This is a genomic window from Ramlibacter lithotrophicus (assembly GCF_012184415.1).
In the GTDB taxonomy this organism is placed as follows: Bacteria; Pseudomonadota; Gammaproteobacteria; order Burkholderiales; family Burkholderiaceae_C; genus Ramlibacter; species Ramlibacter lithotrophicus.
On sequence record NZ_VTOX01000001.1, the window covers coordinates 277,245 to 331,973 of the forward strand.

Sequence of the window (54,729 nt, forward strand, 5' to 3'; positions counted from 1 at the left end):
CCCAGGTGCACGAACACGAACAGCGAGAAGAGCCGGTCGCTGACGGCGCCGCCCAGGAAGTTGCGCGCCAGGGGCGAGGCGAGGAATGGCAGGGCGTCCAGCCACTCCGCCGTCGCGATGGCGGAGAACTGGCCAAGGCGGTCCCAGTTCAGCCAGAAGCCACCGATGCCGCAGACGAACGCGAGCGGGATCAGCGGCACGCCGGTGAGCCACGAGAAGCGGCGAAAGCCGTGGAAGCGGCCGAACAGCCACTCGCGCGCCAGGTGCGCCAGCGTGAGGACGACGAAGGCGTCGGCCGCGTAGCGGTGCAGCCCGCGCAGGATGCTTCCGGGGCCGAACCGGGCCCGGGAGAACTCGTCGATGGAGCGGTACGCGCCTTGCGCCGAGGTATCGAGCATGGCGTACAGCACGATGCCCGTTCCGGCCAGCAGCCACAGCATGAGAAAGGCCAGCGCGCCAAGGTGCTTCAGGGGATTCACCGCGGCGCCGAAGGCGCCGTCGAACACATGTTCCAGGTGTCGCCAGCCTGCGGCGGGTGTCCGGGAAATAGGGGGCGCACAGGACATCGAAGCGTCAGGCAGCCACGTGATTGCGCCGTGCCCGCCGGCGCGTGCGCCACTCGTTGAGCATGTAGAGGGCCAGGGCGATGATGAAGGTCAGGCCCCCGGCGGCTTCCAGCGCCAGGGCGTAGTCGACGCGGTAGGTACCGGTTTCCGGGTCGTACACGGTGCAAAGCAGCCGCACCTGGTCGATCAGGTCGGCCAGTGGCGTCGAGGGTGACAACGGGACGCCGACCAGCAGGTCCTTCATCGGCTCGCCCAGCGCGTCGGCGGGCACCTTGTCGCCGTACACCTGGCGCACGATGCGGCCCTGCGCGTCGACCAGCGAGACCTGCAGGACGTGCTCGAAGCCGGCCGGCGTGGCCTCGTAGCGGAAGCCGAACTCGCGCGTGAGCTGGTCGACCGCCGCCGGCGGCGGGCTGAGGAAGTCCCAGTTCGGCCGGCTGATGCGGTGCTGGGCGGCAAATGCCTTCATCGCCTGGGGCGAATCGGCGGGCTGGTTGAAGCCGATGCTGATCACGTTGAACTGGTTGTCTCCGAAGCGCCCTTGCAGCGCGCGCACCGTTTCGTCGAGCGACCGGGTCGTGGTGGGGCACACCTGGAAGCAGCCGGTGTAGATGAAGCTCACCAGCAGCGGCTTGCCGCGGTAGGACGACAGGCGCACCGGCCGGCTTTCGCGGTCCAGCAGGGTGTGGTCGCCGATGGTGCGTCCCAGCGCCGCCTGGCTGGCGGCGATCGCGGTCTTCTGGTCGAGCGCCGGAGCAGGCGGCGACTCCTGCCCGAGCAGCACCGCCGGGAGCAGCGCCAGCGCTGCCCCGAGTGCGATGGCCGCCAGTCGCCGCAACCCGCCGCTGTTCATCGTGGTCGCCGTTTCGTCAGCGCAGCAGGCCGTCGATGGTGGCCGCGACCAGCAGCGCGCTCAGCTGCACCAGTGACGCGAAGAAGGAACCCATCGCCGTGGCCCGTGCCGGCGCGCGGGCGAGCAGCCAGGACTTGCGCAGGAAGTGTGCGCCGCCGCCGGCGGCGCCGATGGCGTACACCGGCCCCGCGCCGAACGCCAGCGGCAGCAGCGACGCCGCGACCAGCGCCACCGTGCTGTAGAACACGATCCGGGCGGCGCGCTGCGCACCGACCACCACCGGCAGCATCGGCACGCCCGCCGCCTCGTAGTCGGCCGAGTTGGCGATCGCGAGGCTCCAGAAATGGGGCGGCGTCCACAGGAACAGCACCAGCGCCAGCAGCAGGGGCAGCGGGCCCAGCGCGGGGTCCGCCGCCGCGCCGCCGGCCAGCACGGCGAAGCTGCCGGCCAGGCCGCCGATCACGATGTTCCAGGCGCTGCGGCGCTTGAGCCATACCGTGTAGACCACGGCGTAGAAGAACGCGCCCAGGAAGACGTACACCGCCGCCGCCGCGTTCAGCGTGAACCAGGCCGCCGCGACGGCGCCGGCGAGCAGCGCCGCGATCAGCGCGAGCCACGCCGGGTGGTGCGGCAGCGCGCCGGTCACGAACGCGCGGCGCCGGGTGCGCGCCATCAGCCGGTCGCTCTCGTGCTCCACGTACTGGTTGAAGGCGCCGGCGGCCGCGGAGGCCACCAGTACCGACAGCGCCAGCACCAGCACCTGTCCAGGGCCGAGCGCCGCACCCGGCGTCACCGCCAGGCCGACCAGCGCCGTCACCATGATCAGCACGCCGATGCGCAGCTTGAACAGCGAGAGCACGTCCCGCGCCACCTGGGCGGTGCGGTGCCCGCCGCGCACGATTGTGGTCGTGTTCATGGCCAACCCTTCCTCAGCTGAGGCCCCAGAGCTGGCCGAGGTACTTCCAGTTGATGAAGTAGTACAGCACGAAGGCCACCAGGAACAGCATCGCCAGCACGAAGGTGCCCGGTGCGGCGAAACCGGCGGAGCCGTAGGTCTGGGCCGCCGCGCTGGGCGCAGTGCGCGGGATCGGCGTGAAGGTCGGGCTGACCTTGCCTTGCTCCAGCTTCTTGCCCCACAGGATCGAGCCGACGGTGATCCAGATGTACAGGCCGCCGCCGGCGATCGCGGCGACGCCGGCGATGCCGACCAGCCCCATCATCAGGTAGGCGGCGCCGGGCCACTCGTACCCCAGGGCCGCGCCGGAAAGCGCCATGTCCCAGTGGCGGCGCGACACGCCCAGCGTCCCCGCGCCCATCATCACCAGGCAGAAGAAGTACATCGACAGGCCGAACAGGTAGGGCTGGATCTTCGCCAGGCCGGGCACGATCATCTCGCGCTTGAACAGCACCGGGATCAGGAAGTACGTCAGCGCCATGAACGACAGCGTCGTGCCCACCACCACCGTGGCGTGGAAGTGGCCCGGGACGTAGATCGTGTTGTGGATCAGCATGTTCAGCTGTTCGGTGCCCATCATCACGCCCGAGATGCCGCCCAGGAAGCCGAAGCCGATGATCGAGATGAACACGCCGGAGAACACCGGGTTGCCCCAGGGCGCCTTGCGCAGCCACTCGAACAGGCCCTTGTTGTAGCCCTTCTGGCGCTGCGCGACCTCGATCGCGCCGGGAATCGTGAGGCCGTGGATCATCGAAGCCAGCACCGCGAAGTACATGAAGTAGCTGGTGTTGACGATCTTCCAGCCCGTCGACATGCCGGGGTCGGCCAGCAGGTGGTGCGCGCTCGCCAGTTGCAGGAACAGGATGTAGAGCAGGAAGGCGCCGCGGCTGACGCGCTCGGACATCGGCTTGGCGCCGAAGGCGATGGCGGCGACGGCATACCAGATCGAGATGTGCGCGGCGACGTTGATCTGCTGCGACGAGTGGCCGAAGGCCCACCAGATGGTGCGGTAGATCAGCGGATCGACGTTCTGGATCCAGCCGATCGACATCAGGAACGTGGGGATCAGGATGATCGCGCCGGAGGCGATGGTGAACACCGCGATGATGGCGGCGGTGATGGCGCCGAAAGTCACCAGGGGCACCGAGCCTTCGTAGGTCTTGTCGCGCCTGGCGATCACGAGCGTGCCGAAGAACACGAAGCAGCCGATCAGCGCGCCCACGGCGAACAGGATCAGGCCCAGGTAGAACCAGGGCGAGGCCATCATCGGCACGTACGAGGTCATCATCACGCTGGAGCCGCCCTGGAACACGGCGACGTTGTTCATCACGGCGCCTACCAGCATCAGCGCGAATGCGAGCCAGGCGAATTTCGGCGTGGCGAGCCGGCAGCGCAGCAGCGTCGAGGAGCAGAAGTACAGGACGGCGATCTCGAAGAAGATGATCCAGAAGATCAGCATGTCGATGCCGTGTGCCGTGAGCACCATGTAGAAGGTGTCGGCGGCCAGCCAGTGCACGGCGGGCCAGCGCGTCAGCACCACGCCGATGGCCAGGATGCCGCCGACCAGGAGCGCCACGACGGCGATCACGGCGTTGGCGATCATCAGGCGCTCGGCCTGCAACTCGAACTGGAGGCCGGACCGGGGGCAGGTGCGGTAGGTGGTCCCCGGAAACGACGGGGTCGCGGGGAGCGGAAGTGTCGCGGACATGTTGTTCTGCCCCTTACTTGACGTAGATGCGGCCGATCATCGAGTGATGATTGATGCCGCAGTATTCGTTGCAGACGATCGAGAACGTGCCGGACTGGTTCGGAGTCACCTTGATCACGTGCTCGTAGCCGGGCACCACCTGGATGTTGATGTTCTGCGGCTGCAGCGAGAAGCCGTGGTTGTAGTCCATGGCCGTCAGGTGCAGCTTGTAGGTCTTGTCCTTTTCCAGCTCGAGGATCGGCCACCAGCTCCACAGGCGGGCCACCAGGTAGACGTCGCTGCCGGGCGGCGGCGCGACCACCGGAACCTTCTGGTCGGTCTCCGTGCGCACGGTGTACTTGTCGACCACCGCCTGGGCCTTGGCCGAGAACTTCTCCGGCGTGGTCTTGTAGGTCTCCGTCGACAGGTTCTGCTTCCCGTAGGCGTGCCAGTAGATCATCATGAAGAACATCACCATGCACCACACGAAGGCGATGGCGATCCAGGTGCCCTCGACCCGGTCGAGGGGGTGTTTCCACCACAGCCGTTCCGCGGGCGGGAGAATGGCGCTCATGGGTCGCTCCTTACTTCGCCAGGGGAATGGTGAGGATGTCGACCACGCCCCACAGCGTGTAGACGACCATGGGGATCAGCACTCCGAGGAAGAGCAGCAGGAACGGGTTGTCCAGAAGCTGCTGTATCAACGGCACGTCGCCGGTTTCCGTGTCTTCGCTGCTCATCTCGTCTCCTCTTGGTGGGTTGCGGGTGAGCGGATGCTGGCGGCACGTTTCTGACGCGTATTTGATCTAGCGCAAAGGTGCCATCGCAAGGCACCTTCACTGCGGGCAAACCCTGAGGGAGCGCCGTCTAGCATGGACGCCATGGACACACCCGGCCGACGCATGACCCTGCTGCGAACGATGGCAATCGCCTGCGCCGTGCTGGTCCTGGCGATCACCAGCCTGAGCGCCTTCATCCGCCTGTCGCGCGCCGGGCTCGGCTGCGAGCCCTGGCCGCAGTGCCAGGCACAGGTGCTGCTCGAAGCGAAGCAGGGCGCCGTGACGGCCCCGGGCGGGGCCGTCGCGGCCGCGCGCATCGCCCACCGCATCACGGCCGTGGGGGCGCTGCTGCTGGTGGTCGCGATGCTGATGACGGCCTACGCGTCGTCGCCGCCGCTCGCGCGGCAGGGCCGGCTCGTCGTCGCCTTGCTCGGCCTGGCCGTCTTCCTGGCCGTGCTCGGCCGCATGACCGCGGATTCGCGGCTGCCGGCCGTGGTGCTGGGCAACCTGCTGGCCGGCCTCGCGATGTTCGCCGTCAGCTGGCGGCTCGTGGCCGCCACGCGGCCGGCCGGCGGTGCGACGCCGCCGGACACGGCATGGGTGCGGCTGGCGCTGGCGCTGCTGGCCGTGCAGATCATGCTCGGCGGACTGGTGAGTGCCGCCCACGCGGGTTCCAGTTGTCCGGGGCTGGCCGGCTGCGACCTCGGCGCGGCGTCCTGGCAGGCGTTCAACCCGTGGCACGAGCCCGACCCCGGCGCCGCTGCCGGCGCCGGCGCGCTGCTGCACATGGCGCACCGCGCGGCGGGGATCCTGACGGCCATCGTGGTGGGGACCGTCGGTTTCGCGGCCTGGCGGCGCGGCCACCGCGCCGGTGCGCTCGCAGTGGGCCTCGTCGTGCTGGAACTTGCCGCCGGCGCCGCACTGGTCGCCCGGTCGACGCCGCTGGCGCTCGCGCTCGCGCACAACGTCCTCGCGGCGCTGCTCCTGGCCGCGGTCGCGAGCCTCCTGCCGGACCGGCGCCCGCCGCACGGCGGTTGAAGCGGGCGGCGTAGCCGCCTTGCGTGTGGGGAATTGACATCCCTCACGCCAGGCTCAGGCACAGGCGCCCGAAGCTTGATCCACGTCAAATTTGGCGGCCGGGGTGCTGACTACATTAGGTGCATCTGAAATGCACCTTTAACCGCCTTCCAACAGGAGCCCCCATGAACCAGACCGCGACCGCCACCACGCTCGACGTGCGCGTGCTCCCCTGCGAGCAGCGCCGCGAACTGATCTTTTCGACCTTCGACGGCCTCGCCGCCGGCGGGTCGATGGAAATCGTCAACGACCACGACATCAAGCCGCTGCAAGGCGTCTTCGAGAACCTGGTGCCGGGCAAGTTCTCCTGGGAATACCTGCAGAAAGGCCCCGACCTCTGGCGCGTCGCGATCACCAAGATCGGCGCGGCCCGCACCGGCGGCCAGTGCTGCGGCTCCTGCGGCGGCGACGGCCACTGACCCGAATCCACACCATCTTCTTTTGAGCAACAGGAACAAGCGATGAATTCGACGAAACGGCTCTGGCGCTGGCTGGGCCTCATTTTCGTGCTCTCGTTCGCCGCGCTGGGGTATCTCGGCTGGCAGATCTATCTCGAGAAGCCGCCGATCCCGGCGGCGGTCGTCACCACGAACGGTGACGTGCTCTTCACCGGCGAGCAGGTCGAGCGCGGCCAGCAGGCCTGGCGCTCCGCCGGCGGCCAGCAGCTGGGCACCGTGTGGGGCCACGGCAGCTACGTCGCGCCCGACTGGTCGGCCGACTGGCTGCACCGCGAAGCCGTTGCGCTGCAACGGATCCTGGCCAGGCAGAAAGCCAAGGGTGAACTGGGCACCGCCGACCAGGCCGGCGTGGACGCCGTGATGCGCGAGCAGATGCGCACCAACACCTATGACCAGGCCACCGGCAAGGTCACGGTGTCGCCCGAGCGCGCCCAGGCCATCCGGGAAGTCGCCGGCCACTACGACGCGCTGTTCGGCAACGACCAGTCGCTCGTCAAGCTGCGCGAACAGTACGCGATGCAGGAAGGCGCGCTGCCCGACGCGAAGGACCGCCAGGCGCTGACGGCCTTCTTCTTCTGGAGCTCGTGGGCCGCGTCCACCGACCGCCCGGGCGAGACCAACCTCTCGTACACCAGCAACTGGCCGCACGAGCCGCTGGTGGGCAACACGCTGACCGGCTCCGCCGCCATCTGGTCGATGGTCTCGATCATCCTGCTGCTGGCCGGCATCGCCGCGATGCTGTGGTTCCATGGCGGCCAGCGCCACGAGGAAGAGCCCGCCGTGCCCAAGCAGGATCCGCTGGTGACTGCCAAGGCCACGCCTTCCATGAAGGCCACCCGCAAGTACTTCTTCGCCGTCGTCGGCCTGATCCTGCTGCAGATCGCCATGGGCGTCGTGACGGCCCACTACGCGGTCGAGGGCGATGCGTTCTTCGGCATCCCGCTGGCCGAACTGCTGCCGTACGTCGTCAGCCGCACCGTGCACACCCAGGTCGGCATCTTCTGGATCGCCACCGCCTGGCTGGCCACGGGCCTCTACATCGCGCCGCTGCTCTCGGGCAAGGAACCGAAGTTCCAGAAGCTGGGCGTCGACGTCCTGTTCTGGGCGCTGATCGCGATCGTCGTGGGCTCCACCGCCACCGGCTGGCTCGGCACGCTGCAGCGCAGCGGCGCGGACTTCAGCTTCTGGCTGGGCAACCAGGGCCTCGAATTCACGTCGATGGGCCGCGTCTGGCAGATCCTGCTGTTCGTCGGCCTGCTGTTCTGGGCCTTCCTGCTCGGCCGCGCCCTGTGGCCCGCGCTGATGAAGCCGTCCGAGTCGCGCGGCCTGATCGCGATGGTGTTCCTGTCGGCGACCTGCATCGGCGGCTTCTACGCCACGTCCCTGACCTGGGGCCAGACGACGCACTACTCGATGGTCGAATACTGGCGCTGGTGGCTGGTCCACCTGTGGGTGGAAGGCTTCTTCGAAGTGTTCGCCACCGCCGTCATCGCGCTGATCTTCAGCCGCATCGGCCTGGTGCGCGGCGAGAGCGCCAACCGCGCCATCGTCGCCGAGACCATCGTGTTCCTGTTCGGCGGCATCCTGGGCACGCTGCACCACCTGTACTTCACCGGCACGCCGACCTCGGTGATCGCCGTCGGCGCCGTCTTCTCCGCGCTCGAAGTGGTGCCGCTGACGCTGATCGGCCTGGAGGCGTTGCAGACGTGGCGCCGTGCCGGCAGCGCGCCCTGGCTGCAGGCCTACAAGTGGCCGATCCTGTGCTTCGTCGCGGTGGGCTTCTGGAACACCGTCGGCGCCGGCCTGCTCGGCTTCGCCATCAACCCGCCGGCTGCGCTGTACTACGTGCAGGGCCTGAACATGACGGCCGCCCACGGCCACGCCGCCCTGTTCGGTGTCTACGGCATGCTGGGCATCGGCCTGATGCTGTTCTGCCTGCGCGGCCTGTATGCCCGCAACCTGCATGCCGACCGGCTGCTCGCGCCTGCCTTCTGGGGCCTCAACATCGGCCTGGCGATGATGGTGTTCATGTCGCTGCTGCCGGCCGGCATCTACCAGGCCGCCGCCGCGATCGACAAGGGCCTGTGGTACGCCCGCTCGCCGGAGATCATCCACTCCGGCGTGATGGAAGCGCTGGTGTGGCTGCGCGTGCCGGGCGACCTGGTGTTCGCCGGCGGCGCCGCGGTGCTCGCGATCTACGCGCTGCGGCTGCTGCGCCGCCCGGACGGCGAACGCGGGTCGGACCTCGCGGTTCCCGCCGGAGCCAAGTCCTGATGACGTGACGGGCCGGCGCCAGCCGGCCCATTTCATTTCCGTTAGACAATCGAACCAAGGAGAGCGTGATGAGTAGTTGTTCCATTCCCGTGGTCAACGGCGTACATCCCTTCGACGCGCGCGGGGTCGCCAAGCGTTTCCGCCATGCCGCCATCTTCGGCGCGCTGCAGAGCCTGCACCAGGGCGAGACCATGCGCTTCGGCAACGACCACGATCCGCTGCCGCTGCTGGCCCAGCTGCAGCAGCATTTCGGCGACGCCATCGGCATCGAATACGTGCGCCGCGAACCCGGCGAGATCGTGATCGACTTCAAGGTGCTCGCGTAACTTCGACCTGAACCAACCGGGGCTGCCGCCATGAAGCTCACTTCCTTTACCGACTACAGCCTGCGCGTGCTGATCTACCTGGCGGCGCAGCCGAAGCGCCGCGCCACGATCGCCGCGATCGCGACCAGCTTCGAGGTGTCCGAGAACCACCTGACCAAGGTGGTCCATTTCCTCGGGAAGGCCGGCTGGCTGGCGAACGTCCGCGGCAAGGGCGGCGGGCTGGAACTGGCGATGCCGCCGGAGCTGATCAAGGTGGGCCAGGTCGTGCGCGGCACCGAGGGCGGCTCGGTGCCGGCCGAGTGCTTCGGCTCCACCGGCGGCCAGTGCTGCATCGCCGGCATCTGCCGGCTGAGCGACGTGCTCGCCGAGGCGGTGGCCGCCTTCTACGACACCCTGGACCGGTACACACTGGCGGACCTGGTGCACAACCGCAAGGAACTGGCCGCCATCATGTTCATCGACGAGCAACCCGCGCCGGCCCCGAGGAAAGCCGCATGAAGACACTGGACGACTTCGCTTCGCAGGACGGCCCCGAGCAGGAGCCGTATCCGTACGCGGGACCGGAAGAACTGCGCGATCCGATCCGCCAGGCGCTCACGCGCGTGGTGGACCCGGAGGTAGCGATGAGCATCGTCGACGTCGGGCTGGTCTACGGCGTCGACGTCGGCGACGACAAGGTTCACGTGAAGGTCACGATGACGTCGGCCGCCTGTCCGGTCACCGACGTGATCCTCGACGACATCGAGCGCGAGCTGGACAAGGTGGCCCCGGCGCACATGGTCGTGCAGCTCGAACTGGTGTGGGATCCGCCGTGGACCATGGATCGCATGAGCGACCGGGCCCGCCGGTTCATGGGCTGGTGATGGCCCGCGCCAGCCTGCGGCCACGGCGGCAGCACCCCGCCCCGGCGGCCGCGGTGGCCCGCACAGTGTTCATTGCACTCGTGGCGGCGTCGCTGCTCGGCGGCATCTCGGGCGGGCTGCTGCGCTACGGTGTCGTGGTGCCGGGGGCTGCCGAATCGGCGTGGCTGGGCCACGCGGGGCTGTCCCATGCGGCGCTGATGATCTGTACCTTCCTCGGGACGGTGATCGGCCTCGAGCGCGCGGTCGCCGTCAAGCTCACGGCGGCGTTCGCCGCGCCATTCGCTTCGGCGATCGGCGGCCTGTGCCTGCTGGCGGGGTTGCCGCAGGCGGCTGCCTGGCTGCTGGTGCTGGCGAGCGCGGTCTTCGGCTGGGTCAACGTCGTCGTCGTGCGCCGCCAGTCCGCGCCGCACACGCAATTGCTGCTGGCGTCGGCCGGCACCTGGCTCGCCGGCAACCTGCTGTTCGCGGCCGGGGAGGGCACTGCCGCGGTGCTCCCGTGGTGGTTCGCCTTCCTCGTCATGACCATTGCCGCCGAGCGGCTGGAGATGACCCGCCTGATGCGGCGGCGGCCGGCCGCGCCGTGGCTGCTGCTGGCCATCCTGTCGGCGATGGTGGCGGGCGCCGCGTGGTCGTGGCCGTCGCCGCGCTGGGGCGGCGTGCTGTACGGGCTCTCCTTGCTGCTGCTCGCGTGGTGGCTCGTCACCTACGACATCGCCCGGCGCACCGTGTTCGCGCAGGGCCTGAGCCGCTACATGGCGGTGTGCCTGCTGGGCGGGTACGTCTGGCTCGGCGTCGCCGGTTTCGCGTGGGCCGCCACGGCGCTGGGGCTGCCCTGGCGCGACGCCGCGCTGCACGCGCTGGGCCTGGGGTTCATCTTCAGCATGATGATGGGCCACGCACCGGTGATCCTCCCGGCCATCGCCCGCATCAAGCTGCGGTTCGGCTGGGCGTTCTACCTGCCGCTGGCGGCGCTGCACCTGTCGTTGGCGGTGCGCCTCGGTTGGGGCGCGCTCGAAGCCGCGCTGCGGGCCACCGGGGCGGCGTGGAACGCCGCCAGCATCCTGTTGTTTGCCGCCACCATCGTCGGCGCCGCCGTCGCCTGGCGGCTCGGAGAAGGCGCCGCGAGCGCCGCGGAGAATCCCTGACATGGCCGTACTGATGCAAATGGAAGAACCCTCGAAGCAGGCGCCCGCCGGATTCGCGCTGTGGGCGCTCGGCTTTCGTCCGTTCTATCTCCTGGCCAGCGGGTTTGCCGCGCTGTCGATCCTGTTCTGGGGACTGCAGTTCACCGGATGGCTGGGCCGGCCCTACCTGCCGGCGCCGATCTGGCATGCGCACGAGATGATCTTCGGCTTCGCGCTCGCCGTCATCGTCGGCTTCCTCTTCACGGCGGGCCGCAACTGGTCGGGCCTGCCAACGCCCACCGGCTGGCGCCTCGCGGCGCTGGCCGCGCTGTGGGTCGCCGGCCGCGTGCTGGTGCTGACGCCGTTCGGCTGGGCCGCGGCCGTGGTGAACGCGGCCTTCCCGCTGGCGGCCGCCATCGCGATCGCGCTTCCCTTCGTCAAGTCGCGCAATCAGCGCAACTACTTCTTCATCGCTCTGCTGATGCTGATGTCCGTCGTCGTCCTGGGCATCCACCTGGAGCAGCTCGGGGTCCTGCGCTTTCCCGGCTGGGCCGGCATCCAGGTCGCGCTCGACGTCATCCTGTTCATCATGGCCGTGATGGGGGGCCGGGTGATTCCGATGTTCACCAACAACGGCGTGCCCGGCGCGGCCGCGACGCGCAAGCCGCTGGTGGAGAAGGCGGCGCTCGGTGCGACGCTGCTGCTGCTGGCGGCCGACGTGCTGCAGGCCGGGGGCTGGGTCCTGGCGCTGGTCGCGATCGTGGCCGCGGCCGCCCACCTGGTCCGCTGGGCGCTGTGGGATCCGCTCAAGACGCTGCGTACGCCGATCGTGTGGGTGCTGCAGGTCGCCTACCTGTGGATCCCGGTGCACCTCGGGCTGCGAGCCGCAGCCGCCCTCGGCTGGCTCGCGCCGTCGGCGGCGACGCACGCGCTCACCGTGGGGGCCATCGGCGGCCTGATCATCGGCATGATCACCCGCACCGCGCGCGGCCACACCGGGCGCCCGCTGCAGGCGGACCGCTACGAAACGGCCTGCTACCTCATGGTGCTGCTGGCGGCTCTGGTGCGCGTGTTCGTGCCATTGTTCGCGCCGGCCCTGCTGCTGCAGGCCGTGGTATGGTCCGCGGTCCTCTGGTCGGCCGCGTTCGGGCTGTACTTCGTGCGCTACTGGCCGGTGCTCACCCGCCCCCGCCTCGACGGCCGGCCAGGCTGAGCCGTTTCGGTCCGCCACGGTGGCCGCGCGGCCACCGGCCGGCTGCTCTGATCTGGCGCAACGAACCGCGGCATTCGGCCGCCACAATTCGCACGAAACCACGATGCTCGGCTTCCTTCCTCCCTTCCTGCGCGGCTGCCTGGCCCTGCTCCTGCTGGTGCTGAACACGCTGTTCTGGTGCGTCCTGCTGTTCGCCGCGGCGCTGGCCAAGCTCGTCCTGCCGTTCCGTGCGGTGCGGGTGCGCATCGACCCGCTGCTCAACCGCATCGCCAGCCTGTGGATCGCCTGCAACAGCGGCTGGATGCGCCTGACCCAGCGCACCGCGTGGGACGTGCAGGGCCTCGACCAGCTGCGCTACGAAGGCTGGTACCTCGTCAACTGCAACCACCAGTCATGGGTGGACATCTTCGTGCTCCAGCACGTGCTGAACGGCCGCATCCCGCTGCTGAAGTTCTTCCTGAAGCAGGAACTGATCTGGGTTCCCGTGATCGGCGTCGCGTGGTGGGCGCTGGACTTCCCCTTCATGCAGCGGCACGGCAAGGCCGAACTGCGGCGGCGCCCCGAGCTGCGCTCGCAGGATGCCGAAGCTACCCGCCGCGCGTGCGCGAAGTTCTCGCTGGTGCCCACCAGCGTGATGAACTTCGCCGAAGGCACGCGCTTCACGGCCGCCAAGCACAGCGCCCAGGAATCGCCGTACCGGCACCTGCTCAAGCCGAAGGCCGGCGCCCTCGCGCTGGCGCTCAACGCCATGGGCGAACGGTTCAAGTCGCTGGTCGACGCGACGATCGTCTATCCGGGCGGCGCGCCCACCTTCTGGCAGTTCCTGTGCGGACGCTCGCCGCGCATCGTCGTGCGGTTGCGCGAGGTTCCGATTCCGGCCGCCTTCTGCACCGGCGACTACGCGGGCGACAAGGCCTTCCGAGTCTCGTTCCAGCAGTGGCTGGCGCAGCTGTGGGAGGAGAAGGACCGCCAGATCGGCGACCTGCTGGGCGATGGCGACGAGGCGTCCACCGGCACGTCCGGGCGGCCCGCCGCCAGCGCCGCGGGCGCGCTCGCGGCGCTGGCACTGCTGTGCGGCCTGCTGGCACCGCCCGATGCCCAGGCGGTGCAGTCGCTGGGCGCGAGCGCATTGCGGGACAGGCATGCGGCGCTGGGGCCGCAGCTGCGCGACAACCAGTTCCAGGGCCCGCTGTACCTGGAGTCGGTGGAGACCTCGCGCAGCAGCCAGGGCGACATCTATGCGGTCGTCGACCATCCGTTCGCCAGGGTGAGCGGGGCGCTCGCGAACCCGGCCCACTGGTGCGACATCCTGATCCTGCACCTGAACGTCAAGTACTGCCGCGGCACGCCGGGCGAGCAGTCGCGGCTCGAAGTGCGGATCGGGCGCAAGCACGACCAGCCGCTCGCCTCGGCCACGCCGCTGGCCTTTGCGTGGCGCGCGGGCGTGCCCGCGGCGGGCTACCTCGACGTCGGGCTCGACGCCCCGACCGGCCCCTTCGGTACGAAGGACTACCGCATCCTGGTCGAGGCCGTCGGCCTGGACGCTGGCCGCACCTTCATCCACATGGGCTACTCGTTCGGCTACGGTGCGCTCGGGCAGATGGCGATGTCCTCGTACCTGGCGACGATCGGCCGCGACAAGGTCGGCTTCACGCGCGACACGGGGGGCGCGCCGGCCGACGGCCCGCGCTTCGTGGGCGGCACGCGCGGCCTGGCCGAGCGCAACACGATGCGCTACTACCTCGCGATCGACGCCTACCTCGACAGCCTGGCCGCCCCGGTGCCCGAGCAGGTCGAGCGGCGCTTCGCCTACTGGTTCGACGCGACCGAGAAATACCCGGCGCAACTGCGCGAGGTGGATCGCGCGAGCTACCTCGCCATGAAGCGCAAGGAGTACCGGCGGCAGCAGGGCGCGCTGGCCGAGTGAACCCTGCGGTTGAGCGGCGTGCGACGCGCTCTTGACTCACGTCAACGGAATTTCACGGTCCCCGCCTAGAAATGAGCTGTGTGGAGCGGATCCACGCGCCTTTCTTCACCACCTGGGGGTTTCGTATGAACAGGATCATCCTTGCAGCGGGCCTCGCCCTCGCGCAGCTCTTTGCCGTGAATGCCATGGCCCAGTCGAAGGGCGAGGCCGATCCGGCGCAGTCGAAAGCCATTCCCTCCAAGCCGGCGACGGCCCAGGAGAAGGCCGCGGCCAAGGCCACCCGCAAGGCCGAAGGCATGAAGGCGGCCAAGGCCGACAAGCCATCCGCCGAGGATCCCGACAACGTGACCAAGGGCAAGGCCAAGGTCGCGACGAAGGAGCAGCGGGCCGACGCCGCGAAGGCCCGGAAGGCCAGCGCCCAGTCTTCGCTCAAGAAGGGCGAGATCAGCTCCGGCGAAAAGTAGGGCTACGGCCTTTGCCACAAGAGCGGGCCCGCGGGCCCGCTTTTTTTTTCTGGTGCGCGCTGCCGGGCCGACCGGCCCGGCGCATCCGGCCGCGCCTCGGCGGGCACTGTGACACAATGGCCGCGCCGCGCTGCAGCGGAGCCACCACCATGGTCCTGGACCCTATCCGCACTGTCTTCTGGGAGTCGTTCCGGCACCTCTTTCCCGCCCATGCGAAGGCGGTGCAGACCAGCACCGGCGCCATGATCATCACGTGGAGCATCAAGGGCGATCCCGAGGCGACGTTTCCCTACGCGACGCCGATCACCGTCCGCTTCGAGGAAGAACTCACCCGCGCGATGGAAGTGAGCCCGCCCGAGCAGCGGATCGCTCTGGCCCAGCGGCAGGAGGCCGTGCTGCGCGCCGGCATGGTCGGCTACGACCCGTTCGCGGCCGTGCCCAAGGCGCGGGTGATCGTGCTCGGCTGACCGGCGCTCGCCTGCCCGCGTCCGGCGCGGCGCCCCGGTCGGCCGTGCTACGCTGGCTCCATGCGCCGCCGGCACCTGCTCACCGCGCTCCCCGCGTTGGCCGCGGGCCCCCCGGCGCGGCCCGCCGGCGGGCCGCGGCCGCTGCTGCGGCGCATTCCCTCGTCGGGTGAAGAAATCCCGGCCGTCGGACTTGGCACCTGGATCACGTTCAACGTCGGCAACGACCCGCCGGCGCGGGCCCGCTGCGCGCAGGTGATGCGGCAGTTCTTCGCCGCCGGCGGCCGCCTGATCGACTCGTCGCCGATGTATGGCTCGGCGCAAGGCGTGATTGGCGAGGGGCTGCAGGGCGCGGGCGCCGGGGCGGGCGTGTTCGCCGCCGACAAGGTGTGGACTTCGTCGAACGGCGCGGCGCAGATCGAGGCCTCGCGGCGGCTGTGGCGCGTACCGCGCTTCGACCTGCTGCAGGTCCACAACCTGCTCGCGTGGGAGGAGCAGCTGCCGCTGCTGCAGCGGATGAAGGCCGAGGGCCGGGTGCGGTACGTCGGCATCACGACGTCCGAAGGGCGGCGCCACCGCGAGGTGGAACAGATCATGCGCAGCCAGCGCATCGATTTCGTCCAGTTCACGTACAACCTGCTGGACCGCGAGGTGGAGCAGCGGCTGCTGCCGCTGGCGCAGGACCGCGGCATCGCGGTGCTGGCCAACCGGCCGTTCCGCGAAGGCGACCTGCTGCGCCAGCTCCAGCGCCATCCGCTGCCGCCATGGGCGCGAGAGATCGGGGCCGCCACGTGGGCGCAGCTGGCGCTGAAATTCATCGTCTCGCATCCGGCGGTCACCTGCGCGATCCCGGCGACGAGCCGCGCCGACCATGTGCGGGAGAACCTGGCCGCCGCGGCCGGGCCGCTGCCGGATGCGGCGCTGCGACAGCGCATGGCGGCGCACGCGGAGCGGCTCTGAACATGTTTGCGTGGTCGTCGTATGGCCCGCGCGACTTCCTGATGTTCGCGCCACGCACGTATTGGCGCCTGGTCGAGATCTACAACCAGGACCTGTGGCCGTGGCAACCGGCCGTCCTCGCGGCGGGCGTGGCGCTCGCGTGGCACGCCGCGCGGCGCGGGGCCGGGGCTCGGCGCATAACCTGCGCAGCGCTGGCGCTCGCGTGGCTGTGGGTCGCATGGGGCTTCCACTGGGAGCGCTTCGCGACGATCAACTGGGGCGCGCGTCATCTCGCCGCAGCCGGCGTGCTGCAGGCGGTGTTGCTGCTGGCGGCGGCGCTGCGCGCGCCGGACGCACCGCTCGCGATCGGGGTGCGCGGCATGCACCGTGCCGGCGTGGCGCTCGCGCTCGGCGCCACGATCGCGTACCCGCTGGCGACCGCGGCCGCCGGCGCTTCGTGGCGGCGTGCAGAGCTCGCCGGCCTGATGCCTGAAGCGACGGCCCTCGTGACGCTGGGCCTCGTCGTCGCCACCCGGCCGCGCCGCTGGCCGTGGCTCGTCGTGCTGCCGCTGCTCACGCTGCTGCTCGGCGCCGCAACGCTGTGGTTGCTCGCCACCCGCTGAGCGGATGGACTGCCGCGCCGCTGGATCACGCCCCACAGGGCTTGCGGTCCCGTTCCTACAGCCGGGTACCAGACGCCCGCCCACAATGACTTCATCGTGATGCGGTGAGCCGGCCAGTGCGCTGCGGCCGCATCGGATGCCAACCGATTCAAGGAGCAAACCATGTTGAAGACCACTCTTGCCGCCGCGCTCGTCACCGTTGGCGCGCTGGGCCTGACCGGCTGCGACGTCGAGAAGACGCAGGAAGGAAACGTTTCCGTTCCGAAGTACGAAGTCGAGAAGAAGGCCTCGGGCGACGTGACGCTGCCCAAGTACGACGTGACGACGCCCGACGTGAAGGTCGGCAGCGCCGAGACCACGATCAATGTGCCGAAGGTCACGACCGAAGAGAAGAAGATCGAGGTGCCGACGGTGCAGGTGACGCCGGCCCCCGACAAGGACGACAACAAGAAGACGCAGTAACGAACGGCGCGCAGGCTCGTCCTGCGCTCGCCACCGCCTGAAGGGCGCGCAGCGAAGGTGTCACGGCACCTTGGCTGCGCGCCCTTCTCATGTGGGCGGCGCCTCGGGGTCCTCGCTCCGCGCGGGGCGGGCTGGTACAGTGCCCGCATGCACGGCTGGCAGGTCACCTTCTTCACCCACCAGAGCGCGCGCCACCGGGGCAGGCCGATGGGCGAGTGGCTCGTCCAGCTCGCGCGCGAGCTGGGATTGCGCGGCGCCACGCTGGTGCCGGCGGAAGAGGGATTCGGCCACAACGGGCGGCTGCACGCGGCGCGCTTTTTCGAACTCGCCGAGCAGCCGATGGAGGTCGTGATGGCGCTGTCGGAGGAAGAGAGCCAGCGTCTGTTCGAGCGCCTGCAAGCCGAGGACGTGCACCTGTTCTACGTGAAGGCGCCGGTGGAGTTCGGCACCCTGGGGGAAGCGTCCGCCTGATCGGCGCGGCGGCGCGAACGGGCACGCGCAGCAACAACGACGGAGAAATGCCAATGCAGGCCTATGGAATCGCCGCGGTGGGCGCGGGCGCGATGTTCGGTGCGTGGCTGCGCTGGTGGCTCGCGCTGCGGCTCAATGCGCTGCTGCCGGTCCTCCCGTTCGGCACGCTCGCGGCCAACCTGCTGGGCGGCTTCCTGGTCGGCGTCGCCGTCGCGTTGTTTCACCGCCATCCCAGCCTGCCGCCCGAGGCGAGGCTGTTCGTGGTCACCGGATTCCTCGGCGCCCTCACCACGTTTTCCACCTTCTCGGCGGAGGTCGTCGCCATGCTGCAGCGGGGCGACCATGCGTGGGCGGCGGCGACGGCGGTCGCGCACCTGTTCGGATCGCTTCTCATGACCGCGCTGGGCCTGGCGGTGGTGCCGCTGCTGGCGCGCAGCGCCGGCTGAACTTGCAGCGGCGCGGCACGGATACGTGTCGGCGCAGGGCGCGGCGCGTGCTGTTTGTCAACGATGCCCCTCGGCCGCGGTCAGGTGCGGCGCGTTCGCGCGCGCTCGGAAATATTTTTTTTCAGCCGCCGGATATCCACTTGTTCTGTGGATAACCCTGTTGGCTTTCCCGGGACGGATGCCGCGGGCCCAGCGCCCGCGCGGCGCCCGACGCATTGACCGGCAAAGCAGCAGGTGTGCGCACGGAGTTGCGATCAGGCAACAGCACCATGCCGCGAGCTCAGTCGCGGCTGCTGTCATCGACAGGGGTGCGTGTCTTCTGGCGATCGAGCTCGATGCTCCTGAGGTTCGCGAGCGCGCTCTCGGCGCCTTCGCCCGAGCGCCGCTGGCGCGGCGGCCGGTCCCCGCGCCGGTCATGGTCGGAGCGGTCCTTGGAGGGTTTGCGGTCGGTGGGAGCGGCTTTCACGGCGCCAGTGTGCGGCAGCGGCCGGCCGGCTCGCTGTAGGCGGGTGGAGCATCGGCCGGTAGGGATTGCCCTGCGCCGATGCTGCACCTGGGCCGAATGGCGGGCGAAGAGCGCGGGCGTGCCTCAGCGGCCGGGCGCCGCGCCGCCGCCGGCGGGCGTGCCCGGCGCGCCGGCGCCGCCACCGCCGCTGGCCGGCGCGCTGCCGCTGGCCGGAGCCGTTGTCGTGCCCTTGGTGCCGGATTCGGTCGTGGTGCCTGGCCCGGCGGTGGTGCCGGAGCCCGGCGCGCCCATGCTGGTCGAGCCGCCGCTCGTGGACGCGCGCGTGTCGGCCGTGGACTGGCAGCCCGCGGCCAGCGCGGCGGCGAAGGTCAGGCCGAGCAGGCCGGCGGAGCGGATGAAGTCGAATGCCATGGATGTTCCTCGTTCAAGCGCGGAAGTGCGCCAGCAGGCGAGGGCAATGCGCGTTCCCGGCGACGCGGGGCCAGCTCACGGTTCCTGCAGCCAGCGGATCGCTTCGGTCACCGTCGTGAAGACGCGCAACTGCAATCCTTGCCGCACGGCCACCTTCTCGCTGGTGCGCGTGATCTTGTCGGGCGGCACCACGGTGGCCAGCTTTTCCAGGTGCTGCAGGTGGCGCGCCACTTCCTCGCCGATGCGGAAATGGTCGGTGAACTTCAGCGTGGCGGAGATGCCGAGCTGGTCCACCAGCATGCGGCGATCGCCCAGCCGGCACGACTCCTCGCCCGCTTGCCCGATCAGGTGCACGAAATCGTCGATGGTCGCCGGGCCGCTGAGCTTCACCGATGTGAACTCGGGCAGGCGGTGGATGCTGGCTTCGAGCGAGGGCAATCTCAGCACGTGGGGCATGGGCCCGGATCTTAAGGCGATCCGGCGGGAGCGCCTTGTCGGGCCAGGCTGAACTGCACCAGGTACTCCACCAGCGCGTCCATGTCGAACGACTTGTCGAACACGGCGTCCGCGCCGGCTTCGCGCGCGTACTGGCGCACCGGGTCGCGTGTGTAGTTGCTCAGGACCACCGCCTTCTGGTCGGGGCGCCGCGTGCGGCAATGCCTCAACACATCGAAGCCGTGCCCCTGGCCGAGGAACAGGTCGACCAGCGCGAGGTCCCAGCCGTCGGGGTGTGCGCTGAGCCATTCGCTGGCCTGCGGCTCGGTGCCGGCCACTTTCACGACGCGGGCGCCGGGGATCGCCTGGAGGGTGCGCGTGACCTGCTCGCACACCAGCGGGTTGTCTTCGACCAGGATGACTTTCATGCTGTTGTTGTCCGGTCCCACCGGCATGGCGGGCCGCATTCCCGATCATCGGCTGAGTGGCGGCCCCCTCCTGTAGGAAGGGGGCTCATCGCTCCGTGCGAGCGGGGCCGTCGGGGCGCTGCGCGGCGCGTGGAGCCTAAGCCGCGCCGGCGCCGAACTCGCCCTGCAGCTGCGCGGCGCGCTGTTCGTCGAAGCGGCCGGGGTCCTGCACCGCCGACAAGGCGTTGTGCACCTTGTGCACGCCGGGCAGGTGGGTCAGCTGCGATAGCAGGCGGTCCTGCTCGCTGGCCAGCACGTGGCCCGAAACGCGGACGATGCCGCCGTCGACGCTTACCCGGATCGCATCGGGATGGCTCACGAGCCGGCCGATGCAGCCCTGGACCTGTTCGCGCAGGCGGGATTGACTGAGCACCTGCCCGCGCGCCTGGCGCCGCGCCACCGCCGAATCGAACCAGTACATGGCGGCGGCGCCGGCGGCGAACGAAGCGGCGACATTGAGGATCGGATGCATGGGTTCAGGCTGCCTTCTTGCGGGGCTTCGGTTTCACGGTGGTGGTCGAACGCGCGGTGCTCTTGGTCGCGGCCGCCCGCTTGCGCGGCGCCTCGTGCTCCTCGTCGTTCGCGGCCTTGCGGCGCAAGCCGGCGGCTTTCGCCTTCGGCGCCTCCGCATCCGCGTCTTCTGCCGTCCGGCCGGCAGCGCCGCCGCGCAGGCTGCGCCGCAGCAGCTCGGTGAGGTCGATGATGTCGGCGCTTTCCCTGACTTCCTCGCCCGGCAGCGGCTTCGTGATGTGCCCGCCTTCGCCGGCCTTCACCTTCGCCTCGATCACCTGTTCCAGCTTCTCGCGGAATTCGTCGTGGAAGGCGTCCGGCTTCCATTCGTCCTGCAGCTCGTTGACCAGCTGTTCGGCCATCTTCAGTTCGCGCTCGGTGATGCTCGTCTCCTTCTGGTCGGGCAGGGGCAGGCCCGCGGTGTCGCGCACTTCGTCGGACCAGCGCAGCAGCTCCAGCACCAGGCCGTCGCCGGCTGGAACCAGCGCGGCGAGGTGCTGGCGGGTGGAGATCACCACCCGCGCGAGCCCCACCTTGCCGGTGCGGCGCAGCGTCTCCAGCAGCAGCAGGTACGGCTTCTGTCCCTTGGCCGCAGGCGCCACGTAGTACGGCTTGTTGAAATAGGTGGTCGGGATGCGGCTGCCGTCGACGAAGGCCTCGATGTCGATCGTCTGCGTCGACTTGGGCAGGGCCGCCTTGATCTCGTCGGGCTCGAGGACCACGAACTGGTCCTTTTCGTATTCGAAGCCCTTGACCACTTCCTCCTTCTGCATCGCCTCGCCGGTGGTCTTGTTCACCTGCCGGTTGCCGACGGCGCTCATCGACTTCTTGTCGAGCAGGTGGAACTTCATCCGGCTCTCGGCCGTGGCCGAGTGCAGCGTGACGGGAATGTGGACCAGCCCGAAGCTGATCGCCCCTTTCCACAGGGTGCGGGTGCTGGAAGGTGCCATGCCGCAACCCTATCCCATCGGTGGACGGATGCTGTAGGACGCGGCAGCAAGCCGCTGTGCGGCGCCGCTGTGGGCGCGCGGCGCCGCGGGCCGGACCGCCCACGGCCGGCCGGAGACGGTTGACCCCGGCCGTCGCCGTTGGCCGATACCGGCCGAACGAGGCCCGCCGCAGACTCGGGGCCAACAGGAGTTCACCATGTCCGCGCCGTACCAGCCAGAGGAGTTCGTCATGTTGCCGCGGGCCACGCACGATTTCATCCTGCAGGCGCTGCGCGACGCGTCCGTGGCACTGAGCCGCACCCACCGGTTGCGCGCCACGTCGCACATCCTGCTGGCGGACGGCATCCGGCTCACCCGCGACAATTCTTTCGAGATCGACCACCTCGACCAGGTGCTGCTGATGAACCTGGTCGAGAAGCTCCTCGCGCGCGCCGGCCAGCCGCCGGGCCCGCTGCCGGTCGCGGCGATCAATCGATCAGCTTGTTCTTGAGGGCGTAGTAGGTGAGGTCGCTGTTGGAGGTCAGGCCCATCTTCTCCATCAGGCGGGTGCGGTAGGTACTGACGGTCTTGACGCTCAGCGACAGCGCGTTCGCGATCTCGCCGGCCGTTTCGCCCTTGGCGAGCTTGAGGAACACCTGGAATTCGCGCTCCGACAGCAGGTCGTGCGCGGCGCTGCCGTCCTTGCGGTCCAGTTGCTGGGCGATGAGCTCGGCCACCGACGGGGAAATGTAGCGCCGGCCCAGCGCGATGGTCCGGATCGCGTTGACGATCTCCATCGGCTCGCATTCCTTGTTGAGGTAGCCGCTGGCGCCCTGCTTGATCAGGTTGACGGCGTACTGCTCCTCCGGATAGCCGGACAGGATCAGGATGCCGACGTCGGGCGCCTTGGCCCGGATCATCGCGAGCGCGTCGATGCCGCTCTGGCCCGGCATCGACAGGTCCATGATGATCACGTCCATCTCGGTCGTGCGCACGAGGTCGATCGCTTCACGACCGGTCGAGGCTTCGCCGACCACGCGCATGTCGACCATTTCGGAGAGGAATTGCTTCAGGCCGGCGCGGACGATGGCGTGGTCGTCCACGATGCCGATCTTGATGATGGAACTGTTCATGGTGCGACGGCAAAGGAGTGGCTCATCAGCGTCGAAGTGTGCACGCCAAATTCGCGGCGCGGGGGCCGCCGCGGCCGCGGCACCGCAAGTCCCGGCGTTGTCCTACAGGATGCGCGGACGGCGGGCCTTCATTCGAGCGTGTGCAGCGGAATGTCGTTCTCGGCCGCGAGCCGGTCGAGTTCGGCGCGACTGCGCGCGCTCATGAACGCGGCGATGGCCTGGTGCGTCGCCGGCGCGAACATCGCGCGCATGTCGGCGGCCTGCACGCCGGCTGCGGCGCAGAGCGCGGCCGCGAAGTGGGGCTCCAGCGCCGCCACGGCGACGCGCCCGTCGCGGCAGGCATAGATGCGGTAGCCGGCATGCGCGCCACCGACGGCGCCTTGCGGCTGCGTCAGTCCCCATTGGCGCGGCAGCCCGAGGTAGCCGGCCGCGTCGGCGAGCGCGACTTCGAGGTACCGGCCCGCCGGATGCGTTTCGCCCGTGCCCGCGTAACGCTCGGCCTGCTGCAGCGCCGCCTGCAGCACGGCCTCGGTCGCCATCAGCGAGCCGCCCATGTCCGCGTACAAGGTGGGCGGCAGGTCCAGCCCCGTGACGAGGTCGTTCGCCGCGAGGTAGGTGAGGTCGTGGCCCGGTTCCTCGGCCGCGGCGCCCGGCCCGCCGACGATCGCCACCTGCGACAGCTCCGGATAGCGTGTGTGCAGCTGCTGCCAGCCGAGGCCCAGCTTCGCCAGGGCGGATGGACGGAAGGACGTGAGCAGCACGTTGGCCTTGGCGAGTTCGGCGTGCAGGAGTTCCTGGCCGGTCCCGGTCTTGAGATCGGCGCTGCGCACGGTGACGCCCTCGTGCAATTGCCTGTAGGCGGCCGGGTTGTAGCTGCCCATCGGGTCGCCCGAGGGCGGCTCCAGCTTCACGCAGGTCGCGCCCATGCGCCGGCATCGCATCAGCGCGGCCGGGCCCGGGAGGTTGAGCGCGAGGCTGAGGATGCGGGTGCCGGCGAGCGGGTGGAAGGACGTGGCCATGGCTGCAGCTGCGGAGTTTGCGCAAGACTAGCAGGCAATCCGGGTGCGGCGGACGCCAAGGCGACGGCCGTTGGCGCGGCGAGGCCGGCGGCCCGGCCGGCCCGCACACGGCTACCATAGCGGCTGAGATCAGTTACACAGGCCGGCAATGAACATGGATGGCGAAGTCTCGGCGCACTACAGCCGGGGCGACCTGCTCGCCCGCTTGCGCGCGGCACTGGCGGATGACGGCGCCGATCCGGACCGGCCGACGCCGGACGCGCTGGCGCCGTACGACCACTTCCACGGCCGCGGGCTGGAGGCCACGCTGGAGACGGCGCGGCTGATGCCGGCGCGCGCCAACGACCGCATCCTCGACATCGGCAGCGGCCTGGGCGGCCCGGCGCGCTATGTCGCCAACCGCTTCCGCTGCCATGTGACGGGCATCGATCTGACACCCGAGTTCTGCGAAGTGGCACGTCACCTCACCGCGTTGCTGAAACTGGAGGATCGCACCACGTTCGAGGTCGGGGATGCGCTGGCGATGCCGTTCGCGGCCGCCAGCTTCGACGGCGCCTATTCGATGAACACGTCCATGAACATCGCCGACAAGGCCGCCATGTACCGCGAGATCGACCGCGTGCTCAAGCCGGTCGGCTGGCTCGTGCTGTCGGAGGTGGCGAAGGGGGAGGGCGGCGAGATCGACTACCCGACGGCCTGGGCCGACAGCCCCCGCACCAGCTTTCTCAGCACCCCCGAGGAGACGCGGGCGCTGCTCGTGGCCGCCGGCTTCGAGGTGGTGCGCTTTCGCAGCACCCTGGAGCAGACGCGCGCCTTCGGCGACCGCTCGCGTGCGATGGCCAAGCGCGGCGAGAAACCGCCGCACCGGGCCGTGATGCTGATCCACGGGGACAAGGCGAAGGCTTCGATGGCCAACACCATCCGCGGTTTCGCCGACGGGCGGATGGTCCCGATCGAGGTCCTGTGCCGCAAGGCGGGCGGCGCTCAGAGCGGCAGCCCGACGTAGTTCTCGGCCAGCGCGGCGGAGGCCGCCTTCGAGTGCACCAGGTAGTCCAGTTCGGACTCCTGGATCCTGTGGTCGAAGCCGCTCGTGCCGGGAAACCGGTGCGTCGCCATCGTGAACCACCAGGAGAACCGCTCCGCCTTCCAGACGCGTCGCAGGGCGCGCGCCGAATAGTGGTCCAGGCCGGCGCTGCTGCGCTCGCCGTAGTGCTCCGCCAGGGCCGACGCCAGGTACTTCACGTCGGAGGCCGCGAGGTTCAGCCCCTTGGCGCCCGTGGGCGGCACGATGTGGGCCGCGTCGCCGGCCAGGAACAGCCGCCCGAAGCGCATCGGCTCGGCGACGAAGCTGCGCAGCGGGGCGATGCTTTTTTCGAGGGCCGGGCCGGTCACCAGCCGCTCCCGGGCCTGCGGATCGAGTCGCAGCCGCAGTTCGGCCCAGAAGGCATCGTCCGACCACTGCTCCACCTTCGAGTCGGGCGGCACCTGCACGTAGTAGCGGCTGCGGCTCGGGCTGCGCATCGAGCACAGCGCGAAGCCGCGCTCGCTGTGGGCGTAGATCAGTTCGTGGCACACCGGCGGCACGTCGGCGAGCAGCCCCAGCCAGCCCGAGGGGTAGACCTTCTCGAACTCGTGGATGGCGTTTGCGGGAACGCTGGCCCGGCTCACGCCGTGATAGCCGTCGCACCCGGCGATGAAGTCGCAGTCGATCACGTGTTCCTGCCCGCCGTGGCGGTACCGCACCTGCGGCGTGCTGCCGTCGAAGCCGTGCAAGGTGACGGTGTCGCCAGCGTCGTAGACGGTCGGCAGGCCGGCCTGGGCGCGAGCGGCCATCAGGTCGCGGGTGACTTCGGTCTGGCCATACACCGTCACCGTGCGGCCGCCGGTCAGCCCAGGGAAGTCGATGCGGTGTCGCGCGCCCTGGAACAGCAGTTCGATCCCCTGGTGCACGAGGCCCTCGGCGTGCATGCGCGTGCCCACGCCGCACTCGTCCATGAGATCGACGGTGACCTGCTCCAGCACGCCGGCGCGGATGCGGCCCAGGACGTGGGCGGCGCTCTGGCGCTCGACGATCACGGTGGCGATGCCGGCCCGGTGCAGCAACTGGCCGAGCAGCAGCCCGGCGGGGCCGGCGCCAACGATGGCGACCTGGGTTCGCATGGATCTCCTTGCCGGCGCGCGCCGGTGCCGGCCGCGGCCATTCTCCCCCTGGGCCGCCGTGAACGAAAGAAAGCGGTCCCACTACCAGCTATGCCGCCGCGGCATTGGCGGCGGAGGCCGGAGCCTGGCACGGGGTCCCGGGGTGTCATATATCGGATCGGCATGAGCAAACAACAATCTATTGGTTTGAGTTTTAAGGGATCCTTTTCAGAATCCTGTCCATGAAGCTCTCCATCAAGACCGTCCTGGCCACTGCGGCGCTCGCCGCCGGCAGCCTCGCCAGCGCCCAGCAGACCCTCCTGAACGTTTCCTACGACGTCGCGCGCGAGTTCTACAAGGACTACAACCAGGCCTTCGTGGCGCACTACAAGAAGACGACCGGCAAGGACGTCCGGATCGACCAGGCCCATGGCGGCTCCAGTGCGCAGGCCCGCGCCGTCGCGGACGGCCTGGACGCCGACGTGGTGACCATGAACACCACGACCGACGTCGAGTTCCTGGCGGGCAAGGGCGTGGTCGCCGCCGATTGGGCCAAGCGCTTTCCCGACAACGCGGCGCCGACCATCTCGACCATGCTGTTCCTCGTGCGCAACGGCAACCCGAAGGGCATCAAGGACTGGGACGACCTGGTCAAGCCGGGCGTGAAGGTGATCGTCGTCAACCCCAAGACCGGCGGCAACGGGCGCTATGCCTACCTGGCGGCGCTGGGCTACATGAAGAAGAAGGGCGCGACCGACGCACAGGCCCAGGAGTTCCTGGGCAAGCTGTATGCCAACGTGCCGGTGCTGGCGCGGGGCGGCCGCGACGCCACTTCGGCCTTCCTGCAGCGCAACACCGGCGACGTGCTGGTCACCTTCGAGTCCGAGGTGGAGTCGGTCAACCGCGAGTTCGGCGCGAACAAGGTCGACGTCGTCTACCCGTCGATCAGCATCGTGGCGGAGAACCCGGTCGCTGTCGTCGAGCGCACCGTCGCCAAGAAGGGGACCGGCGATCTGGCGAAGGCCTACCTGCAGTTCCTCTACTCGGACCAGGGCCAGGAGATCGCCGCGAAGCATTCGATCCGCCCGCGTTCGCCGGCGGTGCTGAAGAAGTACGCCGACACGTTCAAGCCGATCAAGCTGTTCACGGTGCAGGAGCTGTTCGGCTCGCTGTCCGAAGCGCAGAAGGTGCACTTCAACGATGGCGGCCTGTTCGACAAGATCTACACGGTGAAGTGACGCGATGAGTGCCGCCGCCATCGGGGTGCCGCTGCGCGCGCCGGCCGCCGTGTCCCGCGGCGGAAGCCGCAAGGTGCTCCCCGGCTTCAACCTGACGCTGGGCTACACGCTGCTGTACCTGAGCCTGATCGTGCTGATCCCGCTCTCGGCGCTGGTCTTCAAGACCTTCGAGATGAGCTGGGACCAGTTCTGGACCGCCGTCAGCTCGCCGCGCGTGCTCGCGTCCTACCGGCTCACGTTCGGCGCGTCGTTCGCGGCGGCCCTGGTCAACGTCGTCTTCGGCCTGCTGCTGGCCTGGGTGCTGGTGCGCTACAGCTTTCCGGGCAAGAAGATCGTCGACGCCATGGTCGACCTGCCGTTCGCGCTGCCAACGGCCGTCGCCGGCATCTCGCTGACGGCACTGCTCGCCGGCAACGGCTGGATCGGCCGGTTCCTCGCGCCGCTGGGCATCGAACTCGCCTTCAACCCCAGCGGCGTCGTCATCGCGCTGATCTTCATCGGGCTGCCCTTCGTGGTGCGCACGGTGCAGCCGGTGCTGGAGGACACGGAGAAGGAACTCGAGGAGGCGGCGATGTGCCTGGGCGCGACGCGCTGGCAGACCTTCGCCAGGGTGATCTTCCCCGCGATCGCGCCGGCGCTGCTGACCGGCTTCGCGATGGCGTTCGCGCGCGCGATCGGCGAGTACGGATCGGTGATCTTCATCGCCGGCAACATGCCGATGGTGTCCGAGATCACGCCGCTGATCATCATCGGCAAGCTGGAACAGTACGACTACCTCGGCGCGACCGCGGTCGCAGTCGTGATGCTCGTGATTTCGTTCGTGCTGCTGCTGGTGATCAACGCGCTGCAGGGCTGGCAGCGCCGGAGAGCTGCATGAATTCACCTCTTCACAGGCGCGTGGTCACCACCGAGAGCGCCTGGGTGCGCTGGACCCTGACCGGGGTCGCGCTGGCGTTCGTGCTGCTGTTCCTGGTGCTGCCGCTCGCGGCGGTGTTCACCGAGGCCTTGCGCAAGGGGTTCGGAGCGTATCTCGACGGGTTGCGCGAGCCCGACGCCTGGGCCGCGATCCGGCTGACCCTGATCACGGCCGCGATCGCCGTGCCCCTGAACCTGGTGTTCGGGGTCGCGGCGGCCTGGTGCATCGCCAAGTACGAATTCCGCGGCAAGGCATTCCTCACAACCCTGGTCGACCTCCCGTTCTCCGTGTCGCCGGTGGTCGCCGGGCTGGTCTACGTGCTGATGTTCGGCGCCCAAGGCTGGTTCGGGCCCTGGCTGGAGGCGCACGGCATCAAGATCGTCTTCGCCGTGCCGGGCATCGTCCTGGCCACCGTGTTCGTGACCTTCCCGTTCATCGCCCGCGAGCTGATCCCGCTGATGCAGTCGCAGGGCAACGACGAGGAGCAGGCGGCCATCGTGCTCGGGGCGAACGGCTGGCAGACCTTCCGGTACGTGACGCTGCCCAACATCAAGTGGGGCCTGATCTACGGCGTGATCCTGTGCAACGCGCGGGCCATGGGCGAGTTCGGCGCCGTCTCGGTGGTGTCGGGCCACATCCGCGGGCAGACCAACACCATGCCGCTGCACGTGGAGATCCTCTACAACGAGTACCAGTCGGTGGCGGCTTTCGCCGTCGCCTCGCTGCTGGCCCTGCTGGCCCTCGTGACGCTGGCGATCAAGTCGGTCGTCGAGTGGAAACACGAGCGCGAGCTGGCCGCCGCGGCCGCGTTGTCGCCCGAGCGGCCCGTCGCCATCCCCGTGCTGGCCGTCGCCCCCAGCCCCTAACCCGTAGTCCCGCACCATGAGCATCGAAATCCGCAACGTCAGCAAGCAATTCGGCGACTTCCACGCGCTGCGCGACGTGTCGCTCGACATCGCCTCGGGCGAACTGCTCGCGCTCCTCGGTCCGTCCGGCTGCGGCAAGACAACGCTGCTGCGCATCATCGCCGGCCTGGAGACGGCCGACGCGGGAAGCATCCTGTTCGCCGGCGAGGACACCACCGACGTGCACGTGCGCGACCGCCAGGTCGGCTTCGTGTTCCAGCACTACGCGCTGTTCCGCCACATGACAGTGTTCGAAAACGTGGCGTTCGGGCTGCGCGTGAAGCCGCGTGGCCAGCGCCCCAGCGAAACGCAGATCAGGAAGAAGGTCCACGACCTGCTGAAACTGGTGCAGCTGGACTGGCTGGCCGACCGCTTCCCGTCCCAGCTGTCAGGCGGCCAGCGCCAGCGCATCGCGCTGGCCCGCGCACTGGCCGTCGAGCCGAAAGTGCTGCTGCTCGACGAGCCGTTCGGCGCGCTGGACGCGAAGGTCCGCAAGGAACTGCGCCGCTGGCTGCGCCAGCTGCACGACGAACTGCACGTCACCAGCATCTTCGTCACGCACGACCAGGAGGAGGCGCTGGAAGTCGCCGACCGGGTGGTGCTGATGAACGCCGGCAACGTCGAGCAGGTCGGCTCGCCGCAGGAGGTATGGGACCATCCCGCCAGCCCGTTTGTCTACGGGTTCCTCGGCGACGTGAACCTGTTCCACGGGCGCGCGCACGAAGGGCAGGTCCACCTGCAAGGGCTGCGGCTGGCGGCGCCCGAGCACGCCGACGCGCGCAACGCCAGGGCCCGCGCCTATGTCAGGCCGCACGACCTGGACGTGCAGCGGGCCGGCCCCACCCCGTCGGCCGACGGCCTGCTGGCGCAGCTGACCCGCGCCGTCGTGGTGGGCCCGATCGCCCGGCTGGAACTTATTTCCCGCGACGGCCACCAAGATGGCGGGGAGAATCCGGATTCCATCATCGAAGCGCAGATTCCCGCGCAACAATTCAGGGAGATGGGGTTCCGGGAGGGCGAGACGCTGCTGGTGACGCCGCGGCATGCTCGCGTGTTTGTCGAGGCAGCCGCCTGAGGCGCTCGCCTCAGGAGGATCGATCTTGTTGTTGAAGTGGTTTGAGACGGCCCCGCGCCGGGTTCTCGCGCTCGTGGCCGTGGCCTGCGCGGGCATGATCGGCTTCGGCCTGTACCTGCAGCACGTGGTGGGGCTGGTGCCTTGCCCGATGTGCATCGTGCAGCGCTACGCCATCGTCCTGGTGGGCCTGACCGCCGGCCTGACGGCCATCTCGCGCAGCCGGCCGGTGTGGCTGGCCGGCAGCTTCCTGGTCCTGCTGTTCGCCGGCTTCGGCGCCTTCGTCGGGGCCCGCCAGACCTGGCTGCAGTGGTACCCGCCGCAGTTTTCCTCGTGCGGGCGCGACTTCTACGGGATGATCGAGGCGTTTCCGCTGCAGCGCGTGATCCCGATGATCTTCAAGGGCAGCGGCGACTGCAGCAAGGTCGACTGGACGTTCCTGGGCGCCTCGCTGGCAAACTGGAACCTGATCTTCTCGACCGCCTTCGCGCTCGTCGCATTGACGCTGATCGCGAAGCAGTGGCGGCGGCGTGGCCGGGCGGCGTACGCGTAGTCTTGAACATCCATACGCAGAGCCGCAAAAGTTTCGCAGAAGCCGCGAAAGGAACCGAAAGATGAATTGAGGGACGGTGCAAGTCCTTCAAGTGAATCTTTTTTGCGGCTTTTGCGTAGCCTTTGCGGCTTCTGCGTCCGGCTGTCCGCTCCCGCTTCGTCTTTTTCAGCGAGCGTCCACGGCCTCCAGGATCCGCCCGAACAGCGCATCCGCGTAGGCGGAATCCAGCCAGCGCACGATGGCGACCATGCGGCGTTCCGGCTCGATCCAGGTGAACGAGCTGCCGGCGCCGATCGCGAAGTAGCTCGACGCCGGCACGCTGGGGAACACCTTCCGCTCGTGATTCAGCCAGACCAGGTAGCCGTAGTACGGCGCGAGTTCGCACGGCGTGCGCATGCGCTGCATCCACTCGCGTGACAGCACCTGCCGGCCGCCGGCGGCGCCGTCGTTCAACATCAGCTGTCCCACCAGCGCCTGGTCCTGCGCGCTGATCGACATGCCGCCGCCCCAATGCGTGCCGCCGGGCACGGATTGCACCCGCTGGCCGGCGACCGTCACCCACGCGTTGTCGTAGCCCACCCACCGCCAGTTCTCGGTCGCCCCGATCGGCCGCATGATCGCCTCGCGGAACACGTCGGGCAGCGGTCGCTGGAACAGGTGCAGCAGCGCCAGCGACAGCTGGTTGATCCGGACGTCGTTGTATTCCCAGTAGGTGCCCGGCTGCTGCAGCGGGCGCAACTGGCCCTTCACGCCGCCGGTCGGCTTGCCGAAGGTGACGGTGCGGTAGTGGTCCGCCTGGTCGCTGTACCCGAACACCTCGCCGCTCCACTCGCTGGTCTGCGTCAGCAGGTGGTGCCAGGTCACCAGTGCATTGTTGCCTTCGTCGAAGCCGATGCCGCGCACGCGCCTGCCCACCGGCTCGTGGACGTCCGGCAGGAGGCCGCGGTCGTGCGCCAGGCCCGCCAGCAGCGCGAGGTAGGTCTTGGCGACGCTGAAGGTGAGATCGGCCCGTTTCGGCTCGCCCCACGAAGCCACGGTGGTGCCGTCGACGACGATCGTGCCCGAGGCCGGGCCGCGGTCGTGCACCGGCCCCAGCAGCCGGTTCCACGGCGGCGGGTCCTGCAGGTGGACGCCCCAGTTGCCGGTGACCTCCCGATCCCACGTGCTCTCGTGATCGATCGCGAACTGCACCGCGTCCTGCATGGTCTGGCTTGGCATCGCATGGCTCCTGTTGATCTCGTTGAAATTGCCGCCGCGCATCGCGCACCTCCCGCGCGCCTGGCGCAGCGGGCGAGCATCTCATGGCGCGGCACGGCGCATTGTCGCCTGCAGGTCTGCGCGGGGCCGCGGCCCGTTAGGGAAAGTCTGCAAAGGCAGGAGCTCGCCTTTTCTGTATCGTGTGCGGTTGCATCGAAGCGATGCGGCGGCGCCCGCCGTTTGGGCCCGTCATCACGAACGAGGAGAGCCAGATGAGCGCGAGCGGTCGGGGTTTGACGCGGCGGTGCCGCAACACGATGGGTGCAGTGGCGGCGGGCCTGCTGGCGGTGGGGCTGCTCGCGGCGCCGCCGGCCTTCGCCGGCAAGAAAACTGACACCCTGCAGATGGCGTACGACCAGGCACCCGAAAGCGTCGACCCGTATTTCAACAACGTTCGCATCGGCGTGATCATCGCCGCCAACGTGTGGGACACGCTCCTGTACCGCGACCCGGTCACGCACGAATACAAGGGACAGCTGGCCAGGAGCTGGAAGCAGATCGACGACCGCACGCTCGAATTCGAACTGCGCCAGGGCGTCAAGTTCCACAACGGCGAGGAGTTCGACGCCGACTCCGTCGTCTATACGCTGAACTTCGTCGCCGACCCCGCCAACAAGGCCGTGACGCAGCAGAACGTGCAGTGGATCGAGAAGGTCGAGAAGCTCGACAGGTTCAAGGTGCGGGTGATCAGCAAGAAGCCGTTCCCCGCCGCCAAGGACTACCTCGCCACCACGCTGGCGATCCACCCGGCGAAGTACTACAAGGAAGCGGGCCCGAAAGGCATGAACGCCAAGCCGGTCGGCTCGGGACCGTACAAGGTGGTGGACCATGTCCCCGGCAAGTCGATCACGCTGGAGAAGTTCGCCGACTACTTCAAGGACTCGCCGCGCACCCAGCCGAAGATCGGCAAGGTCCGCATCCGCTTCATCCCCGACCGCCAGACCCAGATGGCGGAGGTGCTTTCGGGCGGCGAGGACTTCATCATGCACGTGCCGAAGGACCAGGCCGAGAAGCTGCAGACCGTGCCGCACCTGCAGGTCGTGAGCGGCAACACGATGCGCATCGTGTTCATCCAGATGAACAGCCAGGACGGCGGGCCCGCGCCGCAGCTGAAGGACCCGCGGGTGCGCAAGGCGATCGCCCACGCGATCGACCGCCAGGCGATCATCAAGAACATCGTCGGCGGCGGCGCCGAAATCATCAATACGATCTGCACGCCGTCGCAGGTGGGTTGCACCCAGGAGGGCGCCACGGTCTACAAGTACGACCCGGCGCTGTCGAAGAAGCTGCTGGCGGAAGCCGGCTACCCGAACGGCTTCGAGCTGGACATCCACGCCTACCGCGAGCGCAACCAGACCGAGGCGATCATCAACTACCTGCAGGCGGTCGGCATCAAGGCCAAGCTGAACTTCCTGCAATACGCCGCGATGCGCGACCAGGTGCGGGCCAACAAGACCGCGCTGGTGCACCAGACCTGGGGCTCGAACCTGGTGAACGACGTGTCGGCATCCACGCCGGTCTACTACGGCTTCGGCGCGGACGACGTCACGCGCAACGCGCAGGTCAAGGAACTGCTGGACAAGGGCGACCAGACCGTGGATCCGAAGGCGCGCAACGAGGTGTACAAGAAGGCGCTTGGGATCATTTCCGAGAACGCCTACTCGGTGCCGCTGTGGTCGCTGCCGGTGTACTACGTCGCCAGCAGGGAAGTGGCGTTCAAGCCGTATTCCGACGAGCTGCTGCGCTTCTGGGAGATGGGCTGGAAGTGAGCGACGCCGGCCCCGCGCTGGCCGCCCGCGCGGCCTGATCCGCCATGCTGTTCTACATCGTCAAGCGCCTCGGGCTGGCGCTGCTGGTCGCCCTCACGGTGTCCTTCCTCGCCTACATGCTGGTGTTCCTCTCCGGGGACCCGGCACTGGCGCTGGCGGGCGAGGGCGCCCGGCAGGCCGACATCGAGATGGTCCGCAAGACCTATGGCCTGGACCGGCCGATCCCGGTGCAGTACGCCGATTGGCTTGGCAAGCTGGTGCGCGGCAACCTCGGCATGTCGGTCTACTTCAAGACCGAGGTCGGTCCGCTCGTGCTGGACAAGCTCGGCACCACGCTGTGGCTCGGCCTGGCCGCGCTGGGGGTCGCACTCGTGATCTCCGTCCCGCTGGGCGTGCTGGCGGCGATCTACAAGAACAGCTGGATCGACCGCCTGTGCCTTGGCGTCGCCGTGCTGGGCCAGGCCCTGCCGAACTTCTTCTTCGCGCTGCTGCTGATGATGCTGTTCTCGATCACCTGGCGCCTGCTGCCGGTGTCGGGCAGCGGCACCTGGCAGCACTTCGTCATGCCCGCGCTGGCGCTGGGCTATTACGCCGCGCCGGCGTTCATGCGCCTGATCCGGGCCGGCATGATCGAGGTGCTGGGCGCCGACTACATCCGCACCGCGCGGGCCAAGGGCCTGCCGCCGGCCACCGTCGTCTTCAAGCACGCCCTGCGCAACGCGATCGTGCCCGTGGTGGCGCTGGCGGCCGTGCAGCTCGGCTTCCTGCTCGGCGGCTCGGTGGTGATCGAGACCATCTTCGCGCTCGACGGCCTGGGCTACCTCGCCTACCAGAGCATCACCTACAAGGACTTCCCGGTGATGCAGATCATCGTGCTGCTGCTGTCGGTGATCTACGTGCTGCTCACGCTGGCGGCCGACGTCGCCAACGCCTGGCTCGACCCCCGCATCCGCGTCGCCTGAAATATGCGCCCCCACGCTCGTCACTGCGTGTACTCGCTGCCCCCCGAGGGGGCCTCAGCCTCCTTGAGGCGGCTCGGCGGAGGCTGACATGTCCGCACAACTTCCCGCCGTCGCCGTCCTGCCCGAACTCGAGGCCGTGCCCGCACCGCCGGCCGCCTGGCGCCAGCTTCTCTCGAACAAGGCGCTCGTCGTCGGCGGCGGGATCCTGCTGCTGATGATCGTGCTCGCCGTGCTGGCGCCGGTGTTTGCGCCGTACGACCCGTACGTGCAGGACCTCGCCAACCGCACCGTGCCGCCGGTCTGGTACGACCAGGGGGCATGGCTGCATCCGCTGGGCACCGACCAGCTCGGGCGAGACTATCTCTCGCGCCTGATCTACGGCGCCCGCATCTCGCTGCTGATCGGCCTGAGCGTGGCATTGATCTCCGGGCTCATCGGCACGACCATGGGCATGCTGGCAGGGTACTTTGGCGGCAAGACCGACATGGTCGTGTCGTTCCTGGTCACCACGCGGCTGTCGATGCCGGTGATCCTGGTCGCCCTGGCCACCGTGGCGCTGGTCGGCGGCTCGCTGTGGGTCGTGATCCTGGTGCTGGGGCTGTTGAAGTGGGACCGCTTCGCCGTCGTGATGCGCAGCGCCACCCAGCAGGTGCGGTCGCTGGAATACGTGGCGGCCGCGCAGTCGGCGGGCGCGTCCACCACTCGCATCGTGCTGACCGAGGTGCTCCCCAACGTGCTGCCGCACCTGATCGTCATCGCCACGCTGGAAGCCGCGAGCGCGATCCTGCTGGAGGCGTCGCTGTCCTTCCTGGGACTGGGCGTCCAGCCGCCGCTGCCGTCGTGGGGCCTGATGATCTCGGAGGCCAAGGCCTACATGTTCTTCTCGTTCTGGCTGATCGCCATTCCGGGCACGGCGCTGGCGCTGCTGATCTTCGCGATCAACCTGGCCGGGGACGGCCTGCACCAGGTCTTCATCCCGCGCGAGAGGACCTGACCGTGGCCGCCGAAACAGTGCTCGAAGTACAGGGTCTTCACGTCGACATTCCCACGCCGGCCGGCGTGCTGCACCCGGTGCGCGACGTGTCGTTCCAGGTGCGCCGCGGCGAAACGCTGTGCCTGGTCGGCGAGTCCGGGTGCGGCAAGTCCATGACGTCGCTGGCCCTGATGGACCTGTTGCCGCGGGCGGCGACGCGCCGCGCCACCACCTTGCGCTTCCTCGGCGAGGACCTGGCCCAGGCCAGCCGCAAGCGCATCAACGCGCTGCGCGGCGACCGCATGGCGATGATCTTCCAGGAGCCGATGACGGCGCTCAATCCCGCGTACACCATCGGCGAGCAACTGGTCGAGCACTACCGGCACCACCGCGGAGCCGGCCCCGCCGACGCACGAACGCGCGCCGTCGAACTGCTGGAGAAGGTCGGCATTGCCTCGGCGGCCAAGCGCCTCGGACAGTATCCGCACCAGCTCTCCGGCGGCCTGCGCCAGCGGGTGATGATCGCCATGGCGCTGATGTGCGGACCCGAGCTGCTGATCGCCGACGAGCCCAGCACCGCGCTGGACGTGACGATCCAGGCGCAGATCCTGCGGCTGCTGGCCGACCTGCAGAAGGAGCTGGGCATCGCCATGGTGCTGATCACGCACGACCTCGGCGTGGTCGCGCGCATCGCCGACCGCGTGGCCGTGATGTACGCGGGCGAGGTCGTGGAGGAGGGGCCTGCCACCGAGATCTTCGCGACGCCGCGACACCCGTACACGGTGGGGCTGCTCAGCTGCATTCCCGTGCCCGGACGCACGCCGCCGGGCGGCAAGCTGGGCACAATTCCCGGCGTGGTTCCGTCACTGGTGGGCGACTTGCAGGGCTGCTCGTTCCGCGACCGCTGCGCCCACGCGCAGCCGGGCTGTTCGCGCACCATCCCGCTGCGCGAGTCGCCGGCGGGGCAGCAATGGCGCTGCGTGCTGGCGCCTGAGGCGGAGGCGGCATGAGCTCCCTGATCCAGGCCCGAGGGCTGCACCGCACGTTTTCCGTGAACGCCGGCGTGTTCCGCCCGCGCCAGCTGCTGCATGCCGTCAACGGCGTCGACGTCAGCGTCGAGCGTGGCGGCGTGCTGGGCATCGTCGGCGAATCCGGCTGCGGCAAGTCGACGCTGGCGCGAATGCTGCTCGGACTGACGCCCCCCAGCGCCGGCAGCATCTTCCTGGCCGGCGAGGATGTCGCGGGAATGGACCGGCGCGCCCTGGCGCGGCGCGTGCAACCGGTCTTCCAGGACCCGTATTCGTCGCTGAACCCGCGCCGCACCGTCGCCTCGATCGTCGCGTTCCCGCTCGACGTGCACCGCGTGGGCACCAAGGCGCAGCGGCGCCGGCAGGCCATCGAGATGCTGGAGCGCGTCGGGTTGCCGGCGCGCTATGCCGATCTCACGCCGGGCCAGCTCTCCGGCGGCCAGCGGCAGCGTGTCGGCATCGCCCGCGCGCTCGTGATGAAGCCGGAGATCGTGGTCTGCGACGAGCCGACGTCCGCGCTCGACGTCTCGGTGCAGGCGCAGATCCTGAACCTGCTGCTGGACCTGCGCCAGGAGTTCAACCTCACGTACGTCTTCATCAGCCACAACCTGGCCGTCGTCGAGCACATCGCGACGCAGGTCGCGGTGATGTACCTGGGACGCGTGGTCGAATTGGCGGACACCCGGACGCTGTTTCGCGACCCGCAGCATCCCTACACGAAGGCCTTGCTCGCCTCGGTGCTCACGCCCGACACCAGCCTCGGGATTCCGGAGACGGGCCTGGGACTGTCGTTCCCCGATCCGCTCCATCCCCCGGCCGGCTGCCCGTTCCATCCGCGCTGTCCGCAGCGCTTCGCCGGCTGCGACCAGGTGCGGCCGGAACTGCTGGACACCGGCGCCGGCCGGGTTGCCTGCCACCTGTATTCCAACGCCACCAGACAATGAACACTGCCACCAACAGCCGGGACGCCGCCGTCGCCCACGCCCAGCGGGGCTTCGATGCCGGCGAGTTCCGGGCCACGATCGCGCGCCGCGTCGGGATCCCCACGGAGAGCCAGAACCCCGAGCGCGGCCCGGTGCTGCGGCAGTACCTGGAAGCGGAGATGCGGCCGGCCTTCGAGGCGATGGGCTTCACCTGCCGCGTCCTGGAGCAGGCCAAGGCCAAGGCGCCGTTTCTCTTCGCCGAGCGCATCGAGTCGCCAGCCGCCACCACGGTGCTGGGATACGGCCACGGCGACGTGATCCGGGGCCTGGACCGCGAGTGGCACGAGGGCCTCTCGCCCTGGACGCTCACGGACCGCGACGGCCGCTGGTACGGCCGCGGCATCGCCGACAACAAGGGCCAGCACAGCGTCAACATGGAGGCGATGCGCAGTGTGCTGGCCACGCGCGGCAAGCTCGGCTTCAACGCGAAATACCTGATCGAGATGGGCGAGGAGACCGGATCGGAAGGCCTTCGCGAGCTGTGCACCGAACACCGCGACCTGCTGCGCGCGGATCTCCTGATCGCCTCCGACGGCCCCCGCCTCGCGACGGAGCGCCCCACGGTATTCCTCGGTTCGCGCGGCAGCATCAACTTCGACCTGAGCATCGAGGCGCGCGCCGGCGGCCACCACTCCGGCAACTGGGGCGGCCTCATTTCCAACCCGGGGCTGCAGCTGGCCCATGCGATCGCCTCCATCGCGTCGCCCACCGGCCAGATCCGCATCCCGGAGTGGGTGCCCAGCGAACTGCCCGCCTCGGTGCGCCGGGTGCTGGCCGACTGCGAGGTCGACGGCGGCGCCGACGGCCCGGCGGTCGAACCCGGCTGGGGCGAGCCGGGCCTGTCACCGGCCGAGCGCGTCTTCGGCTGGTGCAGCTTCGAGGTGCTGGCGTACAAGACCGGCAATCCCGACACGCCCGTCAACGCGATTCCGCCGCGCGCCTGGGCGCGTTGCCAGTTGCGGTTCGTGGTCGGCATCGACCCGGCGCAGATCCTGCCCGCGCTGCGCCGGCACCTGGACCGCCACGGCTTCCCCATGGTGAAGATCGCCACCACGCGCGAGACGATGTTCACCGCCACGCGCATCGACCCGGACGACGAATGGGTGCAATGGGCGGTGGCTTCGATGGCGCGCACCACCGGCAAGAAGCCCGCGATCCTGCCCAACCTGGGCGGCTCGCTGCCCAACGACATCTTCACCGACGTGCTGGGCCTGCGCACGATCTGGGTGCCGCATTCCTATGCCGGCTGCTCTCAGCATGCCCCCAACGAGCACCTGCCGCCGCAGCTCCTGCGCGAAGCGCTTGGGGTCATGGCGGGGCTGTACTGGGATCTCGGGTCGGGGGACACGCCAGCGCGGGGCTGAGGCTGGCGACGGGCCGAAATTGGCCGGCTGCGCGTAGCCGTGGTTTGCGTCACCTGGCCGCGGTCCTCCCTGGCTGGCATGGCCGGCCGTGCCACCTTGAGTGGCAGGGCCGGCGACCGGGGGTATCGTTCTCCGCTCTTCTCGCGGGCGACCGCCCGGGCACGAATGACCATCGCGTCACCACCGCCGGAGCGCACCTGCGTACGGGCAACCGCCAATGGGTCGCTGCGCCCGACACCCCCGATCACCGGCCTTGGCGGCGCGTCGTGCCGATCCTCGAGGAAGCCACGTGCTCAAGGAAGTTTGCTGGCGCGCGACGGATGCACTGCGGAATGAATCAGTTTGGGGGCGCGGCAGGACGCCACGATGAGGCCGGAGTCCGAGGTACCCCCGGTCGCCGGCCGATGCCACCCACATTCGAGCATAGAACCCGGCCCACGGCACTCACTTCCGCGAGCGGCTGACTGCCACCAAAAACTACACCCCCGACGGATACGTCTCCGGCGGCTCCTCGGTCGCCCAGACCTGGCCCTTGTCGAGCGGCTCGAGGGCCGTGGTCTCGTCGATGTGGATCAAGGCGTCGAACTGGTCGGCCAGGCGCGTCTCGAAGTAGTGGCTGTGGCGCTCGGTCTCGGGCCGGTAGATGACGCCGATGGCGCGTTGCAGCCGGCTCGGCGCCGCGAGCCGGCGCAGTTCCTCGTCGTCGCGCAGGCGCAGCAGGAAGCGTTCGGTGCCCACCTGGTGCAGCACGTCTTCCCAGCTGCCCGGCAAGCCGTCGCGTACCCGCTTGCGCTGGGGCGGCTCGTCCCACTCGGACGCCGCGGTGACCCAGCCGCGGTGGGTGCTGAAGCCGACCAGCACCGCGTCGGCGCCATACCGGTCGCGCACCAGCTGGCCGACGTTCCATTCGCCGCTGTCGCCCATTTCGGTGGCGCTGGCGTCGCCGAGGTGCGAATTGTGGGCCCACACCGCGAAGCGGGGCGCCGTGCCCAGCCCGGTCAGGTGCCGGTCCAGCGCCTGCAAGGTCTCCACCATGTGGCTGTCGCGCAGGTTCCAGGACGAGACGCGGCCGCGGAACATGGTGCGGTAGTACTCCTCGGCGTTGCGAACGAGCCGGGCGTTCTGCTGGGCGAAGAAGGCTTCGTCGCGTTCGAGCCCGCGCGTGGTCTGCATGGCCAGCGCCACCTTGTTCAGCTCGCGCATTTGCTGCACGGCCTCATCCTCGCAACTGGGGGTCAGGCCGTAACTGGCACCGTAGCCATAGGCCTGGCTGTCCTCGCGGGCGTGGTCGAAGCAGGCATAGCGGGCCCGCGCGCGCCGCGCTGCGTCCGGATCGGTGCTGTCCAGGTAGGCCAGCACCGCCTGCATCGAGCTGAACAGGCTGTACAGGTCGATGCCGTAGAAGCCGACCTGGGCATGGCTGCCCCGTGCCGCGTTGTAGTCGCGCAGCCACTCCACGAAGTCGCGCACTTCGGTGTTTCGCCACATCCAGGCTGGAAAGCGCCGGAAGCCCGAGAGCGCGCCCTCGGCGTCGCCATCGTCGGACAGGCCGCGCACGTACCGGTTCACGCGCCAGGCGTCCGGCCAGTCCGCCTCCGCGGCGATCGCGGTGAAGCCTTGCTCGGCGATCAGCCGCTTGGTGATGCGGATGCGCTCGCGGTAGAACTCGTGGGTGCCATGCGAGGCTTCGCCGAGCAGCGCGAAACGGGCGCTGCCGACCACCTGCCGCAGCGCATCATGCTCGTCGTTGTCGCCGGCCAGCGGCACCAGGCCGCGCCGCAATCCGTCCAGCAGTTGCTCGTCCGCGCGCGCCGGGTCCTTGCGAAAGAGGGTCATCGATTCCCCCGGCCGTCAATGCAACGCGGCCGCCTGCTGGCGGCGCGCTTCGTCCAGCAGTTCGTGCACCTCCTGGTCAGTCGCCTGCGGGAAGTCGCGATACCACAGCCCGACTGCGCGGAAAAGGTCCGGCATGGCAGGACATACCAGGTCGTCGGCCTCCTGGCGCAGGGACCGGCAGGTCTCCGGCGCCCCGACCGGCACCGCGATCGCCAGGTGGGCCGGGCGCTGGCGGCGGATCGCCGTCACCGCCGCCCGCATCGTCGATCCGGTCGCCAGGCCGTCGTCGACCACGATCACGGTGCGGCCGCGCACGTCGATGGCCGGCCGGTCGCCGCGGTACAGCCGCTCCCGCCGCGCCAGTTCGGCCTCCTCGCGCTCGAGCACGCGCGCGACGGCGTCCGGCGGGGCGTCCATGCCCGGCAGCGGGCTCATCACGCGCACGCCGCCGCTGGCGATGGCGCCCATCGCGTATTCCTCGTGGCCGGGATGGCCGAGCTTGCGGACGATGAAGACGTCCAGCGGCGCTTCCAGCGCGTGGGCGACCTCGAAGCCGACGGCGACGCCGCCGCGCGGCAAGGCCAGCACCAGCAGCCCGTTGCGTCCGCGGTAGTGCCCCAGCGCCTGCGCCAGCACGAGGCCGGCCTCGCGCCGGTCGCGATACGGCAGGCGGATGTCGCTCATGCCGACTGCTCCACCCTGGCCATGTGTTCGCTGAACCAGGCGGCGGCGAGTTCCGCTACCTGCTCGAGCGTTCCCGGCTCCTCGAACAGGTGGGTCGCGCCGGGCACCACGGCCAGCCGCTTTTCGCACTGCATGCGCGCCAACGCCTCGCGGTTCAGGTCCAGGACGGTGCCATCGGCGCCGCCGACGATCAGCAGCGTGGGCGCTGTGACGGCGGCCAGTGCCGCCGGGCCGGCGAGGTCGGGCCGGCCGCCGCGCGAAACCAGGGCCCGGATGCGGTGGCCGAGCCGCGCCGCCGCGATCAGCGCCGCCGCGCTGCCGGTGCTGGCGCCGAAGTAGCCGACCGGCAGGTCGCGCAGCTCCGGCTGGGCCTGCACCCAGGCCGTCGCGTCCTGCATGCGGCCGGTGAGCAGGGGAATGTCGAAGCGGTGCTCGCGCGTGTGCACGTCCACCTGCTCCTCCTGGGCCGTGAGCAGGTCGAACAGCAGGGTGGCGATCGCCGCGCGCTGCAGGTGCGAGGCTACTTGCCGGTTGCGCGCGCTGTGGCGTCCGCTGCCGCTGCCGTGGGCGAACAGCACCAGCCCGGTGGCGCCGGCGGGCACGCAGAGGTCGCCATACAGCCAGGCTGCGCCGGCGGGAATGCGGACTTCGCGGGTGGCGGGAGTGTTGCTCATCATGGTCACCGTGCCTCCAAGCTAGGCGCTCGCGCCCGCCGTGGCTGTCGGATCATGTCCATTCCCGTGTAGGAATGAGTCCCGGCGCGGGGCGCGCCGCCGGAGTGGCTCTGACAGTAGGCGCCGGCCGGGTCCCTGCCTTGACGCCGGTCAAGCCGCCATGCGCGCGTCGAGTGCCGGCCCGAGGGCCTCAGGCCAGCTTCTTGACGAACACCAGGCTCTTGCGGTCCCAGTTGTACTTGCGCTTGCGCGCCTCGGGCAGCCAGTCGGGATCGACCTGCACGAAGCCGCGCTTGAGGAACCAGTGCATGGTGCGCGTCGTGAGCACGAAGATGCTCTCCAGGCCCATCGCGCGGGCCCGCTGCTCGACGCGCTTGAGGACCTTCTCGCCGTCGCCCTGGCCCTGCACCTGCGGCGACACCGTGAGCGCCGCCATCTCGCCCGTCTTCGCCTCCGGGTACGGATACAGCGCCGCGCAGGCGAAGATCACGCCGTCGTGTTCGATGATGCTGTAGTTGGCGATGTCGCGCTCGATCTCGGTGCGGCTGCGCGTGACCAGCGTCCCGTCCTTCTCGAACGGCTCGATCAGCTGCAGGATGCCGCCCACGTCGTCGGAAGTCGCCTCGCGCAGGTTCTCCAGCTTCTCGTCGACCACCATGGTGCCGATGCCGTCGTGCACGTAGATCTCCAGCAGCAGCGAGCCGTCGGTCGCGAACGGCACGATGTGGCTGCGCTCCACGCCCGCCTTGCATGCCTTGACGCAATGCTGCAGGTAGAACGCGGTGTCGGTCGGATGCTGCGCTCCGGGCAGGCGGGCCAGCAGTTCCTCGGCGGCCGCCAGCGGCAGTTCGGTGTCGATCGGGTTGTCGTCGCCTTCGGGTTCGTCGGGCCGCACCCGCACGCCCGGGATCTCCGCCAGGAAGATCAGCTTGTCGGCCTGCAGGGCGATGGCGACGCTGGTCGCCACTTCCTCCATCGTCAGGTTGAACGCTTCCCCGGTCGGCGAGAAGCCGAAGGGCGACAGCAGCACCATCGCGCCGAAGTCGAGCGCGCGAGCGATGCCGGCGACGTCCACCTTGCGCACCATGCCAGAGTGCTGGAAGTCCACGCCGTCCAGGACGCCGATGGGGCGCGCGGTGATGAAGTTGCCCGAGATGATCCGGACGGTGGAACCGGCCATCGGGGTGTTGGGCAGGCCCTGGCTGAAGGCGGCCTCGATCTCGTAGCGCAGCTGGCCGGCGGCCTCCTGCGCGCTGTCGAGGGTCACTTCGTCGGTGATGCGCATGCCGTGCGAGAACCGCGAGGCGTGGCCCTTGGCCTTGAGCTGCTCGTTGACCTGCGGCCGGAAACCGTGCACCAGCACGATCCTGACGCCCATGCTCTGGATCAGGGCGAGGTCCTGCGCGATGTGCTGCAGCTTCCCGGCGGCAATCGCCTCGCCCGCGACGCCGACCACGAAGGTCTTGCCCCGGTGCATGTGGATGTAGGGCGCCACCGACCGGAACCAGGGCACGAAAGTGAAGTGGAAGACCGTGGACATTCGGCGGCGGCAGGCGGGCGTGAGGGCGAGCGCAAAGTGTAAGGGATCGCCCAGGCGGGCGATTGCGTCGCGGCCCGCGGACGGGTATGGTCGCCGCATGCATCCGCTGGCCATCGGCTTCTGGGGAGCCTTCTTCGGCGCCGTCGGTCTGATGCTGCTCGGTGCGGCCGCCGCGTTCGCGCAGGCGCACCGCCGCGTCGCCCTCTCCGCGGCGCTCGCCGCGGTCGTTTCGGCGCTGTTCGTCGTCACCTGCCTGGGCTGGCTGCCGATCGACCACCCGGTCGCCGAAGCCAGGCTCGCAGCCCACGTCGGCATCTTCACGGCCCTGGTGCTCTGGGTGATGCTGATGCTCGACCTGGGCCTGCTGCGCGAGCGCCGCGCGCGGCGGCGGCTCCTGCTGCTCGCCGGCATGGCGGCGCTCGCGGCAGCCAGCGTCGTCTGGTGGCTGACGCCGCGCGATGGCGTGATCTACGGCACCTTCCTGGCATTTGCCGCCGGCCTCGGCGCGTTGCCGGTCGCGGTGGTCACCGCGAGGCACGGCGACCGCATCGCGTGGTTCGGCGTGCTGGCGATTGCCTCGATGCTGCTTGGACTGGTGGGCTGCATCTGGATCGTGCTCGACCGCCACGCCGTCCCTTGGCAGACCCATGCCTCCGCCGCGCTGGCGGGCATCGCGTACGTGATCTCGGTCGGCGTGATGCTGTGGCAGCGCTACTCGTTCCTGATCGAGCTGCGCGAGGCACAGGCCCAGGGGCCGCGCTACGACCCCATCACCCGCATGCAGTCGAACGCGGCCACCGGGCACATGCTGGCGCAGGCGTTCGGGCGGCAGCAGCAGGCGCGGCCGGTGGTGCTGATCGCGGTGAGCATCGGCAACCTGTACGCCCTGGAGAACCTGCACGGACGCGCCGCGCTCAATCACGCCCTGTTCATCTGCGCCAGCCGGTTGCGCCGGTGCGTGCCGGCGGGCATCGACATGAGCCGCCTGTTCGACGACGGCTTCCTGCTGGTCTCGCGCAATGCGCGGGACCTCGAGCGCTTCTACCGCCTCGGGCACCTGCTGGCCAGGCGGCTCTCGCGGCCCCTCCATCTCGCGACCGCCGGCGCCGGCGATCCCGGCCCGCAGGAGCCGTCGCCCTGGGTCGCGCAGGTGGGCGTCGGCGTGCTCGCGACCATCGCGCTCGCCAATCCGGCCGCCGTGGTGGGCAAGGTGCGCGACATGTCGCGCACGGCGTGGACCTTTCCGAGCCGGGTGGCCTGGCATGACCAGTCCTCGGGACGGATCACGGAAGTGCCGGACCTGGACACGGCCTGAGGGGGCGCCGGCAACACCCGCCGCGTCCTTGTTGCCATGGCGAGGCTTGCGGGGTAAGGTCGGCCCATGCATGTGCTGGCGGTGGGCTTCTGGGGGGCGTTCTTCGGCACGGTGGCACTGATGCTCGCCGGCGGCCTCGTCGCCTACGCCCAGTCGCACCGCAGCGTCGCGCTGGCCGCCGGGATGACGGGCGTGCTCTCCACCGTGTTCGTCGCCAGCTACCTGCGCCTGCTGCCGCTCGCGGACCCGGCGCGCGAGGCGCGGATCATGGCCGCAGCCGCCATCGTCAGCGCCAGCCTGCTGCGGCTGATGCTGCTGCTCGACCTGCGGCTGTTGCGCGAGCGCCGGCGCCGCAGCCGCATCCTCGCGGCGGCCGCGGCGATCGCGGCGGGGGGCGTCGTCGCCACCTGGTTCGTCGGTCCGTTCGAAGCGCTGGTGATCGGCACCACGGTCACCCTCGCACTCAGCGCGGACGTGCTGGTGCGGGCGCTGCGCAGCGCGCTGGAGGGCGACCGGCAGGCGTGGCTCGCCGTGTTCGCCCTCGTGTGCATGCTGATCGCGATCGCCGGCCTGAGCTGGATCGCCTTTGCCGGGACCAGCGTCGCCTGGCCGGTGCATGCGGCCAGCGCGGTGGCCGCCATGTGCTACCTGTGCGGGATCGGGGCCATGGTCTGGTCGCGCTATTCGTACCTGCTGGAACTGCGCGAGGTGCTGGCGCAGGGGCCGCGCTACGACCCGATCACCCGCATGCCCTCCAACGCGGCGATCGTGCAGCTGGTGGCGCAGAAGTTCCAGCGCCAGCAGCACCAGGGGGCGTCGCGGCCGGTGGTGCTGATGGCGATCTCGGTCGGGAACTTCTATGCCCTGGAGAACCTGCACGGGCGCGCGTCGCTGAACCACGCGCTGTTCGTCTGCGCCAGCCGGCTGCGCCGCTGCGTGCCGGCCGACGTCGCGATGGGGCGCCTGTTCGAAGACTGTTTTCTGCTCGTCTCGCGCAACGCGCGTGACCTCGACGGGCTGGTGCGCCTGGGCCGCACCGTCGCCGAGCGCCTCTCGCGGCCGGTCACGCTGCGCACGGCGGCCGGCGACGATGGCTCCGAGGAAGGCCAGGCCGAGTGGGCGGCGCAGGTCGGCGTCGGCCTGCTGGCCACGACCGGACACGCCCAGCCGGCGGTCGCGCTGGCAACCGTGCGCGACATGTCGCGCACCGCCTGGAGCTTCGCCAGCCGTGTCGCGTGGTACGACCAGGCATCCGAGCGGATCGCGGAGGTGCCGGCGGTGGACTCCCAGCGATGAGGCTCGACGTCGCCACCGGTGCGGCCCGCCCGCCGTGGACGGCCGGCCCGCGCGCCGCCATGATGCAGCTGTGAACACGGCGACGATCAGCTTCTTCTGGGGCGCCTTCTTCGGGACGGTGACCCTGATGCTCGCGGGCGCGCTGGCCGCGTTCGCGCAGTCGCACCACCGGGTCGCGCTCGCGGCCGCCCTCTCCGCGCTCGTCTCGGGCCTGTTCGTCGTGGGCTACCTCGGCTGGCTGCCCATCGCCGACCCCGACCACGAGGCGCGCCTGCTTGCGCACATCGGCATCTTCAGTGCGACGATGCTGGGCCTCATGCTGCTGGGCGAGCTCGGGCTGCTGCGCGAACGCGACAGCCGCCGCCGGGTGTTCGCGGCGATGCTGGCGACGGCCGCCGCCGCGGTCGCCGCCAGCTGGATGGTGGCGCCGAGGCAGGCGCTGGTCTTGAGTTCGGTCATGGCGATCACGGTTGCGGTCACCGGATTGCTGATCGGCATCCGCAGCGCCCAGCGCGGCGACCGGCTGGCCTGGCTCGCGGTCTTCTCGGTCGCCAGCATGCTGGTGTCGCTGGGCGGCGTGGTCTGGATCGCGCTGGACCGCCGCGGCGTCCCGTGGCCGGTGCACGCGGCCAGCGCCGTCGCCGGCATGGCCTACCTCACCGCCATCGGGGCGATGCTGTGGCAGCGCTACTCCTACCTGATCGAATTGCGCGAGGTGCGCTCCCAGGGGCCGCGCTACGACCCGATCACGCGCATGCAGTCGAGTGCGGCCACGGGCCACATGGTGACCCAGGCCTTCCAGCACCAGGCGCACCACCCGACCCGGCCGGTGCTGCTCATTGCCGTTTCGATCGGCAATCTCTACGCGCTGGAGAACCTGCATGGCCGCGCCGCGCTGAACCATGCGCTGTTCGTCTGCGCGAGCCGGCTGCGCCGCTGCGCGCCGGGGGACATGGAGGTCGGGCGGCTGTTCGACGACGGGTTCCTGCTCGTTTCGCGCGACGCGCGCGAGCTGGAACGGCTGGTGAAACTGGGCCGGCTGCTGGCCCGGCGGCTGTCCCAGCCGCTCACGCTGGCCATCAGCGACGGCAGTCCGCAGGCCCAGGAGCGCCGCACGGAGTGGGTGGCCCAGATCGGCGTCGGGGTGCTCGCCACCACCGTCCATGCCCAGCCGACCGTGGCGATCGGCAAGGTCCGCGACATGTCGCGCACCGCGTGGAGCTTCGCCAGCCGCGTTGCCTGGCACGACCAGGCGTCCGACATGATCGCCGAGCTGCCGGCCTCCGACACGCGCTGAGGCCGCGCGGCGGGGCGCCAGCGCCGATAATCACGGGCTTTGCCCCGGTTTCGCCCCTTGCTGCGCATCACCTTTCCCGAATCCCTGCCGGTTTCCGCGCGCCGCGAGGAGATCGCGGCCGCCATTGCCGCCAACCAGGTCGTCATCGTCTGCGGCGAGACCGGGTCCGGCAAGACGACCCAGCTGCCCAAGATCGCGCTGCAGCTCGGTCGCGGGACGCTCAACGCGCCGCCGGGGCAGGGGCGCCTGATCGGCCATACGCAGCCGCGCCGCATTGCCGCGTCGAGCGTGGCGCGCCGCATCGCCGAGGAACTCGGGACGCCGCTGGGCGAGGTCGTGGGCTACAAGGTGCGCTTCCAGGACCGGCTGGCGCGGGGTGCGTCGGTGAAGCTGATGACCGACGGCATCCTGCTTGCGGAGACGCAGACCGATCCGCTGCTGAAGGCCTACGACACCATCATCATCGACGAGGCGCACGAGCGCAGCCTCAACATCGACTTCCTGCTCGGCTACCTGCGCCAGATCCTGCCGCGGCGGCCGGACCTGAAGGTGATCGTGACCTCGGCCACCATCGACGCCGAGCGCTTCGCTCGCCACTTCGCGTCGGCTCGCCCGGCGCCGGGCCGCCCCAAGCCGGGCGACGCCCCCTCGGGGGGCAGCGACGGGCCGCAGGCCGGAGCGTGGGGGGATCAGTTGCTGCCGGCACCGGTCATTTACGTCTCCGGCCGGATGTACCCGGTGGAGCAGCGCTGGCGGCCCTTCGAGGAGACGCGGGACTTCGGCCTGAACGAGGCGATCGCCGCTGCCGTCGACGAACTGTGGCAAGGGGGACCGTCGGGCTTCGGCGACATCCTGGTCTTCCTCCCCGGCGAGCGCGAGATCCGCGAGGCGGCGGACCACCTGCGCAAGCACCTGGCGCATCGCCCCGTCACGCGGCAGGCCGAGGTGGTGCCCTTGTTCGCGCGCCTGTCGCAGCCCGAGCAGGACCGCATCTTCGAGGCGCACAGCGGCCCGCGCATCGTGCTGGCCACCAACGTCGCCGAGACCTCGCTGACGGTGCCCGGCATCCGCTACGTGATCGACACCGGCACCGCGCGCGTCAAGCGCTACAGTTTTCGCAGCAAGGTGGAGCAGTTGCTGGTCGAGCCGGTGAGCCAGGCGGCCGCCAACCAGCGCGCCGGACGCTGCGGCCGGGTGGCCAACGGCATCTGCATCCGCCTGTACGACGAGCAGGACTACGCCAAGCGGCCGGCGTTCACCGATCCCGAGATCCTGCGCTCCTCGCTCGCCGGGGTGATCCTGCGCATGAAGGCGCTGCGCCTTGGTGCAGTGGAAGACTTCCCCTTCCTCGAGGCGCCGGCTCGGCGCGCCATCACCGACGGCTATCTCCTGCTCAACGAGCTGGGCGCGGTCGACGACGACAACGAGCTGACGCCGGTCGGCAACGAGCTGGCGAAGCTGCCGCTCGATCCGCGGGTGGGCCGCATGATCCTGGAAGCCCGCGAGCGCGGCGCGCTGCAGGAGGTGCTGGTGATCGCCTCGGCGCTGTCGGTGCAGGACGTGCGCGACCGGCCCATGGACCTGCAGGCGCAGGCCGACCAGCAGCACGCCAAGTTCGACGACGAGAAGAGCGAGTTCTCGGGCTACCTGCGGCTGTGGGAGTGGCTGGAGGTGTCGCGGGGCGGACGGGTGACTCCCTCCCCCTCTCGGAGGGGGAGGGCCGGGGAGGGGGAGCGACATGACCCACCTGTGGTGGGGGCCGAAGGCCCCCACCACAAGCTCTCCAACCGCCAGTACGAGCAGCTGCTGCGCCAGAACTTCGTCAACGTGCGCCGCGTGCGCGAATGGCGCGACATCCACAGCCAGTTGCACACGGTGGTGAACGAACACAAGTGGCCGCTGAACAGCCGGCCCGCCAGCTACGAGCAACTCCACAAGGCGATGCTCGCGGGCCTGCTGGGGAACGTCGGGTGGAAGCCGGACGAGGAGGACGTCTACCTCGGTGCGCGCGGCATCAAGTTTCACCGCCACCCGGGCGCACACCTGAAGCGCCGCCCCGGCCGGTGGGTCGTGTGCGCCGAGCTGGTGGAGACCACGCGGCTGTTCGGCCGGGGCATCGCGACGATCGAGCCCGGGTGGATCGAGGAGGTCGCGGGCCACTTGCTGAAGAAGCAGCTGCTCGACCCGCACTGGGAGAAGAAGGCCGCCGAAGTGATCGCGCTCGAACGCGCGACGCTGTACGGCCTGGTGATCTACAGCGGCCGCCGGGTGCCGTTCGCACGGGTGGACGTGCAAGGCGCCCGCGAGATCTTCATCCGCGAGGGGCTGGTCGCCGGCCAGTGGGAGACCAGCCTTGCGTTCCTCGCCGCGAACGAGAAGCTGGTGAAGCAGGTCGAGGAGCTCGAACACAAGTCGCGCCGGCAGGACGTGCTGGTGGACGAGGAGCTGATCTACGCCTTCTACGACAAGCTGATCCCGCGCGATGTGTTCGGCGGCGCCACGTTCGACCGCTGGTACCGGCAGGCGAGCCGGGCCGACCCGGGGCTGCTGAAGCTCACGCGCGACGAACTGATGCGGCACGAGGCCGCGGGCATCACGACCGAGTCGTTCCCGCGCACGGTCCGCCTGGGCGGCGTCGACTGCACGGCCGGCTACCTGCATGAGCCGGGCGATGCGCGCGACGGCCTCACGGTGACGGTACCCCTGTTCGTGCTGAACCAGGTCAGCGAGGACCGTGCCGAATGGCTGGTTCCGGGCATGTTGAAGGACAAGATCCAGGCGCTACTCAAGAGCCTGCCGCAACGGCCGCGATCGCGCCTGGTGCCACTGCCGGAATCGGCGACGCGCCTGGCCGGCACGCTCACGGCGCCCGAGGCGTGGGCCCGTGGCTCGCTCACCGACGCCGTGCTGAAGATCGTGCGCGACGAGACCAGCCTCGACGTCAAGCGCGCGGACTTCAAGCTGGACATGCTGCCCGCGCACCTGTTCATGAACTTCCGGGTGGTCGACGAGCATGGCCGCCAGCTGGGCATGGGACGCAACCTCGCCGCGCTGAAGGCGGAGCTCGGCAAGCAGGCGCGGGGCGCGTTCCAGGCGCTGGCCGACATGAAGGGCGTGCCGGCGGCAACCGCGCCGCCTGCTGCGGCGCCATCGGGTGCCGCGCCGGGCACGGGCAGGGTGCCGGCTCCCGTCCAGGCGACGGCGGCGGGCGCCGCCGACCAGCGCTGCACGGCCTGGACCTTCGGCGAGCTGCCCGAGCTGATGGAGATCCGCAAGGGCGGCACCCGGCTGATCGGCTTCCCGGCGCTGATCGACCAGGGCGACGCGGTGACGATCGAGGTGTTCGACGAACCCGAGGTGGCGGCGGCGAAGCATCGGGCCGGGCTGCGGCGCCTGTTCGCGCTGCAGATTCGCGACGCGCTGAAGTATCTCGAGAAGAACATTCCCGACCTGCAGAAGATGGCCGTCGCCTACATGGCGCTCGGCACGCAGGAAGAGCTGCGCGACCAGGTCATCGAGGTGGCGCTGGACCGCGCGTTCATGCTCGATCCGCTGCCCGCCAACGAGGCCGACTTCAAGCGGCGCGTGGACGAGGGGCGCGGCCGGCTCACGCTGATCGCCAACGAGGTGGCTCGCCTCGCAGCGACGATCCTGGCCGAATACGCCGCGGCCCTGCGCAAGATCAAGGACACGAAGAACCAGCCCGAGGCGACGGCGGACGCGACGCAGCAACTGCAGCGGCTGGTGCCCAGGCGCTTCCTCGCGCTCACGCCCTGGGCGCAGTTGCAGCATTTCCCCCGGTACCTGAAGGCCGTCACGCTGCGCCTGGACAAGCTGCGCGCCGATCCGGCGCGCGACGCCGCCCGCCTGGCGGAGCTCAAGCCGCAGGAGCAGCGCTACTGGCGGCTGGTCGCCGAGCGCAAGGGCGCGGCCGACCCGCGCCTGCAGGAGTTTCGCTGGCTGCTGGAGGAGTTGCGGGTGAGCTTCTTCGCTCAGGAACTGCGCACGCCGCAACCCGTGAGCCTCAAGCGGCTGGACAAGCTGTGGCATCAGCTGAATAGCTGATCCCAAAGCTTTCAGCGCAGGGTCACATTTGCCCGACGGGCCTGTGAGCCGGAACTGCAAACGCGGTCTCAGCTCAATAGCTGACTGCCCGGCGGCCCAGCCCGGCCGTAGGTCCGCACACTTTCGTGCTCGGTACAAAGCCGTTTGACAGCCGAAGGGGCGCTGATCTACCGTCTGCGCCCTATGGACAGGCGCAACTTCATCGGATCCTGCACGGCCGGCGCGGCGTGCATTTCGGCGGCCGCCGCGATGCCGGCGTTCGGGGCGGACGCACGACCCCGAACGTATGCACGGGCGGTGCTGGTGGACGAACGAGGAGACCGGCTCAAGGCTTCGGGGCTGCAGCCGCTCACCAACTACGTCTTCCACTATCCCTACGTGGCCACGCCGGTGTTCCTGCTGGACTTGCAGCGCCCCGCCTTGCCGCAATCGCTCACCACCCAGGCACGCGACACCTACGCCTGGCCTGGCGGCGTGGGCCGCCGCCGCAGCCTGGTGGCGTTCTCGGCCATCTGCGCGCACCAGCTGGTCTACCCGACACCGCAAGTGAGCTTCATCAGTTTCCGCCGCACCCGCGCCACGCGCGGCCTGCAGGACGGCCTGATCCACTGTTGCGCCGAACACAGCCAGTACGACCCGGCGCGCGGCGCGCAGGTGCTGTCCGGGCCGGCGACGCAGCCGCTGTGCGCGGTGCTGCTGGAGCACGATCCGAAGGACGACAGCCTCACCGCCTACGGCACGCTGGGCGGCGAGCTGTTCGACGACTTCTTCCGCAAGTACGAGATGAAGCTGAGCCTGGACGTCGGCGCGAAGGCAAGGAACCCCGTTGCGGATCGCACGACGGTGCAGCTGCTCGACACCTTCTGCCGCAATCCGATCCAGTGCTGACGGTTCGTGCCTAGAGCTTCGCCAGCCGGTCCAGCGCCGTGTTCAACGTCTCTTCCTTCTTGGCGAAGCAGAAGCGCACCACGCGCTGGTCGAAGCCGTTGCCGTAGAACGCCGACAGCGGGATCGCCGCCACCCCGATCTCGGTCGTGAGCCACTTGCAGAAATCGTCCTCGGCCAGGTCGCTCACGCCAGAAATGTCCACGCACTGGAAGAAGCTGCCTTCGCTCGGCAGGATCTCGAACCTGGTGCGCTTCAGGCCCTCGCGGAACAGGTCGCGCTTGCGCTGGTAAAAAGCCGGCAGCGTGAGATAGCGCTGCGGGTCGCCCATGTAGGTCGCGAGGCCGTGCTGGACCGGCGTGTTGACGGTGAACACGTTGAACTGGTGCACCTTGCGGAATTCGGCCGTCAGCGGCGCCGGCGCGGCGACGTAACCGACCTTCCACCCGGTGACGTGGTAGGTCTTGCCGAAGCTCGAGACGATGAACGCCCGCGCGGCCAGGCCCGGGAAGCGCGCGGCGCTCTGGTGCTCCTGGCCGTCGTACACCATGTGCTCGTAGACCTCATCGCTGATCAGCAGCACGTCGGTCGGCGCGAGCAGGTCCTGCAACCTCAGCATGTCCTCGCGCGACCAGATGGTGGCGCTCGGGTTGTGCGGGCTGTTGATCAGCATCGCGCGCGTGCGGCCGGTGATGGCGGCGGCGATCCTGTCGAAGTCGGGGCGGAACGTGTGCGGCACCAGCGGCACGCGGACCACGGTGCCGCCGGCCAGCTCGATGTTCGGCACGTAGCTGTCGTAGCACGGTTCCAGCACGATCACCTCGTCGCCCGGGCGCACCACGGCCAGGATGGCGGTGATGATGGCCTGTGTCGCGCCCGCGGTGATGGTGACTTCGCTGCCGGCGTCGTAGCGCCGGCCGTGGCTGGCGGCGATCTTGCCGGCCACCGCCTCGCGCAACGGCGCGATCCCGGCCATCGGCGGGTACTGGTTGAGCCCCTTGCGCATGGCGTCGCAGACGGCGTTCACCAGCAGCGGGTCGCAGTCGAAGTCCGGAAAGCCCTGGCCGAGGTTGACGGCGTCCTTCTCGGTGGCGAGGGCCGACATGACGGTGAAGATCGTCGTTCCCATGTCGGGGAACTTGCTCTGGACGGGCGGGGTGTGGGCGGGAACTTGGGTCATGGTGAAGCAGGAGTCGGCGGGCCGGTGCCGGCCCGGTCGGGTTCAGAGTTCGTAGTCGCTCTCGTGGCCGGCCATGGCCTTGGCGATCAGGTTGCGGTCGAGGCGGTCGGACAGCAGTTCGGCGAACTTGTAGACGAAGTTGCGCAGATAGGCGCTGCGCTTGAACGCGACGCGCGCGACGTTCTGTCCGAACAGGTGGCCCAGCGGTCGCACCGCGAGGTCGGGGTGGCTGCCTTCCTCGCGCACGGCCATCTCGGCCACGATGCCCAGGCCCAGGCCCAGGCCGACGTAGGTCTTGATCACGTCGGAATCGATCGCCTCCAGCGCGATGCGCGGTTGCAGCTTGCGCTGGGCGAAGGCGGCGTCGATGCGGGTGCGGCCGGTGAAGGCCGGGTGGTAGGTGACCAGCGGCTCGGCGGCCAGGTCTTCCAGGCTGATCCGCTCCTTGCGGACCAGGGGATGCGAAAGCGGCAGCACCAGCATGTGCTGCCATTCGTAGCAGGGCAGGGTGACCAGTTCCCGCTGATCGGGCAGCGCCTCGGTCGCGATGCCGATCTCGGCGACTTCGTCGATCACCATGCGCGCCACCTGCTCGGGCGAGCCCTGGTGCAGGCTGATGTTCACCTTGGGATAGGCCTCCCGCAGTTTCGCGACCGGAACCGGCAGGACGTAGCGAGCCTGCGTGTGGGTGGTCGCGATCGAGAGGGTTCCGCTGTCCTGGGCGCTGAACTGCTCGCCGATGCGCTTGAGGTTGCCCACCTCCCGCATGATCAGCTCGATGCTGCGCAGCACGTGCTGGCCGGGCTCGGTAATCCGCTTCAGCCGCTTGCCGTGGCGGGCGAAGATCTCCACGCCCAGTTCCTCTTCCAGTTCGATGATCGCCTTGGAGACGCCCGGCTGGGAGGTGTGCAGGGCCTTGGCGGCTTCGGTGAGGTTGAGGTTGCGGCGCGCGGCTTCCTGGACGAACCGGAACTGATGCAGATTCATGCCGGATAGCTTCTAAGAGAGGCGATCATTATGCCTTGCCGAGCCGCCGGATCCGCCGGCGTTGCGCGCTCGATGGGCATCAGCGGATTGCGCGTTCAGGACCCGCTATTCCGCCGCGATGCGGGCGAGCAGGTCCAGCAGGCGCGGGTCCTCGCCCACGGAGGGCTGGAGCGTGAACGCCACCTCCGGATGCTCGGCGCGGACCTGGTCCAGCAGGCGCGGAAGGTCGGCGCGGGCGTGCTTGCCGGTGCCGAGGAACATGGGCACCAGCGTGACTTCACGCACGCCGAGTTGCGCGAGATCGGCAGCCGCGGCCGGCACGTCGGGTTGCTGCAGTTCGAGATAGGCGCAGCGGGTGGCGACTTTCGGCTGCGACGCGGCGAGCCGCGCCGCCACCGCCTCGATGGGCGCGCGCCAGAGCGGATCGCGCGATCCGTGGCCGACGAGGATGACGCCCTTGGCCATGGTCG

56 protein-coding genes and 1 pseudogene (1 of these 57 cut by a window edge) are annotated in these 54,729 nt (G+C 69.6%); 34 read left to right on the forward strand and 23 right to left on the reverse strand.

Annotated features, from left to right (window positions below):
• The 6 genes from RAMLITH_RS01335 to RAMLITH_RS01360 form a co-directional block, all read right to left on the reverse strand.
• Window positions 1–506, reverse strand: the beginning of a protein-coding gene (locus RAMLITH_RS01335) for a hydrogenase iron-sulfur subunit (RefSeq protein WP_337786087.1). The gene continues 967 nt to the left of window position 1, outside the view; 506 of the gene's 1,473 nt are visible here — the first part of the coding sequence; it begins with the start codon at window positions 504–506; its stop codon lies off the left edge, out of view.
• A gap of 67 nt (window positions 507–573) precedes the next feature.
• Window positions 574–1,419, reverse strand: coding sequence for an SCO family protein (locus tag RAMLITH_RS01340; protein ID WP_168105535.1), 846 nt, complete (start codon window positions 1,417–1,419; stop codon window positions 574–576).
• Window positions 1,420–1,435: 16 nt separating this feature from the next.
• Entirely contained in the window at window positions 1,436–2,335 is a 900-nt protein-coding gene (gene cyoE / locus RAMLITH_RS01345) for a heme o synthase (protein ID WP_168105536.1), read from the reverse strand.
• Window positions 2,336–2,348: 13 nt separating this feature from the next.
• A complete protein-coding gene (locus RAMLITH_RS01350; RefSeq protein WP_168105537.1) occupies window positions 2,349–4,082 on the reverse strand; it encodes a cbb3-type cytochrome c oxidase subunit I in 1,734 nt (577 codons plus the stop codon).
• Between the two features lie 13 nt (window positions 4,083–4,095).
• Window positions 4,096–4,635 (reverse strand): cupredoxin domain-containing protein, encoded by a 540-nt coding sequence (locus tag RAMLITH_RS01355; protein WP_168105538.1) that lies wholly within the window; start codon window positions 4,633–4,635, stop codon window positions 4,096–4,098.
• 10 nt (window positions 4,636–4,645) lie between these two features.
• Window positions 4,646–4,801: a hypothetical protein gene (locus RAMLITH_RS01360; protein WP_168105539.1), complete on the reverse strand. Its 156-nt coding sequence runs from the start codon at window positions 4,799–4,801 to the stop codon at window positions 4,646–4,648.
• A gap of 141 nt (window positions 4,802–4,942) precedes the next feature.
• Here RAMLITH_RS01360 and RAMLITH_RS01365 point away from each other — a divergent pair, with 141 nt between their 5' ends.
• The 16 genes and pseudogenes from RAMLITH_RS01365 to crcB all read left to right on the forward strand — a co-directional run bounded on the left by RAMLITH_RS01365 (window position 4,943) and on the right by crcB (window position 17,971).
• Window positions 4,943–5,878, forward strand: coding sequence for a COX15/CtaA family protein (locus RAMLITH_RS01365; RefSeq protein WP_238343972.1), 936 nt, complete (start codon window positions 4,943–4,945; stop codon window positions 5,876–5,878).
• Between the two features lie 164 nt (window positions 5,879–6,042).
• Entirely contained in the window at window positions 6,043–6,336 is a 294-nt protein-coding gene (locus RAMLITH_RS01370) for a DUF2249 domain-containing protein (RefSeq protein WP_168105540.1), read from the forward strand.
• 42 nt (window positions 6,337–6,378) lie between these two features.
• Window positions 6,379–8,649, forward strand: a complete 2,271-nt coding sequence (locus tag RAMLITH_RS01375; RefSeq protein WP_168105541.1) for a nitric-oxide reductase large subunit — start codon at window positions 6,379–6,381, stop codon at window positions 8,647–8,649.
• Between the two features lie 68 nt (window positions 8,650–8,717).
• Window positions 8,718–8,975, forward strand: a complete 258-nt coding sequence (locus tag RAMLITH_RS01380) for a DUF2249 domain-containing protein (protein WP_168105542.1) — start codon at window positions 8,718–8,720, stop codon at window positions 8,973–8,975.
• 30 nt (window positions 8,976–9,005) lie between these two features.
• Entirely contained in the window at window positions 9,006–9,473 is a 468-nt protein-coding gene (locus tag RAMLITH_RS01385) for an RrF2 family transcriptional regulator (protein WP_168105543.1), read from the forward strand.
• On the forward strand, window positions 9,470–9,838 hold the full coding sequence (locus RAMLITH_RS01390) for a metal-sulfur cluster assembly factor (protein ID WP_168105544.1): 369 nt from the start codon (window positions 9,470–9,472) through the stop codon (window positions 9,836–9,838). Before RAMLITH_RS01385 ends, RAMLITH_RS01390 begins: the two co-directional genes overlap by 4 nt.
• Before the next feature lie 65 nt (window positions 9,839–9,903).
• Window positions 9,904–10,983, forward strand: coding sequence for a hypothetical protein (locus RAMLITH_RS01395; RefSeq protein WP_337786088.1), 1,080 nt, complete (start codon window positions 9,904–9,906; stop codon window positions 10,981–10,983).
• A 19-nt stretch (window positions 10,984–11,002) separates the two neighbouring features.
• The gene (locus RAMLITH_RS01400; protein ID WP_420376880.1) at window positions 11,003–12,175 is read left to right on the forward strand and encodes an NnrS family protein; all 1,173 of its coding nucleotides are present in this window, start codon (window positions 11,003–11,005) and stop codon (window positions 12,173–12,175) included.
• A gap of 103 nt (window positions 12,176–12,278) precedes the next feature.
• A pseudogene (locus tag RAMLITH_RS25525) lies at window positions 12,279–13,163 on the forward strand (acyltransferase); the annotation flags it as partial.
• A 1,064-nt stretch (window positions 13,164–14,227) separates the two neighbouring features.
• Entirely contained in the window at window positions 14,228–14,566 is a 339-nt protein-coding gene (locus RAMLITH_RS01415) for a hypothetical protein (RefSeq protein ID WP_168105547.1), read from the forward strand.
• 149 nt (window positions 14,567–14,715) lie between these two features.
• Window positions 14,716–15,033 carry a hypothetical protein gene (locus RAMLITH_RS01420; RefSeq protein WP_168105548.1) on the forward strand — a complete coding sequence of 106 codons (318 nt, stop codon included), beginning with the start codon at window positions 14,716–14,718 and terminating at the stop codon, window positions 15,031–15,033.
• Between the two features lie 60 nt (window positions 15,034–15,093).
• Window positions 15,094–15,990, forward strand: a complete 897-nt coding sequence (locus tag RAMLITH_RS01425; RefSeq protein WP_168105549.1) for an aldo/keto reductase — start codon at window positions 15,094–15,096, stop codon at window positions 15,988–15,990.
• A gap of 2 nt (window positions 15,991–15,992) precedes the next feature.
• Complete coding sequence (locus tag RAMLITH_RS01430; RefSeq protein ID WP_168105550.1) at window positions 15,993–16,592, forward strand: DUF6064 family protein; 600 nt, start codon at window positions 15,993–15,995, stop codon at window positions 16,590–16,592.
• Between the two features lie 162 nt (window positions 16,593–16,754).
• A complete protein-coding gene (locus RAMLITH_RS01435) occupies window positions 16,755–17,054 on the forward strand; it encodes a hypothetical protein (protein WP_168105551.1) in 300 nt (99 codons plus the stop codon).
• A 147-nt stretch (window positions 17,055–17,201) separates the two neighbouring features.
• Window positions 17,202–17,525, forward strand: a complete 324-nt coding sequence (locus RAMLITH_RS01440) for a DUF190 domain-containing protein (protein WP_168105552.1) — start codon at window positions 17,202–17,204, stop codon at window positions 17,523–17,525.
• A 53-nt stretch (window positions 17,526–17,578) separates the two neighbouring features.
• Window positions 17,579–17,971, forward strand: coding sequence for a fluoride efflux transporter CrcB (gene crcB, locus RAMLITH_RS01445; RefSeq protein ID WP_168105553.1), 393 nt, complete (start codon window positions 17,579–17,581; stop codon window positions 17,969–17,971).
• A 280-nt stretch (window positions 17,972–18,251) separates the two neighbouring features.
• Here crcB and RAMLITH_RS01450 read toward each other — a convergent pair whose 3' ends face one another.
• From RAMLITH_RS01450 to ku, 6 genes are all read right to left on the reverse strand, one after another.
• Window positions 18,252–18,437 (reverse strand): hypothetical protein, encoded by a 186-nt coding sequence (locus RAMLITH_RS01450; protein ID WP_168105554.1) that lies wholly within the window; start codon window positions 18,435–18,437, stop codon window positions 18,252–18,254.
• A 123-nt stretch (window positions 18,438–18,560) separates the two neighbouring features.
• Window positions 18,561–18,848: a hypothetical protein gene (locus RAMLITH_RS01455; protein ID WP_168105555.1), complete on the reverse strand. Its 288-nt coding sequence runs from the start codon at window positions 18,846–18,848 to the stop codon at window positions 18,561–18,563.
• A 75-nt stretch (window positions 18,849–18,923) separates the two neighbouring features.
• Window positions 18,924–19,304 carry a SpoIIAA family protein gene (locus tag RAMLITH_RS01460; protein WP_168105556.1) on the reverse strand — a complete coding sequence of 127 codons (381 nt, stop codon included), beginning with the start codon at window positions 19,302–19,304 and terminating at the stop codon, window positions 18,924–18,926.
• An 11-nt stretch (window positions 19,305–19,315) separates the two neighbouring features.
• On the reverse strand, window positions 19,316–19,711 hold the full coding sequence (locus RAMLITH_RS01465) for a response regulator (RefSeq protein WP_168105557.1): 396 nt from the start codon (window positions 19,709–19,711) through the stop codon (window positions 19,316–19,318).
• Between the two features lie 136 nt (window positions 19,712–19,847).
• Window positions 19,848–20,222 (reverse strand): BON domain-containing protein, encoded by a 375-nt coding sequence (locus RAMLITH_RS01470; protein WP_168105558.1) that lies wholly within the window; start codon window positions 20,220–20,222, stop codon window positions 19,848–19,850.
• Between the two features lie 4 nt (window positions 20,223–20,226).
• A complete protein-coding gene (gene ku, locus RAMLITH_RS01475; RefSeq protein WP_168105559.1) occupies window positions 20,227–21,210 on the reverse strand; it encodes a non-homologous end joining protein Ku in 984 nt (327 codons plus the stop codon).
• Between the two features lie 196 nt (window positions 21,211–21,406).
• Here ku and RAMLITH_RS01480 point away from each other — a divergent pair, with 196 nt between their 5' ends.
• Window positions 21,407–21,700, forward strand: a complete 294-nt coding sequence (locus RAMLITH_RS01480) for a hypothetical protein (protein ID WP_168105560.1) — start codon at window positions 21,407–21,409, stop codon at window positions 21,698–21,700.
• Here the strand turns inward: RAMLITH_RS01480 and RAMLITH_RS01485 are convergent.
• Both RAMLITH_RS01485 and RAMLITH_RS01490 read right to left on the reverse strand, forming a co-directional pair.
• Entirely contained in the window at window positions 21,678–22,310 is a 633-nt protein-coding gene (locus tag RAMLITH_RS01485) for a response regulator (RefSeq protein WP_168106403.1), read from the reverse strand. The two genes, RAMLITH_RS01480 and RAMLITH_RS01485, sit on opposite strands and share 23 nt — an antisense overlap.
• 140 nt (window positions 22,311–22,450) lie before the next feature.
• Entirely contained in the window at window positions 22,451–23,341 is an 891-nt protein-coding gene (locus RAMLITH_RS01490) for a CoA transferase (protein ID WP_168105561.1), read from the reverse strand.
• Between the two features lie 154 nt (window positions 23,342–23,495).
• Between RAMLITH_RS01490 and RAMLITH_RS01495 the strand changes: the two genes are divergently transcribed.
• Window positions 23,496–24,347, forward strand: a complete 852-nt coding sequence (locus RAMLITH_RS01495) for a class I SAM-dependent methyltransferase (RefSeq protein WP_168105562.1) — start codon at window positions 23,496–23,498, stop codon at window positions 24,345–24,347.
• On the opposite strand, the gene pobA is transcribed toward RAMLITH_RS01495, so the two are convergent.
• A complete protein-coding gene (gene pobA, locus RAMLITH_RS01500; protein ID WP_168105563.1) occupies window positions 24,326–25,501 on the reverse strand; it encodes a 4-hydroxybenzoate 3-monooxygenase in 1,176 nt (391 codons plus the stop codon). The genes RAMLITH_RS01495 and pobA overlap by 22 nt on opposite strands.
• 221 nt (window positions 25,502–25,722) lie before the next feature.
• Between pobA and RAMLITH_RS01505 the strand changes: the two genes are divergently transcribed.
• The 5 genes from RAMLITH_RS01505 to RAMLITH_RS01525 are packed head-to-tail and all read left to right on the forward strand — an operon-like array spanning window position 25,723 to window position 30,164.
• The gene (locus RAMLITH_RS01505) at window positions 25,723–26,718 is read left to right on the forward strand and encodes a sulfate ABC transporter substrate-binding protein (protein WP_168105564.1); all 996 of its coding nucleotides are present in this window, start codon (window positions 25,723–25,725) and stop codon (window positions 26,716–26,718) included.
• A gap of 4 nt (window positions 26,719–26,722) precedes the next feature.
• A complete protein-coding gene (gene cysT, locus RAMLITH_RS01510) occupies window positions 26,723–27,595 on the forward strand; it encodes a sulfate ABC transporter permease subunit CysT (RefSeq protein WP_168105565.1) in 873 nt (290 codons plus the stop codon).
• Window positions 27,592–28,500, forward strand: coding sequence for a sulfate ABC transporter permease subunit CysW (cysW, locus tag RAMLITH_RS01515; RefSeq protein ID WP_168105566.1), 909 nt, complete (start codon window positions 27,592–27,594; stop codon window positions 28,498–28,500). Before cysT ends, cysW begins: the two co-directional genes overlap by 4 nt.
• Before the next feature lie 16 nt (window positions 28,501–28,516).
• A complete protein-coding gene (locus tag RAMLITH_RS01520; RefSeq protein WP_168105567.1) occupies window positions 28,517–29,614 on the forward strand; it encodes a sulfate/molybdate ABC transporter ATP-binding protein in 1,098 nt (365 codons plus the stop codon).
• A 25-nt stretch (window positions 29,615–29,639) separates the two neighbouring features.
• On the forward strand, window positions 29,640–30,164 hold the full coding sequence (locus tag RAMLITH_RS01525; protein WP_168105568.1) for a disulfide bond formation protein B: 525 nt from the start codon (window positions 29,640–29,642) through the stop codon (window positions 30,162–30,164).
• Between the two features lie 165 nt (window positions 30,165–30,329).
• Here the strand turns inward: RAMLITH_RS01525 and RAMLITH_RS01530 are convergent, their stop codons facing one another.
• Entirely contained in the window at window positions 30,330–31,382 is a 1,053-nt protein-coding gene (locus RAMLITH_RS01530; RefSeq protein ID WP_238343973.1) for a serine hydrolase domain-containing protein, read from the reverse strand.
• Window positions 31,383–31,633: 251 nt separating this feature from the next.
• Here RAMLITH_RS01530 and RAMLITH_RS01535 point away from each other — a divergent pair, with 251 nt between their 5' ends.
• The 6 genes from RAMLITH_RS01535 to RAMLITH_RS01560 all read left to right on the forward strand — a co-directional run bounded on the left by RAMLITH_RS01535 (window position 31,634) and on the right by RAMLITH_RS01560 (window position 38,500).
• Entirely contained in the window at window positions 31,634–33,190 is a 1,557-nt protein-coding gene (locus tag RAMLITH_RS01535; protein ID WP_168105569.1) for an ABC transporter substrate-binding protein, read from the forward strand.
• Window positions 33,191–33,234: 44 nt separating this feature from the next.
• Window positions 33,235–34,152 carry an ABC transporter permease gene (locus tag RAMLITH_RS01540; protein WP_168105570.1) on the forward strand — a complete coding sequence of 306 codons (918 nt, stop codon included), beginning with the start codon at window positions 33,235–33,237 and terminating at the stop codon, window positions 34,150–34,152.
• An 88-nt stretch (window positions 34,153–34,240) separates the two neighbouring features.
• Window positions 34,241–35,146: an ABC transporter permease gene (locus RAMLITH_RS01545; protein WP_168105571.1), complete on the forward strand. Its 906-nt coding sequence runs from the start codon at window positions 34,241–34,243 to the stop codon at window positions 35,144–35,146.
• A 2-nt stretch (window positions 35,147–35,148) separates the two neighbouring features.
• Entirely contained in the window at window positions 35,149–36,135 is a 987-nt protein-coding gene (locus RAMLITH_RS01550) for an ABC transporter ATP-binding protein (RefSeq protein ID WP_420376881.1), read from the forward strand.
• On the forward strand, window positions 36,132–37,097 hold the full coding sequence (locus RAMLITH_RS01555) for an ABC transporter ATP-binding protein (protein WP_168105572.1): 966 nt from the start codon (window positions 36,132–36,134) through the stop codon (window positions 37,095–37,097). Before RAMLITH_RS01550 ends, RAMLITH_RS01555 begins: the two co-directional genes overlap by 4 nt.
• A complete protein-coding gene (locus RAMLITH_RS01560; RefSeq protein ID WP_168105573.1) occupies window positions 37,094–38,500 on the forward strand; it encodes a M20 family metallopeptidase in 1,407 nt (468 codons plus the stop codon). The genes RAMLITH_RS01555 and RAMLITH_RS01560 overlap by 4 nt, the downstream gene beginning before the upstream one ends.
• 477 nt (window positions 38,501–38,977) lie before the next feature.
• Here the strand turns inward: RAMLITH_RS01560 and RAMLITH_RS01565 are convergent, their stop codons facing one another.
• From RAMLITH_RS01565 to argA, 4 genes are all read right to left on the reverse strand, one after another.
• Window positions 38,978–40,336 (reverse strand): erythromycin esterase family protein, encoded by a 1,359-nt coding sequence (locus RAMLITH_RS01565; protein WP_168105574.1) that lies wholly within the window; start codon window positions 40,334–40,336, stop codon window positions 38,978–38,980.
• Window positions 40,337–40,351: 15 nt separating this feature from the next.
• Complete coding sequence (locus RAMLITH_RS25535; protein ID WP_202883218.1) at window positions 40,352–41,020, reverse strand: phosphoribosyltransferase; 669 nt, start codon at window positions 41,018–41,020, stop codon at window positions 40,352–40,354.
• Window positions 41,017–41,694 (reverse strand): dienelactone hydrolase family protein, encoded by a 678-nt coding sequence (locus tag RAMLITH_RS01575; RefSeq protein WP_202883219.1) that lies wholly within the window; start codon window positions 41,692–41,694, stop codon window positions 41,017–41,019. Before RAMLITH_RS01575 ends, RAMLITH_RS25535 begins: the two co-directional genes overlap by 4 nt.
• 190 nt (window positions 41,695–41,884) lie before the next feature.
• Window positions 41,885–43,234: an amino-acid N-acetyltransferase gene (gene argA, locus RAMLITH_RS01580; protein WP_168105576.1), complete on the reverse strand. Its 1,350-nt coding sequence runs from the start codon at window positions 43,232–43,234 to the stop codon at window positions 41,885–41,887.
• Window positions 43,235–43,331: 97 nt separating this feature from the next.
• Between argA and RAMLITH_RS01585 the strand changes: the two genes are divergently transcribed.
• The 5 genes from RAMLITH_RS01585 (at window position 43,332) to RAMLITH_RS01605 (ending at window position 52,095) form a co-directional block, all read left to right on the forward strand.
• The gene (locus tag RAMLITH_RS01585; RefSeq protein WP_168105577.1) at window positions 43,332–44,549 is read left to right on the forward strand and encodes a diguanylate cyclase; all 1,218 of its coding nucleotides are present in this window, start codon (window positions 43,332–43,334) and stop codon (window positions 44,547–44,549) included.
• Window positions 44,550–44,615: 66 nt separating this feature from the next.
• Window positions 44,616–45,845 carry a GGDEF domain-containing protein gene (locus RAMLITH_RS01590; RefSeq protein ID WP_168105578.1) on the forward strand — a complete coding sequence of 410 codons (1,230 nt, stop codon included), beginning with the start codon at window positions 44,616–44,618 and terminating at the stop codon, window positions 45,843–45,845.
• A gap of 70 nt (window positions 45,846–45,915) precedes the next feature.
• Window positions 45,916–47,142: a 7TM diverse intracellular signaling domain-containing protein gene (locus tag RAMLITH_RS26170; protein WP_337786089.1), complete on the forward strand. Its 1,227-nt coding sequence runs from the start codon at window positions 45,916–45,918 to the stop codon at window positions 47,140–47,142.
• 39 nt (window positions 47,143–47,181) lie between these two features.
• Window positions 47,182–51,207 (forward strand): ATP-dependent RNA helicase HrpA, encoded by a 4,026-nt coding sequence (gene hrpA / locus RAMLITH_RS01600; protein ID WP_238343974.1) that lies wholly within the window; start codon window positions 47,182–47,184, stop codon window positions 51,205–51,207.
• Between the two features lie 183 nt (window positions 51,208–51,390).
• Window positions 51,391–52,095 carry a Rieske (2Fe-2S) protein gene (locus tag RAMLITH_RS01605; protein ID WP_168105579.1) on the forward strand — a complete coding sequence of 235 codons (705 nt, stop codon included), beginning with the start codon at window positions 51,391–51,393 and terminating at the stop codon, window positions 52,093–52,095.
• A 10-nt stretch (window positions 52,096–52,105) separates the two neighbouring features.
• Here RAMLITH_RS01605 and RAMLITH_RS01610 read toward each other — a convergent pair whose 3' ends face one another.
• From RAMLITH_RS01610 to RAMLITH_RS01620, 3 genes are all read right to left on the reverse strand, one after another.
• A complete protein-coding gene (locus tag RAMLITH_RS01610; RefSeq protein ID WP_168105580.1) occupies window positions 52,106–53,272 on the reverse strand; it encodes a pyridoxal phosphate-dependent aminotransferase in 1,167 nt (388 codons plus the stop codon).
• A gap of 42 nt (window positions 53,273–53,314) precedes the next feature.
• Window positions 53,315–54,259 carry a CysB family HTH-type transcriptional regulator gene (locus RAMLITH_RS01615; protein WP_168105581.1) on the reverse strand — a complete coding sequence of 315 codons (945 nt, stop codon included), beginning with the start codon at window positions 54,257–54,259 and terminating at the stop codon, window positions 53,315–53,317.
• Between the two features lie 105 nt (window positions 54,260–54,364).
• Window positions 54,365–54,724 (reverse strand): sirohydrochlorin chelatase, encoded by a 360-nt coding sequence (locus RAMLITH_RS01620; protein ID WP_168105582.1) that lies wholly within the window; start codon window positions 54,722–54,724, stop codon window positions 54,365–54,367.
• Between the last annotated feature and the right edge of the window lie 5 nt (window positions 54,725–54,729).

Excerpts from the sequence above, each read along its gene's own strand:
- RAMLITH_RS01530 (WP_238343973.1), bottom strand. The coding sequence starts at position 31,382 with ATGCCAAGCCAGACCATGCAGGACGCGGTGCAGTTCGCGATCGATCAC.
- RAMLITH_RS01370 (WP_168105540.1), top strand. The coding sequence starts at position 6,043 with ATGAACCAGACCGCGACCGCCACCACGCTCGACGTGCGCGTGCTCCCC.
- RAMLITH_RS01590 (WP_168105578.1), top strand. The coding sequence starts at position 44,616 with ATGCATGTGCTGGCGGTGGGCTTCTGGGGGGCGTTCTTCGGCACGGTG.
- RAMLITH_RS01440 (WP_168105552.1), top strand. The coding sequence starts at position 17,202 with ATGCACGGCTGGCAGGTCACCTTCTTCACCCACCAGAGCGCGCGCCAC.
- RAMLITH_RS01455 (WP_168105555.1), bottom strand. The coding sequence starts at position 18,848 with ATGGCATTCGACTTCATCCGCTCCGCCGGCCTGCTCGGCCTGACCTTC.
- RAMLITH_RS01615 (WP_168105581.1), bottom strand. The coding sequence starts at position 54,259 with ATGAATCTGCATCAGTTCCGGTTCGTCCAGGAAGCCGCGCGCCGCAAC.
- RAMLITH_RS01360 (WP_168105539.1), bottom strand. The coding sequence starts at position 4,801 with ATGAGCAGCGAAGACACGGAAACCGGCGACGTGCCGTTGATACAGCAG.
- pobA (WP_168105563.1), bottom strand. The coding sequence starts at position 25,501 with ATGCGAACCCAGGTCGCCATCGTTGGCGCCGGCCCCGCCGGGCTGCTG.
- RAMLITH_RS01375 (WP_168105541.1), top strand. The coding sequence starts at position 6,379 with ATGAATTCGACGAAACGGCTCTGGCGCTGGCTGGGCCTCATTTTCGTG.
- RAMLITH_RS01415 (WP_168105547.1), top strand. The coding sequence starts at position 14,228 with ATGAACAGGATCATCCTTGCAGCGGGCCTCGCCCTCGCGCAGCTCTTT.
- RAMLITH_RS01425 (WP_168105549.1), top strand. The coding sequence starts at position 15,094 with ATGCGCCGCCGGCACCTGCTCACCGCGCTCCCCGCGTTGGCCGCGGGC.
- RAMLITH_RS01380 (WP_168105542.1), top strand. The coding sequence starts at position 8,718 with ATGAGTAGTTGTTCCATTCCCGTGGTCAACGGCGTACATCCCTTCGAC.
- RAMLITH_RS25535 (WP_202883218.1), bottom strand. The coding sequence starts at position 41,020 with ATGAGCGACATCCGCCTGCCGTATCGCGACCGGCGCGAGGCCGGCCTC.
- RAMLITH_RS01540 (WP_168105570.1), top strand. The coding sequence starts at position 33,235 with ATGCTGTTCTACATCGTCAAGCGCCTCGGGCTGGCGCTGCTGGTCGCC.
- RAMLITH_RS01565 (WP_168105574.1), bottom strand. The coding sequence starts at position 40,336 with ATGACCCTCTTTCGCAAGGACCCGGCGCGCGCGGACGAGCAACTGCTG.
- RAMLITH_RS01470 (WP_168105558.1), bottom strand. The coding sequence starts at position 20,222 with ATGCATCCGATCCTCAATGTCGCCGCTTCGTTCGCCGCCGGCGCCGCC.
- RAMLITH_RS01365 (WP_238343972.1), top strand. The coding sequence starts at position 4,943 with ATGGACACACCCGGCCGACGCATGACCCTGCTGCGAACGATGGCAATC.
- RAMLITH_RS01560 (WP_168105573.1), top strand. The coding sequence starts at position 37,094 with ATGAACACTGCCACCAACAGCCGGGACGCCGCCGTCGCCCACGCCCAG.
- RAMLITH_RS01400 (WP_420376880.1), top strand. The coding sequence starts at position 11,003 with ATGGAAGAACCCTCGAAGCAGGCGCCCGCCGGATTCGCGCTGTGGGCG.
- ku (WP_168105559.1), bottom strand. The coding sequence starts at position 21,210 with ATGGCACCTTCCAGCACCCGCACCCTGTGGAAAGGGGCGATCAGCTTC.
- RAMLITH_RS01495 (WP_168105562.1), top strand. The coding sequence starts at position 23,496 with ATGGATGGCGAAGTCTCGGCGCACTACAGCCGGGGCGACCTGCTCGCC.
- RAMLITH_RS01350 (WP_168105537.1), bottom strand. The coding sequence starts at position 4,082 with ATGTCCGCGACACTTCCGCTCCCCGCGACCCCGTCGTTTCCGGGGACC.
- RAMLITH_RS01555 (WP_168105572.1), top strand. The coding sequence starts at position 36,132 with ATGAGCTCCCTGATCCAGGCCCGAGGGCTGCACCGCACGTTTTCCGTG.
- RAMLITH_RS01420 (WP_168105548.1), top strand. The coding sequence starts at position 14,716 with ATGGTCCTGGACCCTATCCGCACTGTCTTCTGGGAGTCGTTCCGGCAC.
- cyoE (WP_168105536.1), bottom strand. The coding sequence starts at position 2,335 with ATGAACACGACCACAATCGTGCGCGGCGGGCACCGCACCGCCCAGGTG.
- crcB (WP_168105553.1), top strand. The coding sequence starts at position 17,579 with ATGCAGGCCTATGGAATCGCCGCGGTGGGCGCGGGCGCGATGTTCGGT.
- RAMLITH_RS01490 (WP_168105561.1), bottom strand. The coding sequence starts at position 23,341 with ATGGCCACGTCCTTCCACCCGCTCGCCGGCACCCGCATCCTCAGCCTC.
- RAMLITH_RS01460 (WP_168105556.1), bottom strand. The coding sequence starts at position 19,304 with ATGCCCCACGTGCTGAGATTGCCCTCGCTCGAAGCCAGCATCCACCGC.
- RAMLITH_RS01430 (WP_168105550.1), top strand. The coding sequence starts at position 15,993 with ATGTTTGCGTGGTCGTCGTATGGCCCGCGCGACTTCCTGATGTTCGCG.
- RAMLITH_RS01465 (WP_168105557.1), bottom strand. The coding sequence starts at position 19,711 with ATGAAAGTCATCCTGGTCGAAGACAACCCGCTGGTGTGCGAGCAGGTC.
- RAMLITH_RS01535 (WP_168105569.1), top strand. The coding sequence starts at position 31,634 with ATGAGCGCGAGCGGTCGGGGTTTGACGCGGCGGTGCCGCAACACGATG.
- RAMLITH_RS01355 (WP_168105538.1), bottom strand. The coding sequence starts at position 4,635 with ATGAGCGCCATTCTCCCGCCCGCGGAACGGCTGTGGTGGAAACACCCC.
- RAMLITH_RS01545 (WP_168105571.1), top strand. The coding sequence starts at position 34,241 with ATGTCCGCACAACTTCCCGCCGTCGCCGTCCTGCCCGAACTCGAGGCC.
- cysW (WP_168105566.1), top strand. The coding sequence starts at position 27,592 with ATGAATTCACCTCTTCACAGGCGCGTGGTCACCACCGAGAGCGCCTGG.
- argA (WP_168105576.1), bottom strand. The coding sequence starts at position 43,234 with ATGTCCACGGTCTTCCACTTCACTTTCGTGCCCTGGTTCCGGTCGGTG.
- RAMLITH_RS01605 (WP_168105579.1), top strand. The coding sequence starts at position 51,391 with ATGGACAGGCGCAACTTCATCGGATCCTGCACGGCCGGCGCGGCGTGC.
- RAMLITH_RS01620 (WP_168105582.1), bottom strand. The coding sequence starts at position 54,724 with ATGGCCAAGGGCGTCATCCTCGTCGGCCACGGATCGCGCGATCCGCTC.
- RAMLITH_RS01385 (WP_168105543.1), top strand. The coding sequence starts at position 9,006 with ATGAAGCTCACTTCCTTTACCGACTACAGCCTGCGCGTGCTGATCTAC.
- RAMLITH_RS01505 (WP_168105564.1), top strand. The coding sequence starts at position 25,723 with ATGAAGCTCTCCATCAAGACCGTCCTGGCCACTGCGGCGCTCGCCGCC.
- RAMLITH_RS01480 (WP_168105560.1), top strand. The coding sequence starts at position 21,407 with ATGTCCGCGCCGTACCAGCCAGAGGAGTTCGTCATGTTGCCGCGGGCC.
- RAMLITH_RS01340 (WP_168105535.1), bottom strand. The coding sequence starts at position 1,419 with ATGAACAGCGGCGGGTTGCGGCGACTGGCGGCCATCGCACTCGGGGCA.
- RAMLITH_RS01575 (WP_202883219.1), bottom strand. The coding sequence starts at position 41,694 with ATGAGCAACACTCCCGCCACCCGCGAAGTCCGCATTCCCGCCGGCGCA.
- RAMLITH_RS01435 (WP_168105551.1), top strand. The coding sequence starts at position 16,755 with ATGTTGAAGACCACTCTTGCCGCCGCGCTCGTCACCGTTGGCGCGCTG.
- RAMLITH_RS01585 (WP_168105577.1), top strand. The coding sequence starts at position 43,332 with ATGCATCCGCTGGCCATCGGCTTCTGGGGAGCCTTCTTCGGCGCCGTC.
- cysT (WP_168105565.1), top strand. The coding sequence starts at position 26,723 with ATGAGTGCCGCCGCCATCGGGGTGCCGCTGCGCGCGCCGGCCGCCGTG.
- RAMLITH_RS01390 (WP_168105544.1), top strand. The coding sequence starts at position 9,470 with ATGAAGACACTGGACGACTTCGCTTCGCAGGACGGCCCCGAGCAGGAG.
- RAMLITH_RS01520 (WP_168105567.1), top strand. The coding sequence starts at position 28,517 with ATGAGCATCGAAATCCGCAACGTCAGCAAGCAATTCGGCGACTTCCAC.
- RAMLITH_RS01610 (WP_168105580.1), bottom strand. The coding sequence starts at position 53,272 with ATGACCCAAGTTCCCGCCCACACCCCGCCCGTCCAGAGCAAGTTCCCC.